68 protein-coding genes and 4 pseudogenes (1 of these 72 running past the window's edge) are annotated in these 52,982 nt (G+C 70.5%); 47 read left to right on the top strand and 25 right to left on the bottom strand.

The features are described from left to right. Positions 1-178 carry the end of an LLM class flavin-dependent oxidoreductase gene (locus ACZ7OY_RS28830; RefSeq protein ID WP_471914079.1) on the top strand. The gene continues 779 nt to the left of window position 1, outside the view, so 178 of the gene's 957 nt are visible here — the last part of the coding sequence; its start codon lies beyond the left edge, outside the window; its stop codon occupies positions 176-178. A 76-nt stretch (positions 179-254) separates the two neighbouring features. Here the strand turns inward: ACZ7OY_RS28830 and ACZ7OY_RS28825 are convergent, their stop codons facing one another. From ACZ7OY_RS28825 to ACZ7OY_RS28795, 7 genes are all read right to left on the bottom strand, one after another. Then, on the bottom strand, positions 255-551 hold the full coding sequence (locus tag ACZ7OY_RS28825; protein ID WP_384732989.1) for a zf-HC2 domain-containing protein: 297 nt from the start codon (positions 549-551) through the stop codon (positions 255-257). Between the two features lie 234 nt (positions 552-785). Further along, positions 786-1,493 carry a response regulator gene (locus ACZ7OY_RS28820; protein ID WP_471914078.1) on the bottom strand — a complete coding sequence of 236 codons (708 nt, stop codon included), beginning with the start codon at positions 1,491-1,493 and terminating at the stop codon, positions 786-788. Beyond that, a complete protein-coding gene (locus ACZ7OY_RS28815; RefSeq protein WP_471914077.1) occupies positions 1,490-2,710 on the bottom strand; it encodes a sensor histidine kinase in 1,221 nt (406 codons plus the stop codon). The genes ACZ7OY_RS28820 and ACZ7OY_RS28815 overlap by 4 nt, the downstream gene beginning before the upstream one ends. A 394-nt stretch (positions 2,711-3,104) precedes the next feature. Then, positions 3,105-3,515, bottom strand: a complete 411-nt coding sequence (locus ACZ7OY_RS28810; RefSeq protein WP_471914076.1) for a hypothetical protein — start codon at positions 3,513-3,515, stop codon at positions 3,105-3,107. A gap of 121 nt (positions 3,516-3,636) precedes the next feature. After that, positions 3,637-4,044, bottom strand: coding sequence for a hypothetical protein (locus ACZ7OY_RS28805; protein ID WP_471914075.1), 408 nt, complete (start codon positions 4,042-4,044; stop codon positions 3,637-3,639). 52 nt (positions 4,045-4,096) lie between these two features. Further along, positions 4,097-4,228, bottom strand: a complete 132-nt coding sequence (locus tag ACZ7OY_RS28800) for a hypothetical protein (RefSeq protein WP_471914074.1) — start codon at positions 4,226-4,228, stop codon at positions 4,097-4,099. 463 nt (positions 4,229-4,691) lie between these two features. After that, positions 4,692-5,180 (bottom strand): carboxymuconolactone decarboxylase family protein, encoded by a 489-nt coding sequence (locus tag ACZ7OY_RS28795; protein WP_384733003.1) that lies wholly within the window; start codon positions 5,178-5,180, stop codon positions 4,692-4,694. A 171-nt stretch (positions 5,181-5,351) separates the two neighbouring features. Here ACZ7OY_RS28795 and ACZ7OY_RS28790 point away from each other — a divergent pair, with 171 nt between their 5' ends. The 3 genes from ACZ7OY_RS28790 to ACZ7OY_RS28780 are packed head-to-tail and all read left to right on the top strand — an operon-like array spanning position 5,352 to position 8,865. Further along, on the top strand, positions 5,352-5,876 hold the full coding sequence (locus ACZ7OY_RS28790) for a PadR family transcriptional regulator (RefSeq protein WP_471914073.1): 525 nt from the start codon (positions 5,352-5,354) through the stop codon (positions 5,874-5,876). Further along, entirely contained in the window at positions 5,873-6,571 is a 699-nt protein-coding gene (locus ACZ7OY_RS28785; protein ID WP_471914072.1) for an ABC transporter ATP-binding protein, read from the top strand. The genes ACZ7OY_RS28790 and ACZ7OY_RS28785 overlap by 4 nt, the downstream gene beginning before the upstream one ends. Beyond that, a complete protein-coding gene (locus tag ACZ7OY_RS28780; RefSeq protein WP_471914071.1) occupies positions 6,568-8,865 on the top strand; it encodes an FtsX-like permease family protein in 2,298 nt (765 codons plus the stop codon). Before ACZ7OY_RS28785 ends, ACZ7OY_RS28780 begins: the two co-directional genes overlap by 4 nt. A gap of 213 nt (positions 8,866-9,078) precedes the next feature. On the opposite strand, the pseudogene ACZ7OY_RS28775 reads toward ACZ7OY_RS28780, so the two are convergent. Continuing rightward, a pseudogene (locus ACZ7OY_RS28775) lies at positions 9,079-9,774 on the bottom strand (hypothetical protein); the annotation flags it as partial. Positions 9,775-10,282: 508 nt separating this feature from the next. On the opposite strand from ACZ7OY_RS28775, the gene ACZ7OY_RS28770 reads away from it, so the two are divergent. Beyond that, complete coding sequence (locus ACZ7OY_RS28770) at positions 10,283-12,019, top strand: subtype B tannase (RefSeq protein WP_471914070.1); 1,737 nt, start codon at positions 10,283-10,285, stop codon at positions 12,017-12,019. Between the two features lie 185 nt (positions 12,020-12,204). Here ACZ7OY_RS28770 and ACZ7OY_RS28765 read toward each other — a convergent pair whose 3' ends face one another. The 6 genes and pseudogenes from ACZ7OY_RS28765 to ACZ7OY_RS28740 all read right to left on the bottom strand — a co-directional run. Further along, entirely contained in the window at positions 12,205-13,332 is a 1,128-nt protein-coding gene (locus ACZ7OY_RS28765) for a MerR family transcriptional regulator (RefSeq protein WP_471914069.1), read from the bottom strand. 35 nt (positions 13,333-13,367) lie between these two features. Then, entirely contained in the window at positions 13,368-14,399 is a 1,032-nt protein-coding gene (locus tag ACZ7OY_RS28760; protein WP_471914068.1) for a hypothetical protein, read from the bottom strand. 129 nt (positions 14,400-14,528) lie between these two features. Beyond that, positions 14,529-15,002, bottom strand: a complete 474-nt coding sequence (locus ACZ7OY_RS28755; protein WP_471914067.1) for an SRPBCC family protein — start codon at positions 15,000-15,002, stop codon at positions 14,529-14,531. 219 nt (positions 15,003-15,221) lie between these two features. Beyond that, complete coding sequence (locus ACZ7OY_RS28750) at positions 15,222-15,743, bottom strand: hypothetical protein (RefSeq protein ID WP_471914258.1); 522 nt, start codon at positions 15,741-15,743, stop codon at positions 15,222-15,224. 17 nt (positions 15,744-15,760) lie between these two features. After that, positions 15,761-15,952 (bottom strand): annotated as a pseudogene (locus ACZ7OY_RS28745) (Rieske (2Fe-2S) protein); the annotation flags it as partial. Position 15,953: 1 nt separating this feature from the next. Continuing rightward, a pseudogene (locus ACZ7OY_RS28740) lies at positions 15,954-16,175 on the bottom strand (LLM class F420-dependent oxidoreductase); the annotation flags it as partial. A 310-nt stretch (positions 16,176-16,485) separates the two neighbouring features. Here ACZ7OY_RS28740 and ACZ7OY_RS28735 point away from each other — a divergent pair. Further along, complete coding sequence (locus ACZ7OY_RS28735; RefSeq protein ID WP_471914066.1) at positions 16,486-17,577, top strand: glutamate--cysteine ligase 2; 1,092 nt, start codon at positions 16,486-16,488, stop codon at positions 17,575-17,577. A gap of 37 nt (positions 17,578-17,614) precedes the next feature. On the opposite strand, the gene ACZ7OY_RS28730 is transcribed toward ACZ7OY_RS28735, so the two are convergent. Together ACZ7OY_RS28730 and ACZ7OY_RS28725 are read right to left on the bottom strand one after the other, a co-directional pair. Further along, positions 17,615-17,869, bottom strand: a complete 255-nt coding sequence (locus ACZ7OY_RS28730; protein WP_471914065.1) for a hypothetical protein — start codon at positions 17,867-17,869, stop codon at positions 17,615-17,617. A 189-nt stretch (positions 17,870-18,058) separates the two neighbouring features. After that, positions 18,059-18,472, bottom strand: coding sequence for an aggregation-promoting factor C-terminal-like domain-containing protein (locus ACZ7OY_RS28725; protein ID WP_471914064.1), 414 nt, complete (start codon positions 18,470-18,472; stop codon positions 18,059-18,061). Between the two features lie 414 nt (positions 18,473-18,886). On the opposite strand from ACZ7OY_RS28725, the gene ACZ7OY_RS28720 reads away from it, so the two are divergent. Beyond that, the gene (locus ACZ7OY_RS28720; protein WP_471914063.1) at positions 18,887-20,077 is read left to right on the top strand and encodes an amidase; all 1,191 of its coding nucleotides are present in this window, start codon (positions 18,887-18,889) and stop codon (positions 20,075-20,077) included. A 117-nt stretch (positions 20,078-20,194) separates the two neighbouring features. Here the strand turns inward: ACZ7OY_RS28720 and ACZ7OY_RS28715 are convergent, their stop codons facing one another. Beyond that, positions 20,195-21,634 carry an amidase gene (locus ACZ7OY_RS28715; protein WP_471914062.1) on the bottom strand — a complete coding sequence of 480 codons (1,440 nt, stop codon included), beginning with the start codon at positions 21,632-21,634 and terminating at the stop codon, positions 20,195-20,197. A gap of 98 nt (positions 21,635-21,732) precedes the next feature. On the opposite strand from ACZ7OY_RS28715, the gene ACZ7OY_RS28710 reads away from it, so the two are divergent. From ACZ7OY_RS28710 to ACZ7OY_RS28695, 4 genes are all read left to right on the top strand, one after another. Then, a complete protein-coding gene (locus ACZ7OY_RS28710; RefSeq protein ID WP_471914061.1) occupies positions 21,733-22,587 on the top strand; it encodes an AraC family transcriptional regulator in 855 nt (284 codons plus the stop codon). A 43-nt stretch (positions 22,588-22,630) separates the two neighbouring features. Beyond that, a complete protein-coding gene (locus ACZ7OY_RS28705) occupies positions 22,631-23,017 on the top strand; it encodes a hypothetical protein (protein WP_471914060.1) in 387 nt (128 codons plus the stop codon). Positions 23,018-23,021: 4 nt separating this feature from the next. Continuing rightward, positions 23,022-24,302, top strand: coding sequence for an MFS transporter (locus ACZ7OY_RS28700; RefSeq protein ID WP_471914059.1), 1,281 nt, complete (start codon positions 23,022-23,024; stop codon positions 24,300-24,302). 196 nt (positions 24,303-24,498) lie between these two features. Further along, positions 24,499-26,304 (top strand): tyrosine-type recombinase/integrase, encoded by a 1,806-nt coding sequence (locus ACZ7OY_RS28695; RefSeq protein ID WP_471914058.1) that lies wholly within the window; start codon positions 24,499-24,501, stop codon positions 26,302-26,304. Here ACZ7OY_RS28695 and ACZ7OY_RS28690 read toward each other — a convergent pair. Together ACZ7OY_RS28690 and ACZ7OY_RS28685 are read right to left on the bottom strand one after the other, a co-directional pair. Further along, positions 26,281-26,883, bottom strand: coding sequence for a hypothetical protein (locus ACZ7OY_RS28690; RefSeq protein WP_471914057.1), 603 nt, complete (start codon positions 26,881-26,883; stop codon positions 26,281-26,283). The genes ACZ7OY_RS28695 and ACZ7OY_RS28690 overlap by 24 nt on opposite strands. A 7-nt stretch (positions 26,884-26,890) precedes the next feature. Beyond that, complete coding sequence (locus tag ACZ7OY_RS28685) at positions 26,891-27,385, bottom strand: helix-turn-helix transcriptional regulator (protein ID WP_471914056.1); 495 nt, start codon at positions 27,383-27,385, stop codon at positions 26,891-26,893. A gap of 264 nt (positions 27,386-27,649) precedes the next feature. Between ACZ7OY_RS28685 and ACZ7OY_RS28680 the strand changes: the two genes are divergently transcribed. The 20 genes from ACZ7OY_RS28680 (at position 27,650) to ACZ7OY_RS28585 (ending at position 38,360) form a co-directional block, all read left to right on the top strand. After that, positions 27,650-27,883 carry a helix-turn-helix domain-containing protein gene (locus ACZ7OY_RS28680; protein ID WP_471914055.1) on the top strand — a complete coding sequence of 78 codons (234 nt, stop codon included), beginning with the start codon at positions 27,650-27,652 and terminating at the stop codon, positions 27,881-27,883. Beyond that, the gene (locus ACZ7OY_RS28675) at positions 27,880-28,185 is read left to right on the top strand and encodes a hypothetical protein (protein ID WP_471914054.1); all 306 of its coding nucleotides are present in this window, start codon (positions 27,880-27,882) and stop codon (positions 28,183-28,185) included. The genes ACZ7OY_RS28680 and ACZ7OY_RS28675 overlap by 4 nt, the downstream gene beginning before the upstream one ends. 197 nt (positions 28,186-28,382) lie before the next feature. After that, on the top strand, positions 28,383-28,544 hold the full coding sequence (locus ACZ7OY_RS28670) for a hypothetical protein (protein WP_471914053.1): 162 nt from the start codon (positions 28,383-28,385) through the stop codon (positions 28,542-28,544). A 121-nt stretch (positions 28,545-28,665) separates the two neighbouring features. Further along, positions 28,666-29,454: a hypothetical protein gene (locus tag ACZ7OY_RS28665; protein WP_471914052.1), complete on the top strand. Its 789-nt coding sequence runs from the start codon at positions 28,666-28,668 to the stop codon at positions 29,452-29,454. Then, positions 29,451-30,554 carry a YqaJ viral recombinase family nuclease gene (locus tag ACZ7OY_RS28660; RefSeq protein WP_471914051.1) on the top strand — a complete coding sequence of 368 codons (1,104 nt, stop codon included), beginning with the start codon at positions 29,451-29,453 and terminating at the stop codon, positions 30,552-30,554. Before ACZ7OY_RS28665 ends, ACZ7OY_RS28660 begins: the two co-directional genes overlap by 4 nt. Before the next feature lie 2 nt (positions 30,555-30,556). Beyond that, on the top strand, positions 30,557-31,555 hold the full coding sequence (locus tag ACZ7OY_RS28655) for a recombinase RecT (protein WP_471914050.1): 999 nt from the start codon (positions 30,557-30,559) through the stop codon (positions 31,553-31,555). Then, entirely contained in the window at positions 31,552-32,277 is a 726-nt protein-coding gene (locus ACZ7OY_RS28650) for an exonuclease domain-containing protein (RefSeq protein WP_471914049.1), read from the top strand. Before ACZ7OY_RS28655 ends, ACZ7OY_RS28650 begins: the two co-directional genes overlap by 4 nt. Then, positions 32,274-32,603 (top strand): hypothetical protein, encoded by a 330-nt coding sequence (locus ACZ7OY_RS28645; RefSeq protein ID WP_471914048.1) that lies wholly within the window; start codon positions 32,274-32,276, stop codon positions 32,601-32,603. The genes ACZ7OY_RS28650 and ACZ7OY_RS28645 overlap by 4 nt, the downstream gene beginning before the upstream one ends. Beyond that, positions 32,600-33,325, top strand: a complete 726-nt coding sequence (locus tag ACZ7OY_RS28640) for a hypothetical protein (RefSeq protein WP_471914047.1) — start codon at positions 32,600-32,602, stop codon at positions 33,323-33,325. Before ACZ7OY_RS28645 ends, ACZ7OY_RS28640 begins: the two co-directional genes overlap by 4 nt. After that, on the top strand, positions 33,322-33,873 hold the full coding sequence (locus ACZ7OY_RS28635; protein ID WP_471914046.1) for a RusA family crossover junction endodeoxyribonuclease: 552 nt from the start codon (positions 33,322-33,324) through the stop codon (positions 33,871-33,873). The genes ACZ7OY_RS28640 and ACZ7OY_RS28635 overlap by 4 nt, the downstream gene beginning before the upstream one ends. An 8-nt stretch (positions 33,874-33,881) precedes the next feature. Then, positions 33,882-34,283 (top strand): hypothetical protein, encoded by a 402-nt coding sequence (locus ACZ7OY_RS28630; RefSeq protein ID WP_471914045.1) that lies wholly within the window; start codon positions 33,882-33,884, stop codon positions 34,281-34,283. Next, positions 34,280-34,762 carry a hypothetical protein gene (locus ACZ7OY_RS28625; protein WP_471914044.1) on the top strand — a complete coding sequence of 161 codons (483 nt, stop codon included), beginning with the start codon at positions 34,280-34,282 and terminating at the stop codon, positions 34,760-34,762. The genes ACZ7OY_RS28630 and ACZ7OY_RS28625 overlap by 4 nt, the downstream gene beginning before the upstream one ends. Further along, positions 34,759-35,391, top strand: coding sequence for a hypothetical protein (locus tag ACZ7OY_RS28620; protein ID WP_471914043.1), 633 nt, complete (start codon positions 34,759-34,761; stop codon positions 35,389-35,391). Before ACZ7OY_RS28625 ends, ACZ7OY_RS28620 begins: the two co-directional genes overlap by 4 nt. A gap of 185 nt (positions 35,392-35,576) precedes the next feature. After that, positions 35,577-35,912 (top strand): WhiB family transcriptional regulator, encoded by a 336-nt coding sequence (locus ACZ7OY_RS28615; protein ID WP_471914042.1) that lies wholly within the window; start codon positions 35,577-35,579, stop codon positions 35,910-35,912. After that, a complete protein-coding gene (locus ACZ7OY_RS28610; RefSeq protein ID WP_471914041.1) occupies positions 35,893-36,126 on the top strand; it encodes a hypothetical protein in 234 nt (77 codons plus the stop codon). Before ACZ7OY_RS28615 ends, ACZ7OY_RS28610 begins: the two co-directional genes overlap by 20 nt. Then, on the top strand, positions 36,123-36,335 hold the full coding sequence (locus ACZ7OY_RS28605) for a helix-turn-helix domain-containing protein (RefSeq protein ID WP_471914040.1): 213 nt from the start codon (positions 36,123-36,125) through the stop codon (positions 36,333-36,335). Before ACZ7OY_RS28610 ends, ACZ7OY_RS28605 begins: the two co-directional genes overlap by 4 nt. Beyond that, complete coding sequence (locus ACZ7OY_RS28600; RefSeq protein ID WP_471914039.1) at positions 36,332-36,661, top strand: hypothetical protein; 330 nt, start codon at positions 36,332-36,334, stop codon at positions 36,659-36,661. Before ACZ7OY_RS28605 ends, ACZ7OY_RS28600 begins: the two co-directional genes overlap by 4 nt. Before the next feature lie 97 nt (positions 36,662-36,758). Beyond that, positions 36,759-37,292 (top strand): hypothetical protein, encoded by a 534-nt coding sequence (locus ACZ7OY_RS28595; protein ID WP_471914038.1) that lies wholly within the window; start codon positions 36,759-36,761, stop codon positions 37,290-37,292. 19 nt (positions 37,293-37,311) lie between these two features. Next, positions 37,312-37,917, top strand: a complete 606-nt coding sequence (locus tag ACZ7OY_RS28590; RefSeq protein ID WP_471914037.1) for a hypothetical protein — start codon at positions 37,312-37,314, stop codon at positions 37,915-37,917. After that, positions 37,914-38,360 carry a hypothetical protein gene (locus tag ACZ7OY_RS28585; protein WP_471914036.1) on the top strand — a complete coding sequence of 149 codons (447 nt, stop codon included), beginning with the start codon at positions 37,914-37,916 and terminating at the stop codon, positions 38,358-38,360. Before ACZ7OY_RS28590 ends, ACZ7OY_RS28585 begins: the two co-directional genes overlap by 4 nt. 71 nt (positions 38,361-38,431) lie before the next feature. Here the strand turns inward: ACZ7OY_RS28585 and ACZ7OY_RS28580 are convergent, their stop codons facing one another. Beyond that, positions 38,432-38,716 (bottom strand): hypothetical protein, encoded by a 285-nt coding sequence (locus ACZ7OY_RS28580; protein ID WP_471914035.1) that lies wholly within the window; start codon positions 38,714-38,716, stop codon positions 38,432-38,434. Between the two features lie 162 nt (positions 38,717-38,878). Between ACZ7OY_RS28580 and ACZ7OY_RS28575 the strand changes: the two genes are divergently transcribed. The 15 genes from ACZ7OY_RS28575 to ACZ7OY_RS28505 all read left to right on the top strand — a co-directional run bounded on the left by ACZ7OY_RS28575 (position 38,879) and on the right by ACZ7OY_RS28505 (position 47,810). Further along, a complete protein-coding gene (locus ACZ7OY_RS28575; protein WP_471914034.1) occupies positions 38,879-40,165 on the top strand; it encodes a hypothetical protein in 1,287 nt (428 codons plus the stop codon). Continuing rightward, positions 40,162-40,575, top strand: a complete 414-nt coding sequence (locus ACZ7OY_RS28570) for a hypothetical protein (RefSeq protein ID WP_471914033.1) — start codon at positions 40,162-40,164, stop codon at positions 40,573-40,575. Before ACZ7OY_RS28575 ends, ACZ7OY_RS28570 begins: the two co-directional genes overlap by 4 nt. After that, the gene (locus ACZ7OY_RS28565) at positions 40,572-41,036 is read left to right on the top strand and encodes a hypothetical protein (RefSeq protein WP_471914032.1); all 465 of its coding nucleotides are present in this window, start codon (positions 40,572-40,574) and stop codon (positions 41,034-41,036) included. Before ACZ7OY_RS28570 ends, ACZ7OY_RS28565 begins: the two co-directional genes overlap by 4 nt. Further along, positions 41,026-41,505, top strand: coding sequence for a hypothetical protein (locus ACZ7OY_RS28560; protein WP_471914031.1), 480 nt, complete (start codon positions 41,026-41,028; stop codon positions 41,503-41,505). The genes ACZ7OY_RS28565 and ACZ7OY_RS28560 overlap by 11 nt, the downstream gene beginning before the upstream one ends. Beyond that, positions 41,505-41,987 (top strand): hypothetical protein, encoded by a 483-nt coding sequence (locus ACZ7OY_RS28555; RefSeq protein WP_471914030.1) that lies wholly within the window; start codon positions 41,505-41,507, stop codon positions 41,985-41,987. The genes ACZ7OY_RS28560 and ACZ7OY_RS28555 overlap by 1 nt, the downstream gene beginning before the upstream one ends. Then, positions 41,984-42,724, top strand: a complete 741-nt coding sequence (locus ACZ7OY_RS28550; RefSeq protein ID WP_471914029.1) for a hypothetical protein — start codon at positions 41,984-41,986, stop codon at positions 42,722-42,724. The genes ACZ7OY_RS28555 and ACZ7OY_RS28550 overlap by 4 nt, the downstream gene beginning before the upstream one ends. Before the next feature lie 68 nt (positions 42,725-42,792). After that, positions 42,793-43,401, top strand: a complete 609-nt coding sequence (locus ACZ7OY_RS28545; protein WP_471914028.1) for a hypothetical protein — start codon at positions 42,793-42,795, stop codon at positions 43,399-43,401. 240 nt (positions 43,402-43,641) lie between these two features. After that, on the top strand, positions 43,642-43,995 hold the full coding sequence (locus ACZ7OY_RS28540; protein WP_471914027.1) for a hypothetical protein: 354 nt from the start codon (positions 43,642-43,644) through the stop codon (positions 43,993-43,995). Beyond that, positions 43,992-44,498: a hypothetical protein gene (locus ACZ7OY_RS28535; RefSeq protein WP_471914026.1), complete on the top strand. Its 507-nt coding sequence runs from the start codon at positions 43,992-43,994 to the stop codon at positions 44,496-44,498. Before ACZ7OY_RS28540 ends, ACZ7OY_RS28535 begins: the two co-directional genes overlap by 4 nt. A 26-nt stretch (positions 44,499-44,524) precedes the next feature. Beyond that, on the top strand, positions 44,525-44,950 hold the full coding sequence (locus tag ACZ7OY_RS28530; protein WP_471914025.1) for a hypothetical protein: 426 nt from the start codon (positions 44,525-44,527) through the stop codon (positions 44,948-44,950). After that, entirely contained in the window at positions 44,947-45,426 is a 480-nt protein-coding gene (locus tag ACZ7OY_RS28525; RefSeq protein WP_471914024.1) for a hypothetical protein, read from the top strand. Before ACZ7OY_RS28530 ends, ACZ7OY_RS28525 begins: the two co-directional genes overlap by 4 nt. Then, a complete protein-coding gene (locus tag ACZ7OY_RS28520) occupies positions 45,423-45,680 on the top strand; it encodes a hypothetical protein (RefSeq protein ID WP_471914023.1) in 258 nt (85 codons plus the stop codon). Before ACZ7OY_RS28525 ends, ACZ7OY_RS28520 begins: the two co-directional genes overlap by 4 nt. A 795-nt stretch (positions 45,681-46,475) precedes the next feature. Next, positions 46,476-46,871, top strand: coding sequence for a hypothetical protein (locus ACZ7OY_RS28515; protein ID WP_471914022.1), 396 nt, complete (start codon positions 46,476-46,478; stop codon positions 46,869-46,871). After that, complete coding sequence (locus ACZ7OY_RS28510) at positions 46,868-47,149, top strand: WhiB family transcriptional regulator (protein WP_471914021.1); 282 nt, start codon at positions 46,868-46,870, stop codon at positions 47,147-47,149. The genes ACZ7OY_RS28515 and ACZ7OY_RS28510 overlap by 4 nt, the downstream gene beginning before the upstream one ends. A 157-nt stretch (positions 47,150-47,306) precedes the next feature. Then, complete coding sequence (locus ACZ7OY_RS28505; protein WP_471914020.1) at positions 47,307-47,810, top strand: hypothetical protein; 504 nt, start codon at positions 47,307-47,309, stop codon at positions 47,808-47,810. 172 nt (positions 47,811-47,982) lie between these two features. Here the strand turns inward: ACZ7OY_RS28505 and ACZ7OY_RS28500 are convergent, their stop codons facing one another. The 3 genes from ACZ7OY_RS28500 to ACZ7OY_RS28490 form a co-directional block, all read right to left on the bottom strand. Beyond that, entirely contained in the window at positions 47,983-48,423 is a 441-nt protein-coding gene (locus ACZ7OY_RS28500) for a hypothetical protein (protein ID WP_471914019.1), read from the bottom strand. Between the two features lie 162 nt (positions 48,424-48,585). Then, positions 48,586-48,876, bottom strand: a complete 291-nt coding sequence (locus tag ACZ7OY_RS28495; protein ID WP_471914018.1) for a hypothetical protein — start codon at positions 48,874-48,876, stop codon at positions 48,586-48,588. A 768-nt stretch (positions 48,877-49,644) separates the two neighbouring features. Next, positions 49,645-50,364 carry a hypothetical protein gene (locus tag ACZ7OY_RS28490; protein ID WP_471914017.1) on the bottom strand — a complete coding sequence of 240 codons (720 nt, stop codon included), beginning with the start codon at positions 50,362-50,364 and terminating at the stop codon, positions 49,645-49,647. A gap of 263 nt (positions 50,365-50,627) precedes the next feature. Here ACZ7OY_RS28490 and ACZ7OY_RS28485 point away from each other — a divergent pair. Continuing rightward, positions 50,628-51,457: pseudogene (locus ACZ7OY_RS28485) on the top strand (IS5 family transposase). 25 nt (positions 51,458-51,482) lie between these two features. On the opposite strand, the gene ACZ7OY_RS28480 reads toward ACZ7OY_RS28485, so the two are convergent. Together ACZ7OY_RS28480 and ACZ7OY_RS28475 are read right to left on the bottom strand one after the other, a co-directional pair. Next, on the bottom strand, positions 51,483-51,815 hold the full coding sequence (locus ACZ7OY_RS28480; RefSeq protein ID WP_471914016.1) for a DUF7677 family protein: 333 nt from the start codon (positions 51,813-51,815) through the stop codon (positions 51,483-51,485). 231 nt (positions 51,816-52,046) lie between these two features. After that, positions 52,047-52,301 (bottom strand): hypothetical protein, encoded by a 255-nt coding sequence (locus tag ACZ7OY_RS28475; protein WP_471914015.1) that lies wholly within the window; start codon positions 52,299-52,301, stop codon positions 52,047-52,049. Positions 52,302-52,982: the final 681 nt, after the last annotated feature.

Here is a 52,982-nt window from a genome sequence, read left to right as displayed (position 1 = left end):
CGCCTCTCTCCAGGCCGTGTTCGCCGGCACTCCCGGCCAGGCCGCCGCATGGCTGTCTGGCTACATCGAGGCCGGTGTCCGCCACCTGGTGATCCGGCTGGCGACCGATGACCACGCCGCCGGGCTGGAGGAGCTCGCCGATCAGGTCCTGCCCCTGCTGCGCGCGAAGGATCGCTGAGGCTTGTTCCGCCTGCCGTCCTGCGGCGCCCGCACGGCGGACCGGAGCTCCTCCCGACGTCGGCTGATCTGCGGCGTCACCTGACATACGCCATGCGGTCGACCCACTGGGACAGGGTGAGAGACGTGGACCAGGCCCTGGCGGCGGAGCCCCGGCCGTGGCGCTGACGCGGGCAGAGCCGGGGGGCCAGGGCCTCGCGGAGCGAGGAGAGGTGTCCGGCGACCGCGGCGAGGCAGTGGTACTCGTCCCGGCACGCGGTGCAGGCGTCCAGGTGGGCGACGACGGAGTCGGCCTGCTCGGGCGCAAGGAGCTGGAGCGCGTGCTCGGCCAGGAGGTCGTGGACTGCGCGGCATTCGGCGTGGTTGGTGGCCATGTCGGATCCTCTCCGTACTGCGACGCCCGGCCGCCCGGGCATTCCACAAGGTCCAGCTGGTTCAGGCGGCCGTGCAAAGCATGGATTCAGGCCTTGTGGCGCATTCCAAGACTGGCCGACGACCGTCCCTGTGCGCGTCGTCCCTCCGCAGTGATTGCCGGGTACTGCGGGCGCAGTACCCGGCAGGTCAGGCTGCTCCGGCTGCGCAGAAGGGGGCGTCCAGCCTGGCTTTCGTCATACGGAGAGGGGAGACGGAGACGGAGACGGACCGCGATCCGTCGTCGCGTTGACCAGACCGCACTGGTACGCGATGACGACGAGCTGGGCCCGGTCGCGGACCGCGAGCTTGCTCATGGCGCGGTTGACGTGCGTTTTCACGGTCAAGGGGCTGACGAACAGACGTTCGGAAATGTCGTCGTTCGACAGGCCGAGCGCGACGAGGCTCATCACGTCGCGTTCCCGCGGGGTGAGGCAGGCCAGCTGCTGGTGGACCGCGCCCGCACAGGCTTCGGGCTGGGCCAGGAAGCAGGTGATCAGGGCCCGTGTGGCCGCCGGGGAGAGCAGCGCCTCACCGGCGGCCACCGTGCGGACGGCGTCGAGGAGCTCGTCGGGCTGCGCCCCCTTGCCGAGGAACCCGCTCGCACCGCGCCGCAGGGCCTCGGCGACGTATTCGTCGTTCTCGAAGGTGGTCAGGATCAGCACCTTCACCGCCGCGAGCTCCTCGGCTTCGCTGATGGCACGCGTGGCGTCCAGGCCGTCCATCCCGGGCATCCGGATGTCCATCAGCACCACGTCGGGATGCCGGGCGCGCGCCAGTTCCACGGCTTCGTGGCCGTCCGAGGCCTCGCCCACGACCTCCATGTCCTCCGTGGAATCAAAGAGGATCTTGAAGGTGCCCCTGAGCAGCGCCTGGTCGTCGGCGAGCAGAACGCGGATCGTCATGTCCGGACCTCCGGTAGTGCATGTGGTGCCCCGCCGCCCGCAGTCGCGGCAGAGCGCAGGGGTAGTTCGGCGATCACGGCGAACCCGCCCTCGGGCCTGGTCTGCGCGGTGAGCGTGCCGCCCACGCTGGCTGCCCGCTCCCGCATGCCGATCAGCCCGTGGCCGGTGCCCTGCCGCGGTTCCTGCGGGAGCGTCCGGCCGTCGTCCTCGACGGTGATGGTCAGCCACCGGGGGGTGTAGCTCAGGCACAGCCGGGCCTTGTCCGCGCTGCCGTGCTTGCGCACATTGGTCAGGGCCTCCTGGATGATGCGGTAGGCGGCCAGATCGGCCGCGGGGGCCAGCGGCTGGGTCGCACCGTGGCAGGTGCACAGGACGTCGAGGCCGACCCGTTCGAGCGAGGCGAGCAGAGCGGGGACCTCTTCCAGCCCCGGAATGGGGCCGCGCGGTGCCTCGCAGTCGCCGGACTGCCGCAGCAGGCCCACGGTGACACGCAACTCGTCCAGCGCCGACCGGCTGGTCTCCTGGATGTCCTTGAGGGCGGCGACGAGCTGATCCGGCTGCTGCTGTCCCACATGGGCCGCCACGCCGGCCTGGGCATTGATCAGGGCGATGTGGTGGGCGACGACGTCGTGCAGCTCACGTGCGATCCGGACCCGCTCGGCCGCCACCCGCTGCCGCGCCTCGTGCTCACGGGTGCGCTCCGCGTGCTCCGCCCGTTCCTCCACAGCCGTGACGTAGGCCCGGCGCGAGCGCACTCCGTCCCCGACCGCCGCCGGCAGGGCCGTCCACGCCAGCATTCCGACGTTGTCCGGTTGCAGCCCGGAACCCGGGTCGTGGAACAACGCCGCTCCGATCAGCACGGCGGCCGAGGCCGAGGCCACGCTCAGAGCCGTACGGCGGTCCGTCAGCGTGGCCACCGAGTACACGGACACGATGACCGGACTGGTCACCACCGGACTTTCCCGGAACCCCAGCAACTGGAACGCCACCCCGCAGCAGACCGCGCAGGCCGCCACGGCGAAGGGGAAGCGGCGACGCCACAGCAGCGCGAAGCAGCCGATGCCGGCCAGCAGGACGGCGGACCATCGCACGACGAACCGGTGCTCGTGCGGGAGGAACGAGGCGCCGACGACGGACAGCACGAACAGCACCGACACGCCCAGCACGTCACGAACCGCACTCCGGGGTCCGCGCTTGCGCGCATTGTTCACTGCCATGGCATCACCGTAAGGACGCCGTTCGCGCGCCGCCGATCCGGCGGACGCCGGCCAGACCTGAATCCCCGGTCCCAGCAGCACGGTCGGGCGATCGACGCAACTGGCCTCTTCGAGTGACAGGCGGGGCCCGACGGCTTCGTATCGCCCCGTGTCCGAGAGGGCCGGGGCACGGGTTCCCGGACACGGGCCGCGGCTCCGCGGCGTGATCCGCCGGACAGGCCCTACTAGCGCTCCGGATCCGGTCCTCGGGACAGGAAGAGCCAGACGGAGGACGCCAGTGCCACCGCCATGCCCACGCCGGCGATGGTCATCGTGACGCCGGGCGGCGGTGTGTCGCAGGCGTTGCCGCCGTACGCGCTGTAAAAGCCGACCCCGACCGCACGGGCGATGACGGTCAGCAGGCGACCGGTGGCGATCCGCTGGATGACCCGGCGTCCCAGGCTTCGGCCACCTCCAGGAGGAGGACGATCGAATAGAACATCAGGATGGTGGCCACCGAAGCGGCCAGGGTGCACACCAGTTCCTCGGTGGCGGCGCGGCCGGCATTGTGGGCGTCTCCGGTGATGGCGCTGTAGGAGATGGATGTGACGACCAGGGCCAGGAATGAGCAGACCATGACCGGCATGGCGCGGTCCAGGGACTCCTTGACGGAATCCGGGGCCGGTGTCTGTCCGGCCGAGCGGCCGTCGAGTGCGCGCGACACGGATATGACGACGGCTGTGAACGAGAAGCCGGCCAGCACGCCGGTGAGTTGAGAGAGCAACCCCGTGGTCGCGCCTATGTCGAAGGAGATGTGGCAATCCATTCGTCCCCCAGCAGTGGACCTTCGTGCTGATCTGCACCTTCGGTACCGACCAGGTGCACCGATGCCGACGGCTGAGGGCGCCCCCCATGCCAGGCGGGGCGCCCTCAGTGTGTTGTCCGCGTCAGTCGACGCTGCCGTACTCGATGGGGAAGTCCGGGGGCCAGGGCTGGCCGAAGTTGAACAGGGACGGGTCATCGAACTCGCGGTCCGCCTCGCGCCACTCGGGGTCGCCGGAGACGGCGAAGCTGTCGCCGTCCGGTTCGATCATCCAGGTGAAGGCCGCGTCCTTCGCGGGTAGGTCATGACGCTCCTTCAGCACCGCGAACTCCGCCTCCGACGCCCGGCGGACGTGGATGCCCTTCTCGTAGATGGGCTTGAGCAGCATGAGCTCCACATGCCCGAAGTACACCTCGACCCGGGTGTCCGTGTTGTCGACCGCGAGGGCGTCGCTGCGCAGCAGCAGTTGCCGGTGCGACGCCGCGAAGCTGACCACGCGGAACAGACGCCCCTCTCGTACGAAATCCGGCATTCTCAGTGCACTTCCTGTTCTGGCTGTTCTTGCTGATGTCGAGGCCTTCGGGTCACTGGGCCCAGTCCGGCTTCGGCATGCTCTTGACGAGACTCGGCGCCGAGCCACCCGGCTTGGTGAAGTACCAGTCGATGGCCTCGAAGTCCCGGCGTCCGAGGATCACCTTGAGACGCAGCGTCGCCATCTCCCGCGCGATGCCGTTGGCAACCCCTCCCCGTGAGCGGCGGTGTTCCCTCGGCCGCTGATCGATGTGCGCGGGTGCGAACGGGTCAAGATCGCGCCGCTGCGCGGCGCCACTTTAAGCACACGCAGAACTTCCAGTACAGGTGTTCGCTTTGCGGGAGGAACGGGATGGCGTGATATCACCGACCCGTCTGACCCGCGACAGAAGTCGTACGGCGCCTCTCCTGTCGCAGTTGACCTGTGCGTTTCTTGTGGGAGGGCTGTGCTGAAGGGTGACTTGCCGTGAGGTGCGGCCGATGAGGCATGGCCGATTCGCAACCGCGTTTGCGACAAGGGCACATGGGCAGTGGGAGACCTCAACTGCCGCTTGCTGCACGCCGAAACGCGGGGCTGCTCGCCGGAATGACCGACGGGCCGCGTCCCGATGGTGGGGCGCGGCCCGCGTGGTCACTTTCCGGGTGGGGTCAGTCCCACTGTTCGTCCGCGAGGGAGCTGACCGGCTGCGGTTTGCCGATGACGGCCAGGGCGATGAAGAAGCCGATCTGGCCGATCGCGATCGTCAGCGTTGCCAGTGCCTTCTGGTCGTAGTGCCTGGCGACCTCGGCGTACAGGGCGTCGGAGACGCGTTCCTGGCCGTGCGGGGCGGGTTGCAGGGTGGCCTCCACCAGGGCGAGGGCGGCCCGCTCGGCATCGGTGAAGTAGGGGGCGTCCTGCCAGGAGGAGACCGCGGTGATGCGTTCCTCCGACTCCCCGGCCTTGCGCAGGAAGCCGGTGTTCAGGACCGTCAGGTAGGTGTTGCCGACGATCTGCCCGGCGCGCAGATGGACGAGGTTCATCGTGGTCCGCGGTACCGAGTGGTTGCCCGTGGCCCGGAAGAGAGCGGCGCTGATGTCGTTCAACTCGGGCACGAACTCGGCCGGGTTCGGCATCCGGGAGATCGAGGTGTTCGTCATGACTGCACTCCTTGGTGTCCGTCCGGTAGGTGACTTCACCGCACTGACGGAGCGGCGCACCGAGATGTGACAGGCGCCGGGAATCTTTTCGCCGACGCGCTCCGCCAGGGGTCCCGCTCGAGGGTGAGCCGCCCGTTGACGGCAGTAGATACTGAGTGTAGATACTGGGGTATGACCGTTCCTCTGACACTCCTCGGACTCCTGGAACGGGAGTCGAGCCATGGCTATGACCTCAAGCGCGACTACGACACCTACTTCGGCCGGGGCAAACCGCTGCCCGCCGGGCAGGTCTACTCGACCCTGGGACGCCTCGCCCGTGACGGCAAGGTCGAGATCGGTGAGACCGGACCGGGTTCCGGACCGGACCGCAAGCGCTACGTGATCACCGACCTCGGGGTCACACAGGTCGAGACCTGGCTCACCGAACCGGTCGCGGGCGAACCGCACCTCCAGACGGTGCTGTTCACCAAGGTCGTCCTCGCGGTGCTCCTGGAACGCGACCCCCGCGTGTACCTCGACATCCAGCGCGCCGCCCACATGGAGCGGATGAGGGAGCTGACCGAGCTGCGCCGCACCGGCAGCACGATGGACACGCTGCTGGCCGATCACGGCGTGTTCCACCTGGAGGCCGATCTGCGGTGGATGGACCAGACCGTGGCACGGCTCGCCGCACTGACGGCGGAGGTGCGCGCATGAGTGCGGACGACGACTTCCTCGTACAGGCGCGGGACGCCGTCCTGTCGTTCGGGCAGACGCCCGCGCTGCGCGGCGCGAACCTCTCCGCCCGCGCCGGCGAGATGCTGGCCGTCACCGGACCGAGCGGCTCCGGCAAGTCCACGCTGCTGCACTGCCTGGCCGGGATCCTCGTCCCCGACTCCGGTGAGATCTGGTTCGACGGCCGCCGTGTCGACACCCTGGGCGAGCCCGAACGCAGCACCTTACGCCGGGATCACTTCGGCTTCGTCTTCCAGTTCGGTCAGCTCGTGCCCGAACTGACCGCCGAGGAGAACGTCGCCCTTCCGCTGCTGCTCGCCAAGTCGCGCAGGACGAGCGCGCTGGCCGAGGCGCGATCGTGGTTCGGGCGGCTGGGGCTGGACGGCCTGGAGGGACGCCGGTCCGGCGAACTCTCCGGCGGACAGGCGCAGCGGGTGGCCCTGGCCCGCGCCCTGGTCTCAAGGCCCAAGGTGCTGTTCGCGGACGAGCCGACCGGGGCGCTGGACTCGCTCACCGGCGAGCACGTGATGGATCTGCTGGTCGCCTCGGCACGGCAGGAGGGCACCACCGTCGTCCTCGTCACCCACGAGCCGCGGGTGGCCGCCCACGCGAACCGCGAGGTCATCGTCCGCGACGGCAAGGTCACACCGCTCTTCGTCGAACGGCTCGGCTCGTGATCCGCCTCGGCCTGCGCCTCACCTTGAGAGGTGGCAGGGAGGCCGGGGCCCGCCTCGCCGTCATCGTGGCCGCCGTCGCCCTCGGCGTCGGACTGCTGCTGAGCATCCTGGCGGCCGTCAACGCCACCGCCACCCAGAACAGCCGCAACGCCTGGCTCAACACCGGCTCCGGCAACGGCACGGCGGCGCAGCCCGCGGCGAAGTCGGACCCCGACCCGCTGTGGTGGCTGCTCAGGGCGGACCACGTCGACGGCAGGACCATCGGCCGGGTCGACGTCGCCGCCACCGGCCCGAACTCCCCGGTTCCACCAGGGCTCGCACACCTTCCCGGACCGGGCGAGTTCTACGCCTCTCCGGCCCTGACCGAGCTGCTGCGCTCAACCCCGGCCGCCGAACTCGCCGACCGCTACCCCGGCCACCAGGTCGGCATCGTCGGCGACGCGGCGCTCCCGGGCCCCGACTCCCTGATCGTCGTCATCGGCCACCACCCCGACCAGCTCGCGAAGCAGCGCGACGCGACCCGGGTCACCGCCATCACCACCGTGGCCCCGAGCAGTTGCAACGGCACGAACTGCACGGTCCGGGCGGGCATCGACAGCAGCGGCATCAAGCTGATCCTCTCCGTCGCGGGCACCGCCCTGATCTTCCCCGTGCTCGTCCTCATCGGCACGGCCACCCGGCTGGCAGCCGCCCGCCGCGAGCAGCGCTTCGCCGCGATGCGCCTGGTGGGCGCCACACCGCGGCAGATCTCGATGCTCTCCGCCGTCGAATCGACGCTGGCCGCGATCCTCGGCACGGCCGTCGGCTTCGGCCTCTTCCATCTGTTCCGTACGCAACTGGCCCTGGTCGACCTCACGCAGACTCCCTACTTCGCCGACGATCTCAGGCTGCGGACCGGCGACATCCTGCTCGTCTGCCTCGCCGTCCCGGTGGGCGCCGCCGTCGCGGCCCGGATCGCCCTGCGCCGCGTGCAGGTCTCCCCGCTCGGGGTCATCCGGCGCGTCACACCTCGCCCGCCGCGGGTGCGCCGGGTGATCCCCCTGGTCGTCGGCATCGCCGAACTCTCGTACACCATCGGCCGGGTGCCCAGGAGTACCGACGGCCAGATCTGGGTCTTCGTCCCGGGAATCCTGCTGGTCCTGACCGGGCTCGTCATCGCCGGGCCCTGGCTGACCATGGCCGGAGCCCGGCTCCTGGCCCGGCAGACCGGCCGCCCTGCGCTGCTCATCGCGGGCCGACGGCTCGCGGACGACCCGAAGGCCGGCTTCCGCGCGGTCAGCGGGCTGGTCCTCGCCCTGTGCGTCACCAGCGCGGCCGTCGGGATCATCGGCTCGCTGACCGCCGAGCGCGGCATCCCGCAGGCCGGCCGGACGATCGCCGGCGCCGTGGTCGCCGACTACGCCCGGGGCTTCGACGCCACCTCCGGGCGTCCGGTCGGCAGCGTGCCGCCGCTCTCCCCGTCCGTGGTCGGCGACCTGGACTCCGTACCGGGCGTGAGAGGCGTGCTGATGATCCACACGAACCCGCTCGGCACCACGGACCCTGCCTACGGCGCTCCACAGGGCACCGGCACCCCGCCGGTCGCCGGGCTGGCCTCGTGCGCGGAGCTCGCCAGGATGCCGGCCCACAGCGCATGCGTCCCCGGAGCCCGCACGGCGTCGGTCGCCCAGAACTACGGCAGTCTCGGCACGTACCGCTGGATTCACTGGCCCACGGCATGGCCCGCCGCCGACATCTCCGCCCAGCGCCTCGCGCGCCTCCCGGTCCAGGAGATCGTCGTGGCCACCGACGGGTCGACGGGGGCGATCGAGCGTGCGCGCACCATCCTCGCGAACACGTACCCCGACCACGACATCCCGCGGACCGTCGGCGAGGACCACGCCGACAGCGGCGCGCAGCTCGCCGGATACCGGCAACTGGCCGACGTGGTCGTCCTGGTCAGCTTCCCCATCGCCGGCTGCAGCCTGGCGGTGAGCGTGGCCGGGGGACTGCGCGACCGCAAGCGCCCGTTCAGCCTGCTGCGGCTGACCGGCACACAGCTCGGGGTGCTGCGGCGGGTGGTGCTGCTGGAGAGCGCGGTGCCCCTCCTGGTGGTTGCCGTGGTGGCGATCGGGATGGGCTTCCTGGCGGCCCAGCTGTTCGTACGGGCACAGTTCGGCTACACGATCCGGGCGCCCGGGATCCAGTACTACGCGATCGTGCTGGCCGGCCTCGTCGCCTCGCTGGCGGTGATCGCGTCCACGATGCCACTGCTCAGACGCATCACGGGCCCCGAAGCGGCACGCAACGACTAGGGTCCGTCTTCTGCGGTACCAGACACGGTATCCGGCGGCCTGCGGGGAGCCGCTCCAGTTGAGCTGCACCGTCACGGCATCCAGGGACTTGATGCGCAGGTCCGTCGGGACCGGCGGGGTGCCCGCGCCGATGGTGACGGGCCGGGCGCCCGTGGGCAAGCCGCCGCCCACCGCGTTCCAGGTGACCATCGCGACCAGGTAGTGGTGGCCCGGGGTCAGCCCGGCGATGTGCGCCGAGGTGCCGCGCACCGCCGTGCTCTGGATGAAGGCGCCCGGCGTGTCCCTGTCCCAGGTGATGATCTCGTAGCGGTCCACGCTGTCGCTGTACGGCCCCGTGGCGGGCTCCCAGGAGAGGTCCACTCCGTCCAGGGTGGCGTGGGTGAGGACATGCGAGGGCGCAGCCGCCGTGTGCGGGTGGGCGGTGGCCCGGATCACCGGGGACCAGGCGGAGACACCGTCGCCCGCGTTGTTGACACGGACGGAGTACTCCCACTCCCAGCCGTCCTGGGTCCAGGTGGTGTCGTAGCGGTTCGCCTGCACCGGCGTCTCGTTCCACGCGGTCGCACCCACCAGCCGGGAGCGGACCGTGTAGCCGCGCGCGCCGTACACCCGGTCCCAGGTGACCGTGACGCCCAGGTCGTTGGAGACGGCCCTGACGTTCCGCGCGACGTCCAGCGGGCGTTCCGGGACCGAGCGGGGGACGTCGGGGACGGTCTGGCCGATGCGGTACCGGTCGTGGAGGGTGGTCTCGAAGGCGTGCGCGATCTGGAACTCGCCGAGCGCGTCGGGGTGCAGCCCGTCGTAGTCGGCGGGGCAGGCGTCACGGGCACAGCTGTAGTTCCCCGACCAGTTCACGACCTCGACCGGCGAGACGAGGGTGCTCCACCGCGGGACGGCCTGGCGCAGCATCAGGTCGTAGTCGGTGAGGCCGGGGCGCGCCGCCGGACACACCTCCCGCGCACGACCGGCCCCAGAGGGAAATTCCTCGCACCCCTCCGTGATCGCCGGTCCATGCCTGCATCCGCCCCTCGCCGCTCTACAGAGCACGCGTAGCCCGGCATGAAGATCATCATCGCCCCTCGGATCACGCCGGAGCACTGTCACGTGAAAAATGCACGAACTCTGTCGGCGCCGGCCGGGCCCCCAGCCCAGGGCACGCGGCGCCGGACCCGGTCCGGCAGTCGCCGTCGCACCCCCTGACCGCGTCGGGGAGCCGTCCTGCCAGATTCATAACAAAGATGTCCGCTAGATTGCTGTGCATATTGTTAACAATCTTGTAGCGTGCGTGACGCCTTCGCCCGACGCATCTGCGAAGCGCTCGGTTCTCAACGAGGGGAGACCCCATGCGGCGGCTCTCGGCGTCCCCTGGACGCCGCGCACGTGCACACACCTCACCGGCTTCGAGGAAGGACGCCCTGTGACCCGGAAGCAGCTGCTGAGAAGCGTGGCGATCGCGGGCTCCCTCGCGCTCACGACCGTCGTGATCCCGGCCTCCTTCGCGGAGGCTTCCGCGACGGCGCCGAAGCAGATCCGCGGCCAGGGCGCGGACCCGGAGGACGCCGCGCTGGCCTTCGACTCCGCCGCCTACACGACGATCACGGTGACCGTCGACGGCCGGCCGATGAACGTGCGCTGGTACAAGGAGATCTGCTACGTCGCGAAGCCGGTCGCGGCGGCGGCACAGCAGTCCGGTGGCCCCGGCGGCGGCAGCACCACGATCGAGAACACCGCCTGCGGCTACCAGAGCATGAACGTGTTCGTCCCCGAGAGCGCCTTCGACGACCAGCGCGCACCGATCTACTTCGCGGTGAACAACGCGGGCTGGATGGCCAGTTACATCAGGGCGAGTGTGACCGGCGGCGCGTCCTACAACAGTTCCACCAGCAACGTCGGCGCAGCGCTGAAGGCCGGATACGTCTTCGTCGACGTCGCCAACCGCAGCCGCGGACTGCTCGGTGCCGACGGCACGGCCCCCGGCAAGGCCCCCGCCGCCGCGGTCGACGCCAAGGCCGCCGTCCGCTATCTGCGCCTCAACGACGCCACGATGCCCGGCAGCGCCGAGCGGATCGTCATCAACGGAACCAGCGGTGGCGGCGCGCTGGTGTCGATCCTGGGCGCTTCCGGCAACAGCAGGGAGTACGACCCCTACCTCGCCCGGATCGGCGCCGCGGGCATCGACGCGAAGGGCCACAGCACCCTGCGCGACGACGTCTTCGCGGTCAACGCGTACTGCCCGATCACCGACCTCGGCAACGCGGACACCGCTTACGAGTGGCTGTACAACATCCTCGGCACCCGTGACACCACGGGCGAGAACCCCTCGCCCGAGGACGCCGCCGCGATCGCCGCCCGGTTCCCCGCGTACGAGAAGAGCCTCGGGCTGCGCAACCCCGACGGTTCCGCGCTCACCGCGGCGAGCATGCTCGACACCGTCAGGAAGGAGGTCGTCCGCTCCGCGGAGACCTATCTGAAGGCCGACCCCGCGCACACGATCCCGCAGCTCGGCGAGGACTTCGTCATCACGTCCGGTGGCTTCGGAGGCCCGCCCACCACCAAGACCTACGTCAACGACTGGATCGACGTCGACAACACCACCGACAAGGTGCTCTCGGTCGACATGACGAGGTACCTCGCCTTCGTCGCCACCCAGGCCACGCTCAAGACGACGCCCGCCTTCGACGCCGTGGGCGTCAACGGGAACACCACCAGCGGCACCGAGACCAACCTCTTCGGGCCCCCGACCCAGAAGTACATGAACTACACCGAGTACAGCTGGGACCACAACGACGTCGCGGGCGACGGCAGCGGGATCGACGACACCGGCCTGACCTGGGACCAGTACACCCGCAAGCCGAGCACCACCGTCGACGACCAGATCCACCTGATCGACCCGATGGACTTCATCGGCACCGCCGCCGACACCGCGCCGAACTGGTACGTCCGCAACGGCACCCGTGACCGCGACACCTCGTTCATCGTCTCGGTCAACCTCGACCGGGCACTCGAGGCGGACCAGCAGGTCAAGGACGTCGACTACCAGCTCGCCTGGAACCAGCCGCACGCCGGCAACTACGACGTGCCCGAGGCCATGGCCTGGATCGCCAAGGTCGTCCGCAAGGCCGGAAATCCCCTCGCGCCCGGCCACCACGGATAGCCGGACCGTTCGAGTAGCCGGACCGCTCAGTAGCCGGACCGTTCGAGCCGGTGCCCAGGACGCCGTGGATGCGTCGCCGTGCTCACGCACGACGGGAACCGGTCCGCACCGAACCCTTGAGGGCCCGCCGTCCGGGCCCTCAAGGGCGGGTATGCCCCCTGGTGACGGCCCCGTTCGGACCAGGTTCAGGCCACGAGCAGCCGGAGGCCGAGCTCCGCCGCGTCGAGGGCGACGAGGTCGCGGTTGCGCTGCGCCCACCGGCCCGAGGCCAGGTCCTCGCGAAGGCTGTTCACCGCCCGCCGCTCGGCCTGCGGCCCCACCCTGGTCCACACCGACACCGCGCGTCGCACCTGTTCGTCCAGGTACGCCTCGGGCCGCCGCCAGTAGGCCTCGAAGAAGCCGTCGGCGCAGTCCCACGGAATCAGCACCGGCTCCGCCCGGCCCCCGATCGCGCGGGTCAGGTCCGCCAGCGAAGGCCAGTCGACGAGAAGACCGGCGAACTCGGGCAGATAGTCACGGGTGAGCCAGAACCGCTCACGCCGTTCGGTGTCCCCGGCGTCGTACGTGACCACCACCACCCGGCGGGCCACGCGCCGCATCTCACGCAGCCCGGCGATCGGGTCCTGCCAGTGATGAACGGTGCTGAAGGCCATCGCCGCGTCGAACGACCCGTCCTCGAACGGGAGGCTCTCCGCGGTGGCCGCCACGCACGGCGCCGCACCCGCCGGACGCTGCCCCCGCATGACCGCCGACGGCTCCACCGCGGTCACGTCGCGGTCCGGCGGCTCGTAGGAACCGGTGCCTGCCCCGACGTTCAGTACCGTCCGCGCGTCCCCGAGCGCCTCCCAGACCCTCGCGGCGATACGCGGCTCGGTGCGTCGCGTCGCCGGGTAGGCGGACCCGATGGCGTCGTACAACTGCGCACCGAACACCTTCAGTTGTTCCTCCGGCGTCGTCCTGATCCCCATGGCCCGTGCCTCCAGTTCCCTGTCGATGGCCGTCACCGTCGCGGCGGCGCGGTCACGCTGCTCCATGAGCAGGCCGCGCAACCGGCGCAGATGCGCGACCGCGTCGGTGTCCGGGTCGTCGACCAGCTTCGCGATCTCCCGCAGCCCGAAGCCCAGTCGCCGATAGGCGAGCACCTCCCGCAGCCGCTCCACGTCGTCCGCCGAGTAGGCCCGGTATCCGGCCGCGGTCCGTGCGGACGGCCGTACGAGACCGACGGCGTCGTAGTGATGCAGCGTGCGCACGCTCACTCCGGCCAGCTCCGCCACATGCCCCACGCTCAGGTGCTCTTCCACGCCACCGACCATGCGGCATGACGCCGCGTGAGGGTCAAGCACCCGCCCTACTGGATGCTCCAGCGGTGCGGATGGGCGGGATTCCCCGGGCAGGAGAAGACGTTGAGCTCGCCCCAGCGGCCCACGGTGACCTCGGTCGGCCTCGCATGCGGGTGCGGCGGCAGGCCCTGCTCCTCCATCGGTCTCCAGCTGCCGCTCCCGCCGTCCCACTCCGAACTGTCGATGGTCAGCAGCAACTGCATCGGCTGCGCACAGGTGCGGCAGTCCATGGGGGCCGGGTCGGTGGTGTGCCAGGAGGCGAAGCCGCCGGCGCGCCAGCCCGGGGGGATCGACAGGTCGTACTGGTATCCGACCACCGAGGTGTCCTCCTCGTCGGCCGTGTCCCCGGCCTCCTCCTCCATGGCCTCGTCCCAGGCGTCGATCCGGGCGCACAGCTCCTCCGGGAGGAGACCGGCGAACTGGTAGGTGACCACCTGCTCCGGATGCAGCACGCACGGCTCCGGTACGTACCCGTCGTAGCCGACGACCTGCGGTTGCGGCGGCGCGGTCAGTACCTCGCTGACCTCCCAGGACCGGCGCCAGCGCAGGTCGAGCAGCATGCCGTGACGGCTCGGGCCGTGCGCGTCGAAGGGACACCAGAAGACCTGCAGCAGATCGCAGCCGTCCGGCCCGGCCGGCAGGTCGGGAATCTCCCTCCGGTACAGCTGCGCAAGACCGATCAGCGGCAGCGGGTCAGTCGCGGCAGCTCCTTCGACGCGTTGCTCCCGGTCGAGTTCGTCGAGCAGCCGGCGCTCCTCGTCGGTGGGACCGGGGTTCGCTTCACGGCGCCACGCGGAGGCGAGGATCTGCCGTTCCCGGTGGATGTCGGCCGGCCGCCGGCCGCGCGCGTGGCTGTGCGGCTCGGTGCATACCGGCCATGGCTCGTCCGACGGCCACAGCAGCGGACCGCCGACGGAACTCGTGGTGGCGTCCGGCCGTCCCGGGCGTGGATGGAGCCGGGTGGTGGTGCCTCGGTAGGCGGACAGCTCCGGGAAGAGCGCCTCGACGTCCAGCGGGCGCGGCGGTGTGGTCCTCGACATGCAGGTGACCTTAGGGCCTGATCCAGCGCCTCGCTCCGCTCAGGCCGAGCCAGCGCCTCGCTCCGCCCGGGACGTCCCGCTTGCGCAGCCTTCGGTGTCTCCCGGCCGCCCGGGCCTGTGCCGGTCTGTTCACATGGGGGTGCCGGAGTCTCCGGGACGGATGCGGCCGCGCCAGCCGGCGATGTCGCCGCCGCCTTCGACGTATTCCTTGAAGCGGTGCAGGTCTCCCTTGACCCGCCGGTCGATCACGCCCAGCGCGTCGGCCCCCTTCTCGGCCGCGCCGGTGGGCTCCACCTCCAACGTGAGTTCCACCCGGGTGTGCAGGTTGTCCAGCCGCTCGAACCGGACCGATCCGCGCTGCCGGGTGTCGCCGCCGACGGAGCGCCAGGTGATCCGGTCGTCCGGCAGCTGGTCGACGATCTCCGTGTCGAACTCCCGCCGCATCCCGCCGATGCTGGTGGTCCAGTGGTTGTGCCGGTCGTCGAGCTGCCTGACCTCCTCGACACCCTCCATGAACCGCGGGAACTCCTCGAACTGGGTCCAGTGGTCGTACGCCGTGCGTACCGGCACCTCCACGTCGACCGCTTCCTTGACGGTGCTCATGAAAATCTCCTCGCCGACTTGCCCACTTGCCCACTTGCCGTCATGCCTACATGCCGACTCATCGGCTCGTCGACTCGTTGCGATGGCCGGCCGCACCAGGTGTGCCGGCCGCCTTGTGTGTGCACGGCACCGAGTACCCGGCAGAGCGGCGCGAACCCAGGTATCCGCCCCGCATTGCGAAGGGAGGGACGGCCCAGGCACGAGTCCGCCCGGCCGGGGTCACGCGCGGGCCGACAGCAGCCGTGCGGGGCCACGCCTGCGGGCCGGGGCGAACGTGGCGACGGCCGCGTTGCGGCGAGCCGACTCGACCGCGGCGGCCTGATGCCTGGCCCGTTCCAGCAACGTCCTCAGCCTGGTCTCGTCCAGCGCCTTCGCCGGGGCGAACTGCAGGAGCGTCTGCCACAGCAGCATCTTTCCCTCGATCCCCAGGCGGAGGGTCTCCAGCTCGGTGACGCTGCTGAGCGCGGACCGCCCCCGCAGCCGCCCGTTGAGTTTGACCAGGCGTGCCTTCTCGGCGAGACGTCCGGCGTACACCTTGTGGCGCCGTTCCGGGACGCCGAGGTCGTCCATGAGCTCCAGCAGTGTCTGCCGGTCCTGCGCGATCTCGTGTGCCACGCGGCGCAGTTCACCTCCGTACGGCGAGCGGCGCAGGTGCTCGGCGATGTGACGGGACAGTTGCTCTCCGGCAGTGGCGCCGGCCAGATGGTCGTTGAGATAGATCCCCAGCAACTTGCGGTGCATGATGCTCTCCAGGGCGTTCAGACCTGCGTGAGACGCACGTCGACGGACCCGTCGGGGCCGACCCGGCAGGTGAACGGCGGCTGGGGTGCGGTCGCCGGGCCCTGGACGTTCACTCCGTCCGACAGGCGGAACCTGCTTCCGTGCCACGGGCATTCGAGACAGCCCTCGACGACCTTGCCGCCGTGCAGCGGTCCGTCCATGTGGCTGCAACTGGGTTGCCGCAGCGAAGGCGTCCGGGTGGGGGAGTTCGGCGTTCACCTTCCAGCCGCCGCCGAACCACCGGAACTCCTCGTGGGCGCGGTCGATCGCCGCGTCACGGTCGGGGTCGTAGCAGACCGGCAGTTGTCCGACACGCGGTTCGCCTGCGCCGCCGTGCCGGTCGAACGCTGCGGGCAGGCCCGCGTCCGGCTCCGTGGCGATGACGAGATCGGCCGTCACCGAGAAGTCGAAGCCGTCCCGCTCCGCGCCCACTACGTGATCCACCAGTGCACGGGGACCCGCCTGCTCCGTCATCGTCGTGTACCCGAATTGCACCATGGCCTCCGCGTCCCCGAATCGCCCGGGGCAAAACGAGCGAGGGCGGGGCGGCGGAGCCCGGTAGGCGGCCTTCGCTGTCGCGACGCGTGCCGTGACTCCCGTAGGTGTCGGCGTCTCCGCCCAGGGTAGTCGGGTGTCACGGACTCGGGGTGCCACGGACCCGTGCGAACCCGTGTGGGCGGCACGGGCAGGAGGGCGGCAGCAGGTGCGCACTGTGGGAGTGGAGGAGGAACTCCTTCTCGTGGATCCGGACAGCGGTGAGCCGAGGGCACTGTCGGCCGCCGTGCTCGCCCGTGCCGGCCAGGACGATCCCGGACAGGACGTCTTCGAGAAGGAGCTGTACGGGCAGATGCTGGAGTTCGCCACACACCCGCAGTCGCAGATGGCGGACCTCGGCGCCGAGATCGTTCGCTGCCGCAAGGAGGCGGCGCGGTACGCGGGCGGGATCGGGTGCGCGGTCGCCGCGCTCGCCACGTCCCCGCTGCCGGTCAGCCCGTCGCTCAGCGTCAACGAGCGGTATCAGTGGATGGCCGAACAGTACGCGATCGCCGTCCAGGAGCAGCTGGTATGCGGCTGCCATGTGCATGTCTCGGTGGAGTCCGACGAGGAGGCCGTGGCCGTGCTCGACCGGCTGCGGCCCTGGCTGGCGGTGCTGGGCGCGCTCAGCGCCAACTCGCCCTTCTGGCAGGGCCGGGACACCGGCTACGCCGCCTATCGCACCCGGGTGTGGGAGCGCTGGCCGTCGGCGGGGCCGACGGAGCTGTTCGGGTCGGCCGAGCGGTATCACCAGAGGGTGGCGGACATGGTGGCCAGCGGCGTCATCCTCGACCGGGGGATGGTCTACTTCGACGCACGCCTGTCCGCGGTCTACCCGACGGTGGAGATCCGGGTGGCGGACGTGTGTCTGCGTGCGGAGACCGCAGTGCTGGTCGCCGCGCTGGCCCGGGGTCTGGTGGAGACGGCGTCCCGCGACTGGCGGGCGGGCGGGCCACCGCCCGACCACGGCGTCAGTATGCTGCGGCTGGCTGCCTGGCAGGCCGCCAAGTCGGGCCTGGACCGGGACCTGCTCGACCCGGTGACCATGCGACCCCGGCCCGCCGTGGACGTGGTGCGTTCGCTGGTGGAACACATCGGGGACGCGCTGGAGGCGAGCGGCGACGCGGCCGAGGTCGAGGCGGCCCTCGCCGAGCTGCTGCGCCGCGGGAACGGCGCGCAGGAGCAGAGGCTGTGCATGCGGCGCACGGGCAGCCTGCGGGATCTCGTCGTCGAGTGCGTCGGGCACACCCAGGGCGACTGACCTGCGGTGCAGACTGTCGCCCGTCGGGAACCCTCCGCTACCGCGCCGGAGCAAGGGACTCGGTCGGCTGGACCGGGCCCTTCGCCACGTCCGCCATCGGCTTCTTGCCGAAGTAGAACCAGACGAAGGCGGCAAAGAGCGATCCGTTGAGCAGGAAGAGCACCCACAGCACCTTCGGTACAAAGCGGACCCGGTCCGCGGGGGTGCGGACGCAGTCGATCAGCGGCCACAGCGAGATCGCGGCCGCGAGGACGATCAGTACGAGGGTGGACAGTTCCGTCATCTGCAGCATCCGTCATTCCCCTTGCTCGGACTCGGGCGCCGTCTCGGAAACGGCGCTCACCCCCTCATCGGACGAGCCCCGCCGATCGGTTCACGAACGAGCGGGCGGGATACGACAAAGCCGCTGCTTCGTGTGAAGCAGCGGTCGGTGTCGTGTGTTTCTGGCTGTGGGCGGTGGGTTCGCCCGGTGCTGGTTGGTTTAGTACCAGTGGTGGGTCTGCCAGAAGTCCCAGGCCTGGGCGGGGCTGCCGTAGCGGGAGTTCATGTAGTCCAGGCCCCACTTGATCTGGGTGGCGGGGTTGGTCTTCCAGTCGGCACCGGCGGAGGCCATCTTCGAGCCGGGCAGGGCCTGCACGAGGCCGTAGGCGCCCGAGGAGGAGTTGGTGGCGGTGTGGTTCCAGCCGCTCTCGTGGGTGACGATCTGGTTGAAGGCGTTGTACTGGGCCGCGTCCGGGATCATCCGGTGCGCGATCGCCTGGGCGGAGGAGGCCGAGGTGGTCGCTGCCTGGGCCGGGGCCGCGGTCAGGGCCATGCCCGCGGCGGCGCCGGCGATGGCGACGACGGAGAGGGCCTTCTTCGGGCTGGCGATGCGGCGGATGACGGCGAGGGACACGGAGGCTCGCTTTCTTCGGGGACAAGGAGGTCGCTCGCTCGCCGGTGGGCCGTGTGTTCCGGTCCTGGCATGCGTCGGCACCGTGACCCCTGGGGGGTCGTGGTGCCTGGCGACGTCCTCAAGACAACCAGCCCCGACCGATGTCCGCAATGACCCCTTTTACTAGTTGTGGCCGCATTGGGGTGTTCGCCGGTCCGTGTGAGCTGGCTCTCAATCCCCAGGTCAGAGCATGGATGTGTGCCTAAACCTGCCTGTTTCTGTCCACTATCGCGGGTAGTGGGTGACGTGGGTCATGTGCGGTGCTTCACCGGTTCCGCGACACTGCGCGCACGGGGGCTCACGGAGCGGGTGGGGGAGATGTGACCGCGGTCTCGAAGCCGGCCCCGGCTTCGGGCATCGATCGGAGGACGGACCTTGATCAGCACAGCCGAGTACGCGGCCCTGTCCGCATCGGACATCGCGCGGCACGTCGACCGAGGTGACCTGTCGGCGCGCGAGGTCGTCACGGCCGCGCTGGCGCGGATCATGGAACGTGACGATGCCGTACGGGCCTTCACCGACGTCTGGGAGGAGCAAGCCCTCGCCCGGGCCGCGGAGGTCGACGCCAGGCTCGCTCGTGGCGCCGTACTGCCGCTGGCGGGAGTGCCGATCGGCGTCAAGGCCGGAGAGGGCGCCGACTCCTTCCAGAACCGGCGTCTGGCCGAGGCCGGGTGCGTGCCGGTCGGCGCCACCTCGGTGCCGCGCACCCGGCAGGGCTGGCAGACCTACGGGCACACCGACCGCGGTCCCACCCTCAACCCGCTCGATCCGGCCTGGTCGCCCGGCGGATCGTCGGCCGGGTCCGCGGCCGCCGTCGCCGCCGGCCTCGTACCCATGGCCAGCGGTTCGGACGGCGCCGGCTCGGTACGGATTCCCGCCGCGTGGTGCGGGATCACCGGCTTCAAGCCCACCAATGGGCTGCTGCCCTCCCGCGACCGGGCCGGTCTGAACTCGCCGGGTGTGCTGGTCCGGAGTCCGCTGGACGCCGTCGCCTATCTGGACGCGGTTGCCTCCGTACGGACCGCCTCGGCGGAGCCGGCACCGCCGCCGACTGCCGCCTGGTCGGCCGACTTGGGGTATGCCGACACCGACTCCGCCGTCGCCGCCGTGGCCCGTCGCGCCGTACGGATCCTTGCCGACCAGGGCATTCTCGCGGTGTCGGCGGACCGGCCGCTGACCCTCGACGATCCCGCCCCGGCCTGGACGGCCCTGCGGGCGGGCGGCAGGCTGCCCGCGGACGTGGCCCGTGCCGTCGCGGGCAACGCCGCACGCCTGCGGGACCGTTTCGCCCACGCCGACCTCCTCCTCACGCCCACCACACCCCACCCGCCGCACGGCCACGACGGCCCCGGAGCGCGGATGAGTGTGGCACTGACCTGGGCTTTCAACATCACGGGACACCCCGCGCTCAGCCTGCCCGCAGGACGCACCGCGCGCGGCGAACCGGTCGGCCTGCAACTGGTCGCGCCCCATGGCGCCGACGCCCGGCTCCTGGACGTGGCCGACCGTGCCGCCCGTGCCCTGTCGACCTGTGCGGCCGCTCGGGGCGGGGGATGCGCGACGTAGGCTGGAGACCGAGGCTCCGAGAGGTCGCCCTCTTCAGGGACGGCACCCGCGCGGCGCGCCGGCCGGGGTGCAGCCCGTCTGACCGGCATCGCCCCGCCCCGGCCACGGCCTTCGTGCTCAGCCGACGGGCGGGCGGCGATCGGTCCAGGGGTGGGCGAGTTCGAGCGTGCGGGACACCTGGAGCAGGAGGTCCTCGCGCCACGGCGCGGCGACGATCTGCACGCCGACGGGCAGCCCGGTGCCGGTGTCGTGATGGACGGGCACCGAGATCGCCGGCTGGCCGGTCACGTTGAACACCGACGTGAACACCCCCAACGGGTAACTGTTCAGCAGGGCCGCCAGGGGATGGTCGTCGGTGCCTGCCCGCCAGGCGCCGACCCGCGGCGGCAGGCAGGCCGTCGTCGGCGTGACCAGCAGGTCGAAGCCGGCGAGGAAGCCCTCGACGATGCGTCGCGACAACTCCTGGGCCTTGCGCACCCCTTCCGTGTAAGCCCACGAGTCGACGGCCCGTGCCGCGGCCCGCAGGGCGCGACTGTGGGGCTCGACCCGGTCCGGATCCGCGAGCGGGACGCCGCTGCCGCCGACGTTCCAGATGGTCATGAACGCCGCCACCAGTTCGTCGGCCGGGGGCAGCGGGAGGGGGGTGTCGACGACGTGGTGACCGGCCGACTCCAGCGTGCGCAGCGTGACGGCGACGGCCGCGGTACACGCCGGGTCCACGGCGATCCCCGCGATCGGAGAGTCGGTGAGCACACCGATCCGCAGCCCCGTCGGCGCCTCCGTCCTCAGCAAGGAGGCGAAGGACCTCCGCGGGTCGGGCGGTGACCACCACAGGCCGGGATCGTGGCGCGCCAGCACATCGAGGGCGGCCGCGGTGTCCGCCACCGTGCGGGTGAGCACACCGCTGGTGCCCAGACCCTCCGCGCCGACGGTCGCGTTGCCGACCAGACCGCGGGTGGGTTTGAGCCCGACGAGCCCGTTGCACGACGCGGGGATACGGATCGACCCGCCACCGTCCTCGGCATGGGCGATCGGCGCCATCCCGGCGGCGACGGCGACACCCGCTCCGCTCGACGACCCGCCCGGCGTGCGATCCGGGTCCCACGGGTTGCGCGAGATGCCGAGTGTCTCGTTCTCGGTGAAGGGCAGGGCGCCGAACTCGGAGGTGGTGGTCTTCCCGAGCAGGACGAACCCGGCGTCCACCAGCCGTCGTACGACCGGGTCCGACGCCGTGGCCGGTGCCCGCCCGGTGCCGGCGGAGCCATGGGTGGTGGGCCAGCCCGCGACGTCCACCAGGTCCTTGACCGGCAGCGGAACGCCGTGGAACGGCGGGAGGTCGTCGGTCGACGCGGCCCGCGCCACCGCGTCGGTCGCGTCGGCCGCGGCTTTGCGGACGTCGTCGTCGGCCCGGTGACAGAAGGCGTTGAGCCGCGGGTCGAGTTCGTCCATCCGCTCGAGACAGCGGTCGACGACCTCGACCGGGCTCACCTCCTTGCGGCGTATGGCTGCGGCGAGTTCGACGGCCGGGGTGAACGGGTCGATCGGCGTGTGCGTCACGAGCGGTCCCTTTCTGGTCCGCGGTGCTTGCAGGAGCCGTCAGTGTCGGCGCGTCCGCTCCATCCCGTCTTGGACGAATGTCGCGGTAGGTTGGCGTCATGCGATCCGCCGGGCCGGTTCCCGATGCCGCTGCGGTGTGGGACATCGCCACGCCGTCCCAGCCCGGCTTGCTGCCCGGCGTCGGCATGGCCGGATTCCGGGGTCGCACCACGGACCCCGTCGACCTGGACATCGTTCCGTACCCGGCCGTCACGGTCGCCGTCGACCTGGGCGACGGACTGCTCGCCGTCGACGACGGCAACGGCTGGCGGCAGAACGGCAGTTTCGTCCTCGGACTCGCCTCGGGCGGTGTCCGGGGCCGCGGCCGTGACATCGACTGCCTTCAGGTGCGCCTGTCACCGGTGGTCGCGTACGAGGTGCTGGGCGGCGCCTTCGCCGAGGCGAACGGCACGATGGTCACCCTCGAGGACCTCTGGGGCCGCGAGGGCACGCGGACGCGGGAACAGTTGCACGCTGCCCGCTCCTGGGAGGACCGGTTCGCGATCGCGGCGGCGGCGCTCGTCCGACGGTACGAGACAGGCCGGACGGTCGAGCCCGAAGTCGCCTTCGTATGGCGGCAGATGGTGGCGAACCTGGGCGGGGTCCGGGTCGAGCGGCTGGCGGCCGAGGTCGGCTGGAGCCGTAAGCGCCTGTGGTCCCGGTTCCGGTCCCGGATCGGTCTCAACCCCAAGCGTGCCGCCCAGCTGGTCCGCTTCGACCACGCGGCCCACCGGCTGGCCGCGGGCCACAGCGCGGCACGGGTGGCGGCGGAGATCGGCTATGCCGACCAGTCCCATCTGCACCGCGATGTCATGGCGTTCGCAGGTGTGACACCCACGGCCGTCGCGGCCGCGCAGTGGCTCGCGGTCGACGACATCGCGTGGGCCGCTCCCGCATATCTGTCCAGATCCTGATCCGACGGTCCACCGCGTGGCCACCGTCCGCCAGGGAGGTCGAATGGGAACCGCTGTCCGGGCGTGGTTCTGCGTCTGGTTCGTCGTGGGCGCGCTGGGCTCGCTCGGTCTGCTGACCGTGCTGACCGTCGGTCCGTTTTTGCTGCCCGTCGCGATCGCGGCGGCAGCGCTGCTGGCCGTGCGGCGCGGCTCGTCGGCCGGGCTTCCGGGCCTGGTCTCCGGGCTCGGCGTACCGCTGCTGTACGTGGCCTTCCTCAACCGCGACGGCCCGGGGAACGTGTGCACCACGACGGCCTCCGGCCAGTCCTGCGTGGACGAGTTCGACCCGTGGCCGTGGCTGGCCGCGGGCACGGTCCTCTTCCTCGCCGGGATCGTGCTCGCCGTGGTCCTGCGGCGCCGGACGGGCGGCCGAGGCCCGGCACTAGGCTGACACCGTGACGGACGTGGCGAACGAACTTCAAGACGCGAAGCCGGAGTTCGGGAGGCCGAGCCTGTGGCGGCAGCGGGATTTCCTGCTGCTGTGGAGCGGTCAGACGGCCAGCGAGATGGGTTCGGCGGTCACCCAGCTCGCGTTGCCGCTGGTCGCGGTCGTCGCGCTGAACGCGAGCACGTTCGAGGTCGGGCTGCTGACCGCCGCCACCACGGCGGCGTTCGCGCTGATCGCGCTGCCCGCGGGCGCGCTCGTGGACCGTGGCTCCAGACGATCCATCATGATCGTCTGCGATGTCCTCCGGCTGCTGATCATCGGCTCGGTCCCGGTGGCGGCGGCCCTCGGCACCCTGACGATGACCCAGCTCTACGTCGTCGCCGCCGCGGCCGGTGTGTGCACGGTGTTCTTCGACGTCTCGTACCAGAGCTACGTGCCCTCGCTGATCGGCGCCGAGTACCGGATGGAGGCCAACGGCAGGCTGGGGACGACCCAGGCGTTCGCGCAGTTCGCGGGACCCGGCGTGGGCGGGGGACTGGTCGCGGTGCTCGGTGCGGCGGGGGCGATGGCCGCCGACGCGATCTCGTACGCGGTCTCCGTCACCGCGCTCTTCGGCATCAGGACGCGCGAGGAGCCACCGCCCGCGCGGCGGCCCGACGAGACGCTGCGCAGCCAGATCGCCGAGGGACTGCGATTCGTCGTCGGGCACGAGGTGCTGCGGAAGGTCGTGGCGTGCACGGGCACCGCGAACCTGTTCAACGGCATGAGCACGGCACTGGAGATGATCTTCTTCGTTCGGGTGCTGCACATCCCTCCCGCGCTGATCGGGCTGATCACGGCGGGCACGGCCGTCGGCGGGATCGTCGGGGGAGCCCTCGCCGGCCGGCTCGCCAGGAAGATCGGCTCGGCACGGATCATCTGGATGTCGATGCTGGTGTTCAGCGCGCCGCAGATCGTCGCGGTGGCGGCCTGGCGCGGCTGGGGTGTGCTGCTGGTCCCGCTGGGCTGGGGCATCGCGTACTTCGCCGGGATGGTCTACAACGTCGCGCAGCTCAGCTACCGGCAGTCGGTGACGCCTCCCGAGCTGATGGGCCGGATGAACGCGGCCGTCCGCTGGGTCGTGTGGGGCACGCTGCCGCTCGGCGGCATTCTCGGCGGAGTGCTCGGCACACAGATTGGCGTGCGGCCCACGCTCGGACTGGCACTGGTCGGTTCGTGGGCGGCTGGCTGGTTCGTGTTCTTCTCCCCGCTGCGCCACCTGCGTGACGTTCCCGCACCCGCCGTCTGACGGAGCCGCAGTTGCCGCCGGAGTGAGTGTCGAATCCATCATGCCTGGCCGAAGGCCGTTTGCGGTAGGACGGAGCGCACGTGCGTCCGGGCATGTCCCCGGACGGTGCATGTGACCTGCGGAAATGTCGAATAATCGCCGTAGCGAATGCGTGGCGATGGCGCACCGTTGGCGCGCGTCTTCCTACGCTCCCTCCATGGCATACGTGCAGCCGCTGAAGAACAAGGCCGGCGAGGTCACCAGCTACGGCGTGAAATGGCGCCTCGGTGGCTCGCGTACAGGGCCGTGGCAGACGGAGCGATTTGCCGGCGACGAGGAGGGTGAGGCCGCGGCTGAGGTCTTCAAAGACGCCGTCAATGAGTGTGGCCAGCGATGGCCGGCGGGCTGGGTGAAAGGCATCGGGTTCATTGATCCGGCTGCCAGCGTCTCCGACGAGAGCCGCTACCGCTTCCGGGCCTATGCCCTGACCTACGTGGAGCAACGGACCGGCGTCGGGGAGCAGTACCGCAATGACTGCCGTCGAATGCTGGAGCGGTGGATCTTCCCAACGTTCGGGGAGTGTGACGTGCGGTCCACGGAGCACTTCAACTCGGGAACAGTCACGGCCTGGGTGCGCGTCCTGGAGCAGACGCAGGTTTGCAAGGGGCCGATCCCGATGAAGGGCGAAGTGAAGTGGAGACGGATGTCGCCGAAGACCATCCGCAAGCTGCACGGCCTCCTGTCGGCGATCCTGAGCTGGGCGGTCAAGGCTGAACCACCGTTGAGAGACCGCAACCCCTGCGAGCTGACCCGCTTGCCCCGTGAAGACGACGATGGCGCCGAGGGCGAGGACGTTCAGTTCCTGACTCCCAAAGAGGTGGAGGGTTTGATCGCGTCGTTTCGGTACCGTCCCGACCAGCTGCTGACCACGGTCAAATACGGCACCGGAATGAGGTGGAGTGAAATTTCAGCCCTCGCTCCGGAGTGCCTAGTCGACTGGGGCACGGACCGGCCGAAGATCCGTGTCATGCGGGCATGGAAGCGTGACGGCAACAGCGGCTTCTACATCGGTGTGCCGAAGTCCAAACGTTCCCGGCGTACCATCCGCGTCTCAAAAGCCGTAGTTGACGCCATCGACGAACTTGGCGGTCCGGATGAGGAGAACCCGACCCGCCTGTATTTCGGTGTAGACGGGCGGCGCCTGCACTACTCGTCGTACTACGACCAGTGGCAGCGTGCGGTGAGGGGAGCGAAGAAAGCTGGCTTGCTGCCTAAGCAGAAGAACCCGACCCCCCACGACTTGCGGCACAGCCACGCTGCGCTTCTCCTCTCCGAGGGGCGAGGTCTGACTTACGTACAGCGGCGCCTGGGGCACGAGTCCATCCGGACGACCAGCGACACGTATGGGCACTTGCTGCCCGAGGCGGACGACGAGGCGATGGATGTAATTGACCAGTCGCTAGGCCGCAACAGGCCGGCGCGGCCTGCCAGGGAGAAGGCGATCGTCTACACGGTGCAGGTGCCGGGTGCAGAGCGGCTCGGCTTCTGGAACGTGGAGCACGCACGCTTCCTGGTGGAGGTGTGGCGCATGGAGAGCCGCCAGACACTGGCGGTCGAGCCCTGGTCGGAGATGCAGTGGCGGGAGCGGATGCCGCGCAAGTTCGGGAAGGTGCGGAGGGCACTTCCGGAGCGGGCGCGGGTGTGGCAACTTGGGCCAGCAATCTACGGTCCGGACGGTGAACAGCAGTCGGGTCCGGCCGGGGCGCACGAGCTGCGGGAGAGCTGGTTCTGGGAATGGGACCCCCAGTTCACCGTGGCGTCTGCTCACACTCATGCCGCGTACCGGCCGTCGCCGTCGGTGCAGACGGAGGCTGCCGCGTGGGGAGTTGACCCCGACCAGGTTCGCAAGGCGTATGTGCTCGCGCGTACGCAGGCATTGAGGATGTGCGGCCTGCACCCGGCCCTCGCTGGGATGGGAGAGGGCGGCGGGCGGGCAGGGTCAGCGGTTCACACCGACTCCTGACGGGTCCAGGTCGACAGGGTGTAGAAGAGTGACCGGCCGGGGGCCACAGTGGCCCCGGCCGACCGTCGGCTGCATGACGCCCTCGGTGGTTGCGGTGAATCGCTCGTGGCCGCCGGCGAGCACTTGCTCGATGAGGACGTTGTAGTCCGAGGTGACTTCGCGGTAGTTGGTCTGGAGGGTGTCGTGCTGGCGGCGCAGCTGGGCGAGAGCGGCCTGCGCCTCGTCGGCGGTACGGGCCAGGCTGCGCATACGCAGGTTGTGCGTGTTCTCGATCCGTTCCGCCCGGCGCTCGCGCGTGGTGATTGCCTGCTCGCGCCTGTCGAGCTCTTCGGAACGCTGGCGATGCTGCTCGGCGAGGACGCGCACGTCCGCCTTGGTGCGCTCCTCGTGCTGACGGAGCCACCGTTTCAATGCGACCAGGACGACGGTGGTGGCCATGGTGATCGTGAGGGTGGCTCCGACGTTGAGGCCGAGCAGGTCGCTTTCGAGGTAGTCGGTGTCGACGCCGCGGACGACTACACCCCCGACAAGCCCGCTGGCGCCGGCCGCGGCGAGCGGGCCGACTGATCGCTTCGTCATTTCTGGGTTACCCCCTTGCTACGGCGGCCTCCCCGTCCGTGCCGTGACGATCGATATCTCGCTGTAGACGCTGCGCCTGCTCCATGGATGGGATCAGCATGTCTCGGATCGTGGGGTGGGTGACACCCAGGAGATCCGCGGCCGTCTCGGGCGAGACGGGGGGACGGTTTCGTGAGGTTACAGCGCCATTTGCTCCATTTGCACGATCTTCGTCGGGGATGATGCCCGCCGCTCGCAGGAGCTCGGACGTATCGACGTCCAGCACCCTTGCGATGGTCTGGTATAGGTGCAGGCCAGGCAGGGTTTCGCCGTTGACCCAGCGGCCGATGGTCCAGACCGAGACGCCCATTTCCTCGGCGAGTCGCGCCCGGCCCGTCCCGAATCTGTTCATATCGAACCGCGCCTCGGTCGCAAGATGTTCGAAAACCTTGCCGAAGCGCTCGGCCGCCGTTTCGGTCGCTGGTTCCGGTGAGCTCATGTGCACCTCCGCCACCAGCTCCACGTGTGGGAATTTTCCTTGCTCCGCATGGATGGAGGCTAACGCCAGACCGGCTGCTCCCTGGGTTGTGCATGGGTGCACAACCCGCAGGTAGGAGTGCGTGTGGTGGATCACCGCTGGTAGTGAGCCTCAGCGCGCCCGTTTGCACCCCTAAAAAACACACTAATTCCCTTCCTGGTGTCTTTCCTTGTGTGCACGCGTGCACATGATCTAGCTTGTGCAGAGCTGCACAACTAGTGCATCCCTGCACAACTGGAGGGAGGCTCCGTGGCCCGTCCCGTGCTCCGCCTGGCTGAGAAAGCCCTTCGCAACCTGGCCGCCGCACGCGGCCTTGAGACACACGAAGAAATCGCCGACTACGCAGGCGTCAACCGCTCCACGCTCACGCGCAACATGGCCGGCACGACGGTCCCGCGGCTGATGACGCTGGTCCTGCTGGCCAGGGCGTACGGGTGCACGATCGACCACCTCGTGCTCGTCACCGGCGAGGCCGAGACATGACGCCCCGGCCGCACTGCTCCTGCACCGAGGTGCAGAACGTCAGCCTCAAAGAGGCCGCGACGCGGCTGCGCTGCCGGGAACGGTGGCTGCTCGACATGCTGCGCAAGAGCCGCATCCCGCACATGAAGTGCGGAGACCAGCGCGTGCTGTGCCCGTGCGACCTGCTCATCGCAATGCAGCTGTGCAGCGTCGCAGTCATCCAGGCCGCCGACCAGGCCGAGCCCCAGAACGCCGACGCCTCCGCGGCGCCGGACCTGCACCGCATCCGCCCCTCGCGGGCGAGACGCAAGAGCCGCGCATAGCGGCGACGGGGCAGCCCAGACCCTCGCACGGTCCAGACGGCCCCGCCACCAGGAACCTCAACCACTAGGCGAATTGAGGCCCTTATGACCCAGAACCTTACCGGGGATGAGGCAGCGACTGCCGCCCCCGCGCACCAGCTCGTGAACGACCCCGAGCCGAGTTCCGGCCGCCGTGCCGCCGGGGGCGGTGACGACCGGTGAAGGACGTCGCCCAGCTGATCATCCAGCTCCTCGCCCTTGCGTGCTTCCTCGCTCTCCCCGCTGCCGTCGTCCAGGCCGCCCGGCGTGAGAGCCACCCGGAGCGCCGCCGCCTGACCCTGCCCGAGCAGGCCGACCGCTGGAGCGGGGGTGCCTCGTGACGCACAACCCGAGGCGCTGCCGCCTGTGCGGCAGCATCGGCCATGGCCCCGTCCGTGCCGCCGTCCGCAATGCCCTGACCAGGCAGACCCGCAGCAACGGCGAGAACGGGGGCTGCAAGTGATGGGCGATCAGAACCAGGCCGACCACGTCGCGGCCGCCTACCGGTGCCAGGAGCAGCCCGGTACCGAGATCCTCGTCCACGTCTACGCCAGCAGGCAGGGCGCCGATGCCGTCGTGCGCGGCGTGAACAACGGAAAGTACTCCGCCTACCGGCCGTACGGCTCGTTCCAGGCGTCCGCTCACCCCGCCCGGGACGGTTGGGCCGTCTGGGCCCGGTCTGTCGACGTGCCCAACCTGGCGCCGCTGGTGTGGACGCGGACGGTGCGTCTGCCCGACTACGGCAGCCAGGCAGGGTACGAGGGCGTACAGATCGTAGAGGTGCGGATCTCCGCTCGCTGCCCGGTCTGCGGCGGCCCCCGCGGCGAGACCCGCCCCGACCGCTTCGTCCGAGACGGCGCGACCCACACCCGCGACAGGTGGAAGAACCCGTGCGGCCACGAGGACCGCTACCGGGATGTGCTGCGCGAGGCCCGGCACGGTTCGGACCTCCATCGCCGTGGGGTGCCCCGGGGCGATGAGATCCGGCCCGTCGAGGGCGGCCGGTACGCGAGGGCGGTCGAACTGCTCGTCGCGGAGCTCGCCTGTGACCCCTGGCTGAGCGCGAAGAGGGCGCTGGTCCTGCTCGACGACGCCAGGCAGCGCGACGCCGCTGAAGCCGTCCGGCAGTTCAGGACGGACAACCCCAGCGGACCCAACACGTCGGCGAAGTCCGCCGCGCTCTACCTGGTCCACCTGGACACCGAAGCGCGCACCTCTGACATCGGCACGACCACGGGGGACGAGAAGTGACGATCGCACCTGAGCTGCTGTTCGACCTCGCCGACCTGCCGCCGGTGGGTCTGCCCTACGCGCCGACGGCCCGGCTGGTCCTGCCCGCCGGCGACATGGACGACCCGGAGTTCCGCGCCCGGTGGCTGGCGGTGCGCCGGGAGGGCATCGGCGGCAGCCACGTCGCCGCGATCTGCGGCCTGAACAAGCGGTGCAGCCCGCGCCGTGTGTACGAGGAGTGGCACGGCTTCACGAAGCCCGACAACAGGTTCATGCGGTTCGGGCGGCGGATGGAGCCCGTGATCGCGGCAGAGTTCGAGGAGGAGACCGGCCTCAAGACGGCGATGCCGCCCGGGACGCTCGCGCACATCGAGCATGACTGGGCGCGCTCCAACGTCGACCGGTTCGTCCTCGACGCCGCCGGTCAGGTCGTCGCCCCGCTGGAGTGCAAGAACCACTCGGAGTTCGTCGCCCGCCAGTGGGTGGACGAGAACGACCCGCCCGAGGCCGCTGCGCTTCAGGCGCACTGGAACACCCTCGTCGGCGGCTGGAGCCACTCGTACGTCGCGGCCGTCATCGGCGGCAACCGGCTGCTGGTGTGGCGGCAGGAGCGTGACGAGGAACTGCTGGAGCACCTGCTTGAGTTCTGCGGCTCCTGGTTCCAGCGGCACATCGTCGACGGCTTCCCGCCGCCCATCGACGGCTCGAAGGACACCGCAGAGCTGCTGGCGCGGCTGTGGGAGGTCAAGCCCGAGTCCGTCGAAGAGGTGGACGTCGAGACGGCGAACCGGCTGCTGAGCGATTACGAGCGGCTCGGCGCCGAGCTGAAGGCCGCCGAGGACAAACTCCGCGCGGTTGAGAACGAGATGCGGGACATCGCGGGGCCGAGCGAGATCGTCAAGGACCCCAGCGGCCGGATCGTCTGGACGAACCGGCAGAACTCCACCTTCGCGCCGAAGCGGTTCACCGAAGCCGAGCCCGCCCTGGCCGCCCGCTACACGGTCCAGAAGGACGGCCTCGACACCAAGCGGCTCAAGGCCGACCACGGCGACCTCTACCGCAAGTACCAGGCCCGTCAGCTCCGCCCGGCCAAGCCGGCCACGACCACGAAGGGGGCCTGACCATGGCCAAGTTGAGTCTGCTGGAGAAGGTCAAGGTCGCGACTGGCGTAGCCCCGGATCTGGCCGCCGAGCCGGTCGGCGTGCCTGAGCAGGTCGCCGACCTCAAGGGCCATGAGCAGGTCACCCCGCCCATGAACCGCACCGTCATGGAGTGGCTGGAGCGGTACGCGGCGGAGTTCGACGACGCGCTGCCGCCGCACATCGACCGGGCCACGTTCTTCGCGGCCGTCCGCCCGGCCCTGCCCCGCCTCGCCAGTTGCACGCCCGCCAGCACACTGGACGCGCTTCTGGCCTGCGCCCGCTTCGGCCTCCTGCCGGACGAGAAGCACGCGGTCATCACCCGTGAAGGCAAGCTCGCCCGGTTCGTGCCGATGGCGCAGGGATTCATCGACCTGATGTACCGCTCCGGTGCGGTCCAGTCGGTCCATGTCGGAGTGATCCGCGAGCACGACGAGTTCCGCTACGTGCCGACCGCCCCGGTCGGCGAGGACTTGGTGCACGAGCCGGACCTGCGCAAGTCGAAAGAGGAGCGCGGCGAGGTGATCGTCGCGTACGCCTTCGCCTGGCTGAAGGGCGGCGCCCGCTCGCAGGTCATCGCTCTGACCCGCCAGGACGCGGAGGAGATCCGCGACCAGTACAGCGAGGCGTACCAGCGGGCCAAGGCCGAGGGCCGCGTGGACACGTTCTGGCACACGCACTTCGTCGAGATGTGGATGAAGTCCGCTGTGCGCCGTCTGGCCAAGGTCGTGCCGATGAGCGCCTGGGCGGTCGCCCTGGTGAAGGCCGACGACGCCGGTGACGCCGGGGAAGCGCAGTCCTTCCACGCCCCGGACCAGGAGACGGCGCGCCTGCTCGCGGAGGCCGACGCGGCCTCGGCGGCCGCCGAGGAGTCCCAGGACACCGCGGCACCCACCATCACCCGTCGGCTGCCCGTGAAGCGGGTGCAGCCCCGCCGGAAGGCCTCTCGCAGGGCCCGCCGAGGAAGGAGTCGTGCGGCATGACCGCTCTGCCCTGGACCCGTAGGCCGATGGTCGGCTTCGACGTCGAGTCGACCGACCTGGATGTCGAGACGGGCCGCATCGTCACCGCCAGCGTCGTCCGCTGGGGCGGCAACCTGCCGACCGAGGCGCGTACCTGGCTGTCCGACCTCGGCGGTGCGGAGATCTCCGCCGACGCCACGGCGATCCACGGCATCACGTCCGAGGCGGCCCGCGCTGCGGGCCGCCCGGCGGCCGACGTGATCGGGGAGATCGCCGAGGCCCTGTCGGAGTACGCGGCGATGGCGTACCCGATCGTCGTGATGAACGCCCCGTTCGACATGACGATGCTGGAGCGGGAGTGCACCCGCCACCGCGTGCGGTCGGTGTGGAACTCGACCCCCGTCATCCTCGATCCGTACGTGCTGGACCGGCGAGTGGACCGGTACCGCAAGGGGAGGCGGACGCTGGCCGCGCTGTGCCAGCACTACGCCGTCAAGCTGGATGGCACCGCCCACACCAGCGAGGTCGACGCCAAGGCCGCGTGCGGCGTGACCTGGAAGATCGGCGAGCGGTACCCGCGGATCGGCCGCCTCGACGTCGGCGAGCTCCACGAGCTCCAGGCCCGCTGGGCTCAGGAGATGCACGAGGAGCGCCTCGCCTGGCAGTTGGAGAAGTACGGCGAGTGTGACGAGGCGCGGTACGAGTGGCCGTTCGTCCCTGAGCCCTGGGGGGCCAGGACGTGACGGAGACGTTGCTCCAGGTCGGTTCCGCAGGCTGCTTCGCGGCCTGCGGTGCCCTCCTCCTGGCCGCCCGCAGCTGCGGCCGTCGCGCGGCGGCGGTCACCGCCCCGCCCGCGCGCCTTCACCTCAGCGAGGTCGAGGCCACCTCGTCCTCGCCGGGGACCGGCGTCCTCGAGGACCTCCATCTCTACGGCGGATGCCGGGCGGACCTGCTCGATGCCGCCGAGTTCCGCTACTGCCCGGAGGACCTCCGGGTGACCACGCACGCAGTTCAGGCAGACGGCTCCCGCCGCTGCACTGACTGCCACCTGATCTCGGGGGACACATGAGCATGTACGACGACGGCCCCACGCACGAGCCGTTCGGCCCGGAGTACGTCAGGCCGGCGAACGCGGACTGCCCGGACTGCGCGTGCTGCACCGTGGTGCTGTGCGCGAAGGGCCGGGCGAGCGTTCTGGAGTGCTCCGGTCACGTCAGCGACGCGGAGCTGACCGAGCAGGTGTCGCACTGCCCGTGCTCGGCGGAGTCGACGCGCGGCACGCTGTCCTGGCGGGCCGCGATGATCCGCGCGACGACGTTCGCGACGGAGAAGCCGCTGCGGGCGGAGCTGGAGCAGCTCCTTCAGCTCGTTGCCGGTGGCGAGAGCTGCGGCGAGCTCGTTGCGCTGCTGCCGAAGCTGGCGGTGCGCCGCTACGTGGCGTGGGCGCCGCCTTCGGGCACGCCGAGGGTGACGGACTTCGGGCGGGCCTACCTGGACGCCCGGACGGGCCCGCGCGTCGAGTCGGCGGTGTCGGTGCTGTCCGTCGATGTCGACGCCCGCACGGCGCAGGTGCTCGTCCAGGCGTTCAGCCCCGATGAGCCGGTCACCGCGCTCATGGATGTGCTGGCCAACAGCCGGACCGGGCTGAGGCCGGCGGACCTGCCGTCGGCGACGCTGTCCGCCGAGGTCAACCCGGGCGCCCGCTCGGCGGACGACGTCGTGCTCACGAAGGTCCGTACCCCGGCCCTGGAGGTCTCCGCCCCGCCGGACACGCCGGATGGTGGGCAGTGACCGGAGACCGAGAGCGGGGCGAGCAGCTTCTGCGGCTGCTCGCCCCCGCGGCGGCCGAGTCGTGGGGCACCGTCATCCTCGGCGAGCCGCACAGCAAGGCCCGGCCGCGCTTCGACACGAACGGTCACGCCTACATGGACCCGGCGGACGCCGAGGCCGAGCAGGCGAAGAAGTGGCAGCTGCGCCGTTGGTTCCGGCGCGGCCCGCTCACCGGGAATGTGGCCCTGGGCTGCATCTTCTACCGGTCGTCGCGGCAGGAGATCGACGGCGACAACTTGCTCAAGCACGTGTGCGATGCCGGTAACAGCATCTTGTGGGTCGACGACTCGCAGATCACCTCGAAGTACGGCGGGATCGAACTCGACCGCAGCCGGCCCCGGACCGTCCTCGTCTTGGCCCCGCACGTCTCGACCATGCAGCGCGGCACGGACTACGTCCTCGACTGCGTCGGCTGCGGACAGCCGTTCACGCCGTCCCGCAGGACTCAGCGGCGCTGCTCCCGGGGCTGTGCGGCTGCGGCCCGCCAGGTGAAGGCGGGTGGCGCATGAGGTGCTCGGTGGAGAACATCTTGCGGGTCCTGGAGAGCGAGACGGTGTCGGATGCCGAGCTGGCGTTCCGTCTCGGCTGCCGGCGCGGCATGGTCGCCGCGTGCCGTGCGTCGTTGCGCCTGGAGCCGATGCCGCTGCCGGTCGTCGACCGGCTGACGCCCGAGCTGCGGTACGTGGTCGGGGCCGTGCTCACCTCGGGCGGTCACCGCCGGTGGACCGGCCGCGTCACGCGTGACGGGGTGCCGGTCATCGACGCGCACACGACCGCCTATCAGGTCGCGTTCCGCATGGCGCACGGCCGCGCCCCCGTCGGGCATGTCCGGGTCGGCTGCGTCCGCAAGCACTGCGTCGAGGGCTCGCACCTGACCGACTGGCTGATGCGTGAGTCGGCGAAGGCGGATGCAGCATGACGGTGACCTTGGAGGAGTGGCGGGCCGTGTTCCTGGCCCGCTCCCGCCGTGTCGCGGGCGGCCACCGGGTGTGGCGGGGTGCGTGCGCGGCGAGCGGCACGCCGCTGGTGTTCGTCCGCAAGGAACGGATCACCGCAGCCCGGCTGGCGTTCCGGCTCGCGCAGGGCCGTGAGCCGGTCGGCTACGCCAAGGCCGGCTGCATCCGGTCCGGTTGCGTTGAGCCTGCCCACCAGGCCGACCGGCCGATGCGGGAGGAGCAGAGGGCACGGGAGCGCGCGGAAGCCGCCCTGTGCGTCGACGAGTACGCCGTCGACCTCGCGGTGAAGGGGCGGCTCCCCAGGCCGCGGCTGAGCCCGGAGGAGAAGCGGGCGGCTGTCCGCCTCGCCCCGGCGACGATGCCGCTCATCACGCTGGCCCGCCGGATCGGTGCCTGCACGCGCACGGTGAAGCGGCTCCGCGCGGAGGTGACGGCACCGTGAGCCCGGAGAAGTGGGAGCGGATCGCCCAGCTCTTGAAGGCGGGGCCGATCTCGAACAGCGAGGCGGCCCGTCGGCTGGGTGTGGACAAGCGGCCCGTTGCCGCAGTCCGGCGGGATCTGGGCCTGCCCGCGTACGAGGTGCCGCGCCGTCTGTGGGGGCGGGAGGACTACGAGCAGCTGTCCGTGCCGCTGACGGGCGGTCACCGCCGATGGAAGGGCCGGTACGACGAGTTCGGGGTGCCGATGGCGAACCGGATGATGACGGCGTACCGGCTGGCGTTCCGTGTGCACTACGGGCGTCCGCCGGTCGGCCGTGTCCAGGGGAGCTGCCGGTACAAGCGGTGCGTCGAGGGCGAGCACCTGACGGACCGCATCATTCGGACTGCGCGGGCGGACGAGTCGACGCTGACGGAGCTGCCCGCCGGGGCGACGCACGAAGGCATGGACCTGGTGGCGATCCGGCGGTGCCTGCGTCGCCCCGCCCCGTGGCCCGAGCTGGACCTTCGCGAGGCCCGGTTCGCGTTCCGGTTCGCCGACCCGGCCATGTCGTCGGCGGAGCTCGCGCGCCGGCTCGGTCTGTGCGCGACCACCGTCGAGCGGTACCGGTCCAAGGGGGTGCCGTCGTGCTGACCGCCCCTCGCCGCCCCCACTGCGGCCACAGACGCGGACAGCGTCCGGACGCTGTCCGGACGGCCGTCCGCGCCGCTACGGGTCCGGCCCCGTGTCACCTCGCTGACCTGCCCGGACACGTGTCCGGACACGTCCGTGGATGTTCGTCCGGCCCCGTCCGGACACGGATCGGGAGGAGAGCCCTGATGCACCCTCGAACCAGCTACGACGCCCCCGACAACCTCGACCGGCCTCCGCACTGGGGCGACGACGCGGCGTGCCAGACCAGCGAGACGCCGGACTACTGGTTCGCGGACGGCGACGACGAGGTGGCCGTCGCCGAGCGGAAGGTGGCCAAGCAGGTCTGCGGCCGCTGCCCGGCCCGCCCGCTGTGTCTGCACGACGCCCTGGAGCGCGGCGATACGACCGGCGTCTGGGGCGGCCTCGACGCCGACGAACGAGCCGCCCTGACCCTGCTCCCCACCGCCCGCGACTCCGCCCCCAGCACGGAGGAGGCCCCCGATGCGGCGGCTACGGCCTGAGCGGCCGAAGCCGGGGGTCCTGAACTGGAGCGACCCCGACAGGCACTGGAGACGCAAGGCACTGCCGTGCCGGTACGGGTGCGGCGGCCTGCCCACCCATCTGCGGGACAGCAGCGGAAGCCCAGCACACAAGACCTGCGCCGAGCTGGCGATCGTCCAGCAGATCCAGGAGTACGCGGAGGCGTACGAGAACGAAAGGTTGCACCTGACGTGAACACCCGAAAGCCCCGCAAGCAGGGACAGGACCGCACCGCCTTCGCCGAGCGGCTGCGCGCCGACTACTACGCCGGATCCTCGATCCGGAACCTGGCCGAGCGGACCGGCTACGCGTACGGCACCGTGCGCAACCTGCTGCTCAGCGTCGACACCAGGCTCCGCCAGCGCGGAGGCGGCCGCCCACGGCCGAAGGGGACCGTCCTGTGAGCCCCACCCCGTGGGACCTGCGGACATTGGCCAGCCTCGGTGCCGCGGCGGTCCTCCTCGGGGTGACCGTCGCCTACTGCCAGCACCAGGGCGGTCAGCCGACGACGACCGTCCCGTGCGCGGATACGGCGTACGCCGTCCCGGCCGGGCCGGTCGAGGGCACCAAGTCGTCGACCTCCAGCCGCAAGAGCCCTGACCGGCCGCCGGAGAACGTCCGCAAGGCCGCGCGGCCGCCGTGGTCCGCAGTCGTCCGGCCGAAGGCCAGCAAGCCCCGCAGCAGCCATGCCCACCCGCAGCACGTCGACGTCGACCTGGACGGCTGCTGACCCGCACCCACCTGGAAAGGGACTCCTAGTGAATAGCGCTCCGCCCCCGCGCATGCGGGGACGTACCAAACATCCGCTGTATGAGACGTGGGTCCGGATGATCGCCCGTTGTCACACACCGGATAGCCCCAACTGGCACAACTACGGCGGCCGAGGCATCCAGGTCTGCCAGCGGTGGCGGGATTCCTTCGGGCAGTTCGTTGCCGACCTGCCCGAAAAGCCGTCGCCGCGGCACACCCTGGACCGGATCGACAACGAGGGCAACTACGAGCCCGACAACGTCCGCTGGGCCACCTACCAGCAGCAGAACCGCAATCGGCGCGACAACCGCCCGCTGACCGCCAACGGAAAGACGCTGCTGCTGGAGGAGTGGGCCCAGGTCACCGGCATCCCCAAGAGCACGTTGATGAACCGCATCAACCGCGGCTGGGACGGCGAACGCGTGGTGACCGTCCCGGTGCAGTCCAAGGCCCCGGACAACTCCCTCTTCCCGCCTGGCGGACGCGCGCGCGTCGCCGAGCTGGGTCTCAACCCGTACACGGTGGCCAGCCGCCTGCGCCGTGGATGGTCCTTCGAGGCGGCGATCACTGCACCCGTGGAGAGCCGCCATGCAAGCAAGCGTCGCCGTTAGCGTTCCCATCCCGCCGCGGATGGCCCGGAGGCCCCGAGACCGCCATCGGAGAATCGTTCCCTGGTTCGTCGGCTACGTCGACGGCCAGGCCGACCACCGCGTGGTCCGGCCCGGCGGCATCCGCGATGCCGTCCGCTTCAACCTGTGCTGGCTGTGCGGCGACACCCTCGGCGCCTACCAGACCTTCGTCCTCGGTCCGATGTGCACGATCAACCGGGTCTCGGCCGAGCCGCCCGGGCACAAGGACTGCTCCGAGTACTCGGTGCTGGTGTGCCCGTTCCTGACGCACCCGCACATGCGCCGCCGGGAGAACCTGCCCGAGGGCACGGTCGCCCCGGACGGCACGATGGACCCGCGTAACCCGGGTGCGTGCGCAGTCTGGACGACCCGCTCGTGGTCGAAGATGCCCGGCCTCCAGCTGTTCGGCCTTGGCGAGCCCACTGAGGTCACCTGGTGGCGGGAGGGCCGGCCTGCGGTCTATGGCGAGGCCCTCGACGCGATCTGGTCCGGCCTCGACGTCCTCAAGGCGGAGGCCGACAAGGACCCGCGGCCCCTGCGCGCCCACGCGAGCCTCCTGGAGCAGTACGAGCGGGCGCTGAACTACCTGCCGGGGAACGCCTCATGATGTCTACCCAGGCAGCCGCCCAGCACGTCCACGACACCCTCGCGGCGGCCATCACTGGCGACGCCGACCGCGCGGCCCACCTGGTCGCCACGCTCGGCGTCGACAGCGACGCCAACCGCATCTACGGCATCTGCGTCGCCTTCGCCGAGGCCGGACACCGGGCACTTCAGGTGCTGTATGGCGACAGCGTCCCCGATCCCGCGAACGGTGACCGGTGGATCGTCGAGCAACTCGAGCCGGGCGTCCTCGACTGTGACCCCGCGCGGGCCTTCGCGACCGGGTTCCTCGTGGCTCACTGCAACGGCGACACGGACTCGAAGAAGGCCCGGTTCGAGGAGGCTCTCGTAGCTGGGCCTGAGGTGTTCGTCGGCGGCGTCTGCCGACTCGTCGCCGACGCCGCCAGCCTGGCCCGTACCGCCATGCAGGGAGACACGGCCGGATGAGCAGGCGGCGCACGTGCGGCGTGGGGGCATCCGGTGTCGGCTGTCCCCGCCCGGGTGTGCCGTCGGCCGGTTCAGTCCAGTTCGGCCTTGCGGCGGCTGGTGACGGTGGGCTCGCGCAGCCGGCCGACATTGCGGTCACGCGCGATGCGCCGGATCGTCTCGTAGCTGACGCCTGTGGCGTCCGCGACTTCCCCGGGCTTCATGCCGTCCTCGACGAGGGCCGCCACGACGGCGTCGGCGAAGGCCTCGGCTGCTGGCTCCCGGATGGCCTTGGCGGCCGCCTTGGCCTCTTCCTCAGCCCTCTGTCTGGCGGCGACAGCTTCTTGCAGCCGGGTCACGGCGTCCTCCTTGGGCATGGCCAGATCTTCGCACAACGGTCACTTGGCCTCGCGGAACGTGGGGCTGATCTCCCGCGTGTGATAGCCAACATGCCGTTTGGCCAAAGTGTAATGTTGGCTATGTTGTCATCGAAACGGTGATGACTGCGGATCTGTTCGCATCGATCGAGAGAAGACACCATGAGGAAGCGGAGCGGTCGCCCGCCCCGGTTCGCCCAGGTGCCGAACGAGACTGTCGACGACTCCCCGAACCTGGACCTGACGGCGCTCGGGCTACTGACGGTGTTCCTGCGCCACAAGGACGGCTGGGACATCACGCTGGCCAAGATCGGCGCGAAGTACGGCTACGGCGAGGACGCCATGGCCAACGCCATGGGAATGCTCCAGGTCGCCCGCTACGTGGTGAAGGTCCGGATCATGGGCGCCGGGAACAAGTGGCGCACGGAGATGGCGGTCTTCGCCCCGCCGGCCTGTGACGCCGAGGTCGACGAACTCCTCAAGACGATCCGCGGCGAGGACCCCGACGCACGCCGCGTGGAGGTCATCCCGCCCACCGCCACGGCCATCAAGAGGGTCCAGAAGCGGCGGGAAAAGCTGGCCCAGAAGGGTGCCGCCCCGACTCCGGGAATTCCCGGAGTCGGGAGCGACCTGCGCAATCAGCCCCCACGGGACGCAGAACAGAGCCCCGCAGACGCAAAACCGCAGGTCGTTCCCGACTCGGGGGTTTCCCGGGTCCCGGAAAACCCCCGAGTCTTTAAGAAGACGGTTGGGAAGAAGACGAGAGAACTAGCGCCTTCGGCGCGTAGCGCCAATGCCGCCCGCAGGGCCTCTACCGGTAGTAGCGCGCGCGGGACTCGAGGCGGCTCCGCCGCGACGGAAAAGCCAGCGCCCCCGAGGAAGAAGACCCGGCTGACCCGCCAGGAGACTGCGGCCGTCGCCGTCATCGAGCGCGCAGTGCCCGGGTCGCTGGTGGAGCTGCTGGACGGCAAGGCGCTGCCGCACCCGTTCCGCGTCGCTGCCGCTCGCGAGCTGGAGCACCGCACCGCGCAGCAGCTCGCCGATCGTGTGGCCCGCCGCTGGGTCGCTCACCGCTACCAGAGCGCCTTGCTGGCCGGGAGAGGCATCGCCAACCCCTACGCGGTCCTCCAGGCCCTCGTGCGGGCCGGTGAGTGCCCGGACGCCGGATGTGAGGACGGGTCGATGGTCGACACCGGCCAGCCCTGCCGGGCTTGCGAGGAACGCAAGGCCCGCCGGAGCGACGCATCCGGTGGGCGCGCCTTACCGGCGCAGCGCTCCGCAGCCCCGACGTGGGAGTGCCGGGTGTGCCGCAGCCCGAGATGGCGACGGCGCGAACCCGAGCCCGAGAACCGCGAGTGCGACGACTGCAAGCGGGAGGCCGCCCTGGCCTGCGAGGCCCTTGCCGCCCGCTGGAACACCCCGACCACCGAGGACGTGAACGACCGATGACCAACCGCACCACGGAGCTGGGAAGCGCGCTGCGCGCCCTGGGCGAGCACGGCGAGCACCTGGAGGCGTTCGCAGCGGCGCCCGAGCAGCTCGACGAGATCGGCGAGGGCCTCGACCACGCTCGTCGGCTCCTCGGCGACGTCCGCGCCGAAGTGGCCCCGTCCGGCTGCCGCGTGCACCCGACCGCCCCGCGCGACCCGGCGAACGGCGAGGCCTGCCTGTTCTGCTCGACGAACCGGCGGCGCGGCCACCAGCCCGCCGTCACCGCGGCGGTGCCGCTGGAGCAGATCTGCCAGGCCGTCGCCGAGGCCGGCCACGACGAGGCCGTACGCCGGTACGGGGCCCGCATGGTGGCCCGTGCCCTGCTGCGCTGCCGGTTCGACCCGATGCTGACCGAGGAGTCCGCGTGAGCGCGGACGAGACGCCCCGCGACCAGGCCGTGCGCGCCGTCGCCGACTTCGATCGGGCCGTGCGCGACCCGAACCGGATCGTTGATCCCATGGCCGCGCTGTTCCAGGCGCTGGGTGCGGCTTCCGCCCAGCACGCGCAGGAGGCGCGGGCGGCGCGCATGCGGTGGAGGAACCGGCCCGAGGCGAAGGCCCGCCGGTCGGCCGCCGCGAAGAAGGCCGCCGAGACCCGGGCGGCGAAGAAGGCTGCTGAGCGGGCCGCCTTGGAGGCCGAGGCCGAGCGCGACGCCCGGGTGCCGAGCGTGCACTGCCCGCACTTCGACTTCGTGCCGTGGGGCGGCGGCGAGACGCAATGCGTCCTGGAGCCGGGGCACCGCGGCGAGGACCACGAGGACATCGACGGCCACAGCTGGCCGTCCGACGACTGCACCGAAGAGGACTGTGGAGACGCTTGTGGCTACTGATCCGACCGCCGCGTACCCGCCCCGGATCGTCGAGGACGCCCTGACCCGGGCCATCAACGGCGACGGCCACGGCGGCGGGATGCTCCTCCTCCCGCTCATCGAGGAGTCGCGCTTCTCCTGCTTCGCGCTGTGCGTGATGCTCGCGACGGCCGCCAGGGCCGGGATGCAGCACATGACCGGCATCAGCATGGTCGTCCTCCAGATCGAGGACACCGAGACCGGCCAGCCCGTCGGCCCGGAAGACTTGCCCGCCGACGTGCTGTTCGCCGCCCGCTTCACCGCGGCGCTGGCCAACGAGGACCGCACGTCCGCGAACGACCTGTTCGACGCCCTCGCCGCCGACACGGACACCGAGGCCGGCTTCTGCCGCCTCATCGACGGCGTGCTGGCCCTCTACGGCATGGCCATCGCCACCACCCGCGCGCTCGTCGACGAGCAGCGCAACACCTCCATCCAGGAAGGCAACTGATGCCCCTCGCGCAGGCCACCCGGCCGCTGCTGACACCCACCCGCGACCGGTGCCCGGTCGAGCACGCCGTCGTCGAGAGCATCCTCGACGGCGCCAGCCCCGAGATGTACCTCAACATCTGCTTCCGGCGGCCGGACGGCGGCGCCAACCTGTGGAACGCCTGGACCGAGGGCGGTGAGCAGCTCGGCGACCAGGTCGACAGCCGCGCCCTGGCCGCCGCGCTCGACGCCGCCGACTGGCTGCACATCGGCGACCGGCACAGCACGATCACGCACCGCGGCCGCATCCGCGTCGAGGCGTACCCGCTGCGCCCGGTCCTCGCCGACGTCGCCGCCGGCGAACGCAGCCCCGAGGAGCGGCGCGCCGGACTGCAACGCGTCATCGACTGCGCGGCCGCCCGCACCGGCCAGACCCCGCGCCCCGGCCTGCCCAACTGGCTCGGCTTCGGCCCCACCCTGCGAAACCGAAAGGCCAGCCGATGACCGAAACCCCGAAGTCCGGCGACATCGTGCGCGTGACCTACGCGGCCGTTTGGGCGCCCGAGGACGGCGACCCCCGCATGGTCATCACCGGCAACGACGGCTCCGACCGCTGGCACAACATCGTCCCGGACAACGCCGCCGTCGAGATCCTCCACCGGGCCGCCGATCAGACCGGCAGCGACGAGACGACCGGCCTGTGCCCGCAGAACCGGCGCGGCGACAAGGCCGAACCCCAGCCGCACCACTACCGCCCCGAGGACCTGCGCTGCGTGTTCTGCCACGCGGCCGCGCCCTGGGGCGACCAGGCCGCCCGCGCGCTGCGCACGCCGGACGGCCGCGTGTGGCAGCTCGCCGCCGAGCAGACCGAGGACGGGCACGCCCTCTATGAGGCGCCGTTCGTAGGCTGCCGGTACACCGCCATGGCGCTGGAACAGCTCCACGCCGACCAGGGCGACGTCGTCGTGGTCGCCGAGCTTGCCCCGCCGTACGTCTTCAACGCCCGGTCGGTGAACCGCTCGCCCGGCACGGCGGTGAAGCACATCCCCGGCCAGGACGGCCACACGATCTGCCCTCCCCGGTTCGAGGCGTCCAAGCCGATGACGCAACAGGAGGCCGCCCGCCTGCCGCTGTGCAGCAGCTGCCGCGAGGCGCGGATGGCCGAGACGTACACGCCGAAGCCCGATTGCCCGGGTGCGGCCATCGACCACGACGAGACCGGCATCTGCGCCCACGCATGACCCGCACGACGCAGGCGCCCCTGACCCAAACAGGGGCGCCCGCCCGCCCAGCAAACCAGGAGCCACCCTTGAGCACCAGCGTGGTACTTCGCTGCAACACGGTCCGCGGCTTCTCGAACTGCGCGGCCCAGCTCATCACCGACGGCCAGACCGTCGAGGAAGCCCGCCAGGCCGGCGCCGCCCAGGGCTGGAGACACGTCGCCGGCCGCGACTACTGCGCCGGATGCAGCGGCAGCAAGACCAAGCCGCGCGTCGTTGTCGCCGTCAACGGCGTCGACCTCGCCGCCGACGCCCGGGTCCGCGCGGACCTGCGCCTCCAGACCGCCCACGCGGTCCTGCTGCCGCTCGTCAACGGAGCCACCCCCGGGGACTGGCGGTACGACCCCGAGAAGATGTGGAACGACCCCGGCCTGCACTTCGGCGAGGAGTTCGTGGCGGCCGGGCCGGTCGACCGGCCGGTGTGCGTCGCCGGGACAGGCCCATCGGACGACCCGCAGTCCATGGCTGACGCCGCGTACATCGCGCACGTCGGCCCCGAAGTCGGTCGCGCCATCACCGGTGTGCTCAACGAGGCGTTCGAGACCGTGAACCAGGAGCACGGCCTGGTCGAGACGTCGCTCGCGCGGGCCGCCGTCGACCTCGCCGACGCCATCCTCCGCAGGACGGGGGAGCAGTGACCGGCGAACCACCCCACCAGCCGCAAGCCCCGGACTGGCCCGCCCCGTTGCCCGCCTACACCGAGATGGCCGCACAACCGGCCGTGCCGCCCGCCGCGACGTGCACACTACGTCGCCCCGCACGAAGGAGCCGCCCGTGAACCCGCTGACCCTGACGGTCGTCCTCGCCTCGATCACCGCCGCCGCCCTGGCCCTGCTCGGCTGGCGTCGCGCGGTCCGCACCTGGCGGGGGTGGGCCTGGTGACCCGCACCAGCATGGTCCTCTGCGTCGTCTTCGGCCTCGCGTTCGTGTTCTCCGTGTCGATGGGCGGCCAGGCCATCGGTGAAACCCGCTGGCTGCACGCTGCCGCCGCGTACGGCGTCGCCGCCCTGTGCCTCACCGGCCTGGTCCGCGAAGTCGGCCGCGCCATCCCGTCCGACGACGACGGCACCCTCCAGCCGTGCCAGAGCGCCGGACTCCTCGGCCGGATCCGAGCCGCCCGCCAGGCCCGCCGCGTCACCCGCCAGATGCCGTGCGACTGCAACCGCTTCTGGTCGACCGCCGGCACACAGCACGACGCCTGGTGTCCGCAGTACCAGCAGAGCGCCGCATGAACGCCCCGCCCGTCGTCCACGAGATGCCGCCCCCAGGCAGCCAGTACACGTCCTGCTGCCTGATGGTGCCCGCCGAGCTGCCGGTCGCCGACGTGTTCACCCGCGACACCGGCTGGGTCACCTGCACCGTCCGGTCCACGGCCGAGCTGCCCGTCGCCACCGACCGAGGCGAGTCCCCGTTCGGCTGGTCCGCCTGGCCCGGGCGGCCAGACCACCGGCCGCCCTCCCCCCCACCACGTCGGAAGGCTCCTGTGACCGACCACCGCTCCACCCCTGAACAGGCCGAGGTCGTCGGCCGCCACCTGGCCCGCGCTGCCGACCTCTTCCGGCAGCTCGCCGAAGCTCTCCGTCCGCTGGCCCGCCGGATGGCCAAGACCCTGTCTGCCGTGACGGACTCCCTGAGCCGCCTGCGGACGGCCGCCCCGCTCGCTGCGGCCGCCACCGGGCGACCGGCCTGGATGAGCCCGTACGGCCCGCCCATCAGCCGACACCGCCGCCGCTGACCCGCCCCACACCGAAGGACCGCACCATGCAGCACCACCCCACCCCGATCCTGATCGAGCAATGGGAGGGCTACGAACTCGCGCGCGACGACAAGCACAGCTTCGTGTGGATCTGGCAGGGCTCCAACATCCGCCTGATCGCCATCCCGCACGGTCCCGACGGCGCCTGGGGCTACGACTGGTCCTGGTGTTTCCCCCGCGACCCGGACCTCGTGCGGGAGGCCGTCGCCGAGTGGAACGCGGACACCCAGGACGAGCCGGGCGGCTGGCACAAGCGGCCCACCAGCACAGTTCGCCGGGCCCCGCGCCGTGACGAGGAAGCCGACTACAACCGGCCCCGCTGCGTCCACGGCTGCTACCTCCACGAGGGCTGCCGGACCGTCAACTGTCCCGAGACCCTCGAAGCCAGGGAGCGGGCTCGGAATGCCGCCCGGGAAGGGACCGGCGCATGAAGCCTGTCGACATCCTTCCCGCTGTCCTCGGCATCGAGGGCGGGATGCTGCCGCCCTACTCGGCCGAGGACGCCGTCTGCGCCAAGTGCCAGTACCGCGAGGCGTTCACCTGGTACCGGCCAGCCATCGTCCGCACCGTCCGGGTCGCGGACTGGAACGGTGCCTCGGCCCGGCGCGGCCCGCTCCCGCAGCGCCTGGAGCGCCAGTGCGGCCGCTGCACCTTCAGCTGGGACGAGGCCCTCGTCACCAGCCAGCCCGGCATGACGGTCGACGCCCTCGTGTACGCCCTGGACAACTCCACCCCGTACCCGGTCGAACTCGGCCGCGCAGTGCTGGAGTACATGGCCTTCAAGCTGCTGGCCAACCTCCAGGTCACCGCCCGCCCAGAGAGCCCCATGTGGCAGTGCAGCGACGGCCGGCCCCCCACCACCGCCCCCGAGCCCGACGACCCTGCTGTGAAGGAGCCGACCCGATGATCCTCGAACAGCTCGCACAGATGGAGACCGTCTCCAAGCGGTTCCGCGTCTCGCCCGAGCAGCTCGCCAACCTCGGCGCCGAACCGGCCAGCGAAGAGATCACGATCACCTGGCAGCAGGTCACCGGCCGACTGCCGAGCCTCCTCGTCACCGCCCCGTCCGGCGCCGACGGCTGGGCCGTACCCATCCCGCAGCGGCCCGACTGGCTCATGGCTCTGATCCTGAAGGCGGCCCCCGGATGGTGGCTGAAGTGACCGACCACCGCACGCTGCTCAGCCTTCTCGGCGAGTGGGTCACCGTCACCCGCCCCGGAGCCCCGCACCAGGTCTGGCACGGCCAGCTCGCCGGCCTCATGGGCTGCCCGTCGATCGTCCTCCAGATACCCGGAGGGGGCACCGAGGTGCTCCCGCAGAGCTTCGACGTCCACGCTGCCGCCCCGGCCGCCGGAGGCCCGCGCCCCGACGTCGACACCGACGCACGGTCCTTCGCCGCCCTCCGCGACTCCGGCCTGCTGTGGCTGATCAACCGGGTCGCGCTCCACCCCCGCGGCCTCGCCCTCCATCTCGACGAGCACGGCCAGGCGTACGGATGGAGCCTCCTGCACAACGCGGACGGCGAGCCCTGGCAGGTCGACTTGGCCACCGACGCCGACGGCTACCAGCGGGCCGAGGACACGATCGCCGAGGCCCTCAAGGACTGCGTGGCCCCCGTGACAGCCGTCGGGTGCTGCGTGTGCGGCGGCGGCCCCGTCACGTACGAGAACTTCCGGGGCCAGCCCTTCTGCAACAGGTGCGCCGACTGCGAATGCGGCCAGGACGTGTGCATCCGGATGCGTCCGGATGGACGTCCGGGCACCGGCGATCAGAATCCGGACGCACCCGCCCGCCCGTCCTCGGCACCACCACGACCAGGGCGGAGACCATCCGGACACAGCATCCGGACGTCCGGACACCACAGAGCGGCAGCCGTGCGAAGACACCTGCTGCCCCGGCCCCCGAGACCCCGAAGCCAGGACTCGCGCCGAGGCCCGCGAGCACATCGCCGCAGTGATGGAGCTGCCCCTCGACCTCCTCGCACCCCCGCGCTGCTCGTGCGGCCAGACCACCCCGGGCATCGGCACCGCACCCGACGGCGCCCACTTCCACATGAGCCCCGAAGAACACGACCGCCAGCTCCGCGAACAGTGCGAGGCACCGGCCCTCGCCTCCTGGAGCCAGTGCTGGGACCGTGCCGAAGCCCTCCGGGCCGACCTCCAGCGAGCCGCCGCCTACGACGCCCTACGCTCGCGCTTCCTCGCCACCAGGGCCTACGTCCTCCAGCAGCAGCGCACCGGATCCTTCCTTCGCGGCGGTGACAGCCGTCGCCGCATCCTCGACAGCTTCGCCGTCTGGCAAGTACCCGCTCCGCTCAAGCTCGCCAGCCTCAGCCCTGCGGAGGACTCATGAGCGTCCCCCGCTTCCTGGACTGCGTCACCGGACCCTGGCCCGACACCCCCTGCAAGCACGACCCCGACCTGTTCGTCGCCACCAGCCGGCTCACCCCGCTCAAGGGCCCCGCCGCCGAGGCGAAAGCCTTGTGCGCTGGCTGCCCCGTCCGTGAACCTTGTGCGGACTTCGCCATCGACAACGGCTACCAGGACGGCATCTGGGGCGGCCTCACCGCCAGCGAACGCGACACCCGCGCGAAGGAGCGCATCGCAGCCCAGCCGCCACGGCCGGAATAGAGGCAGAGCCGAGGCGGGGTAGATGCACGCCACGTCCATCTACCCGGCCCGGTCACCACCCCCCGAAGGGCTGCGGAGTACCTCGAGCAGACCCCCGGCTACACGAGATCTTCACATGCTGCATGATGTGGTCACGCACAACATCCCAGGGGGGATCATGACCGCACAGCTCACTGACCAGCAGCAACAGCGTCGCCGCAGCCTGAACAAGAAGATTCTGATCGGCGCCTTCGGGCTGGTCGTCATCGTCGGCATCGCCTCCGCCGGGGGCGGCGACGACTCCGGCGACAGCAAGCCCAAGGCCGCCGCGACCGCCAAGGCGAAGACCACCGCGGCCGCCAAACCGAAGACCGCACCCAGCGCCGAGCCCACCGTCGACTGGGACGCCATCAACAAGGCCAGCGGCATCCCGCCCGAGCCGACCGGCGCCAAGCGCACCCAGCTCCTCAAGGCGCTCGCCGAGGTCAACCCGGGCATCGCCAAGTACGACGAGAAGGCCGTCAGCGCCGCGCGCAACCAGTGCAGCGCCATCAACAACGGCGCCGGAAAGCTCGACTGGTCTGCCTCGCAGCGCTTCAGCTACAAGGACGTCACGACCACCGAAGCCCAAGGGAAGCAGATCAACGCCACCCTCAAGCGCATCGGCTTCTGCAAGGTCTGACATCTAGGGTCCGGACGCCGCCGGTCCACGGTCGGAGCCGAGGCCTCGCCGCTGCGCCCCGCCGCACCGTTACCGGCCGGCGCCGCCGCCCGCTCCGCCAGCCGGTGAACACGACAGAGCCCCGACCGCCGCCACGGCGACCGGGGCCCTGCTCACCACCACACCCCAGAGGTCAGTAGTCCAGGCGCTCCACCTCGGACACCCGAGCCTTCACGACGTCCGTCATCTTGCCGTTGGTGATCTCTACATTGAGCGGCGCCGCGTCACCCTTGGACGTCTTGCCCGGGCCCAGCTTGTCCGCCGTGATCCCCGTGGTCCCCAGCACGTCCCCGTCCCGGTCCATGAACTCAAGTTGAGCGAAGAAGTTGCCAGGCTTGGCGCCCGTGTTGGTCAGCTCCCAGTGGACGACGTACGAGTGCGGCCCCCACGTCGCGTGGTCCTCCCACCCCTGCTTGACCAACTTCACGGCGGCCGGGGCCGTCTCCTTCTTCGGCGCCGCGGCCGCCGCAGCGCCCCCCTTGTTGCTGTCGCCGGCCGTGTCGGTGCTCCCCGAGCACCCCACCGCGAGCAGCGCCACCAGCGTCGCCCCAACTGCCAGCCCGATCCTGCGCATCCCCGTTGACCTTTCGTTTACGTTCAGCGGAGGGCCGACCGTAGCGGGCACCTCGGACACCTCGCCACAAAAGGTCACCCCCAAGGGCGGCGCTCGACCACCAGACCGGATCTGCGCCCCCGCGGCCTGCCCTCCTCTCCTCAGGGCCGGGCCGCTGCGCCGTCACTCGGCGGCGCTGCCGCCCGCCCCCGGATTGTCGTAGCTGCGCCGTGCCATGCGTGACGCATCGAACCACCACCATCCCGAGGGTGAATCCCAAGGGCGCGGCCACAGCAGCAAGCCGTAAGCCAGTCGGCCAGTCGGGGAGACGTAGCTCGCGCGCGCCACTCCCCGGTACGGCTGGCCGCCGACCCACAGGTCCACGCGCACCACCTCGTGCGGCGCGTAGTGGCGCACCGTGTCCGCCCCGCTGGGCTCCGGGGCGGCCTCCGCATCCCGTCGCCTATCACTCATATGTTCGAATGTAGAGGGGAGTCCGCAACCTGGCGACCCGCGCGCAGGTGTGCTGTCTCATCGAAGACTGATCGTGTCTCACTCAAAGTTGAGCGGTATCGCGCACTATGAGCGTTGCGCTGCATACGCCCGGCACGGCGTACGCACTGACTGCTCTTACAGACGTGGGGCGAACGATGGCGAGCGGGTGGCTGGGGTGGGACTGGGGAGCCGTGCCGGCATGGGTTGGCACGGTTCTCACTGGCGGATCAGCCTTGATCGCTGCCTTGGCCTACCGGCGCAGCGTCCTGGACAAGGAGCGCGAGCAGGCCAGCAAGGTGGCTGCTTGGACGAGTATCAGTTATGAGCCTCATGACGGGGAGACGCGTCTTCAGAGGACGCGCCGCCTCCATGTCCGCAACTCCAGCGAAGCCCCGATCTGCGAGGTCACAGCCTGGGCGGGGTCGAACGAAAAGGAGAGACTTCCCGAGCTGCAAGCGCATGGTGCAGCCACCTTCGACCTTCCCATCAAGCCTGGTGCAGGAGCTGCGGTTCACGAGACCAAGGTCCGCCTCGACTATTGGGTTGTTGGCATGAGAGTGCACACGGTGTCCGAGGCCGTCGCAGAAGAACCGACCCGACTGGAATTCCGCGATGCGCTGGGAAGGTGGTGGGAGCGCGATCGGGAGGGCAAACTCAAGCGACTCCAAGTCCACACCGTGACAGGCGCTACCTGGACCACATCGACACCCTGGCGTCGGGGGAGGGGCTGATGCACGTCCGCGCTGGCTAAGGCGTCGCCAAAGAACGCTCCGCCTGCCCGCTCTCCGGTGCCGCACCCGCCTGCCTGCCTGCACTGCTGGCGCCAGGAACATCGGCGACCGCCAAGACCAGCGCGGCCACCACCTCGTCCCGCGCCGCACCTTGCAGATCGCTGTTCCTCAGCAACCGCTCGGCCGCCAGGTACCGCGAGAACGCGAGAGGCTGATCGAAGTAGGCCCGCAGATGCGATGACGCTGCCTCCTGCGACTTCATGAACGTCCGCCCCACATACCCAGCGAGAGCGGCCGACACCGCCCCAAGCCCCCCGGCCACCACCGCACCCGCCGTCGTGCTCGCCCGCACCGCGACACTCACGAACGCGACCAGCAGCAGAAATCCCAGCCACATGGCAAGTTGCGCGCTCCGAAACGACCGCCGCGCCTGCCCCAGTACCGTCTCGTGATAGTGGTCAAGCCGCGAGTGGGTGACCTTCCACAACTCCGGCAACACCAGCGCCGCTTCCGCAGACTCAGGTACCCGCTGATGCGGAACCTCTGGCCGGTCACCCTCGCGCGCCCGCAACGCCTCCTCAAGCTCATGCTCGGCAGCCAGAACCCGCCGTCGGGACTCCGAATCTCCAGCGGGGCGCCTATCAAACAAGCCAACTACAAACAGGACCAAGACCGTGAGGGCAGGTACGAGAGTCGAGGCTGAAACCTCGTCCATATGCGTGAAGTAAAGGAACACCGCAACGGCCATAACGCACGACAAGCCGGTGAGCGAGGGGACCCACCAGGTACTCCGGATGAGCCCATCAGGCTCACGTCTGGGAGGCTGACTGTCAGGAGACTCCGGCATGACCCCACATCCTGCCCCAACTGGCGCAAGCGGGATACCGATTCGATCGACATCCTCTCTCTGTATGAGAGGGCTAGGCGCTGTCCGGGCGATCACGCGTCCCGCTAGGGCGTGTCGTCAAATGATCTTGAGTGGTAGATCATGGTGTGGTGATTCGTCGTCATGAACTTTCCGATGCAGAGTGGGAGTTCGTCCGCCCGTTGCTGCCACTGTCGTTGCGGGGTCGGAAGCGAGTGGACGACCGGAGGGTTCTCAACGGAATTGTGTGGAAGTTCCGAACGGGTTCGGCGTGGCGGTACGTGCCCGATCGGTACGGGCCGTGGGCGACGCTCCACACCCGTTTCCGCCGGTGGGCGAAGGGCGGTACGTTCGCGAGGATGCTCCAGGCCGCGCAGGCCAGGGCGGACGCGGTCGGGGGCGTCGACTGGCTGGTGTCGGTCGACTCCACGGTCGTGAGGGCTCACCAGCACGCCGCCGGGGCCCGAAAAGGGGGGTCCTCGGCCCCGCGCTCGGACGGTCCAGGGGTGGGCTGACCACCAAGATCCACCTTGCATGTGACGCTCTCGGCCGGCCGCTGGGTTTCGTCCTGACCGGCGGGAACGTCAACGACTGCACCCGTTTCGCTGAGGTGATGGAGACGATACGGGTGCCCCGCATCGGCCCCGGGCGACCCCGCACCAGGCCGGTTCACGTCCTCGGCGATAAGGGCTACAGCTCCCGGGCGATCCGCACCTGGCTGCGGCGTCGGGGCATAGCCCACACCATCCCCGAACGTGCTGACCAGGTACGAAACCGGGCCCGGCGCGGCAGCCGCGGCGGCCGGCCACCGGCCTTCGACCGTGAGCTCTACAAGCGGCGCAACGTGGTGGAACGCTGCTTCAACCGGTTGAAGCAGTGGCGGGGCATCGCCACCCGCTACGAGAAGACCGCCGAGTCCTACCGGGCTGCTGTCACCCTCGCATCGCTCTTGATGTGGGTGTGATGTCCCTCGAGGACTGTCGGCTCATTCACGGACCGTGAAGTTCGGTCTCCCAAGCCTGGAACGGCGGCTCGACTTCGTACGTCGGGTCGCAAGAGCGGCGAATCCACTGTGCGGCACGGTACTGCGCGTACCCGTCGTTCAGCACCTCGCCGTCCGCGCCGACTTCCAGCACATTGCTATAGATCACGAAGACCTGCTCCAACGACGAACCGAACTGGAAGAGAGCCGGTCGGTAGTCAAAACCGTCGAGCAGGTCAACGTCAATGGTGCCGTTGGCCAAGTAGAAGGCGAAGAACCGAAGCGAAGCACGCACGTCGATAGGAAGATGTCCCACCAGCACATCATGCCTGCTGTCCACATCGCCCAGGCAAGATCTTTTGACGACAGCGCCTAGGGTGACTCGGTCGAGGGCTGCGTTCTACGCCTTCGTCGAGGCCCGGCACGGGCGTGTCCCCGCGCCCCGCTCGCGGGCCACAGCCGGCCAAGAGCCGGCGCCCATTTCCTCGGCAACCTGCCGGGCACCGGCAGGCGGAACCGATCGTCGCGCGGCGCCCAGGCCGTTTTCGGACGAGGTGAGCTCCGTGGGCCGTCACTGGACGGCAGTGGCCCGTGGATTGACCTCACAGCGAGCGATCTCGTCCACGGGTCCCGCGGTGGCAACGGCCACCCGGACCTTCGCCTTGCTCTTCGCAGGCACCGACACCTGGTCGTAGGTCTTGAACATGGTGAAGCCGTCTGCGTTCTTGTAGCTGATTCTCACGGCGAAGAGACCCTGGCGCCCGTTCGGATTCCGGACCGCGACGGTCACGTACGGGTCGTCCTCGTCCGCGCAGTGCGTGAGCACGGCGGTGCCGTCCTTCAGAGGCCGGGCAGCAGCGACGGAGGGGGACGCCGTGGGGGTGGAAGGGGCGGTCGGCCGCGAACTCTGCTTGCCGCCGCTTTCACCGGTACTCGACGCGGAGTCGGCACTGGGGGCGCCGACCGCGCTGCCAGACCTTGCCGTTGACGCAGGCTGCTGAGTGGACTTCGCTTTGTCCGACTTCGTAGCGCCGCATCCAGACAAAACTATGACTGCCGCCAAAACCACTCCGGCGGTCATGTGCACCCGCTTGATCACGTCACTCTTTCCAAGAACCGAGCCGCAGGATCGATTCCAGGACGGCTGCGCTGGTCAGCGCGTGCAGAGGCTACCAGCGGGCGGAGATCGGGAACCGGCCGCCGTGAGGCGATAACGTGATCACCATGTCTCGGCCCACGGCTCGGCCCACAGGCAGACCGTGCTGCTGGTCTCGTTGCTCGCGCTCGGCTTGGACACGCTCGCCCCCTAACCGGCACATGATCGGCCGGACAAGTCCTAGTACTCCAGCAGCGCTTCGCTATCTGGCCTGGTCAGAGGCGTCGTCGGGAGTGTAGTTGGCGGAGAGCGGGGCGGGGCGGTCTTGCCGGACCGCCCCTCCAACGAGTGGCCTCGAGAACTGTCTGAGCGGTGATCCGGGCAGCCTCTCCGCGTGATCGACGACCTTGC

The organism is Streptomyces sp. NPDC107559 (assembly GCF_055657365.1).
The sequence above is the reverse complement of the archived record's forward strand: the minus strand, read 5'-3'. Positions and strand labels throughout refer to the sequence as shown.

Bases quoted from the DNA above. Each gene is read 5' to 3' on its own strand.
- ACZ7OY_RS28650 (WP_471914049.1), top strand. From the start codon at position 31,552: ATGACCGCTCTGCCCTGGACCCGTAGGCCGATGGTCGGCTTCGACGTC.
- ACZ7OY_RS28755 (WP_471914067.1), bottom strand. From the start codon at position 15,002: ATGAGCACCGTCAAGGAAGCGGTCGACGTGGAGGTGCCGGTACGCACG.
- ACZ7OY_RS28555 (WP_471914030.1), top strand. From the start codon at position 41,505: ATGCCCCTCGCGCAGGCCACCCGGCCGCTGCTGACACCCACCCGCGAC.
- ACZ7OY_RS28510 (WP_471914021.1), top strand. From the start codon at position 46,868: ATGAGCGTCCCCCGCTTCCTGGACTGCGTCACCGGACCCTGGCCCGAC.
- ACZ7OY_RS28580 (WP_471914035.1), bottom strand. From the start codon at position 38,716: ATGCCCAAGGAGGACGCCGTGACCCGGCTGCAAGAAGCTGTCGCCGCC.
- ACZ7OY_RS28820 (WP_471914078.1), bottom strand. From the start codon at position 1,493: ATGACGATCCGCGTTCTGCTCGCCGACGACCAGGCGCTGCTCAGGGGC.
- ACZ7OY_RS28655 (WP_471914050.1), top strand. From the start codon at position 30,557: ATGGCCAAGTTGAGTCTGCTGGAGAAGGTCAAGGTCGCGACTGGCGTA.
- ACZ7OY_RS28665 (WP_471914052.1), top strand. From the start codon at position 28,666: ATGGGCGATCAGAACCAGGCCGACCACGTCGCGGCCGCCTACCGGTGC.
- ACZ7OY_RS28590 (WP_471914037.1), top strand. From the start codon at position 37,312: ATGGCCCGGAGGCCCCGAGACCGCCATCGGAGAATCGTTCCCTGGTTC.
- ACZ7OY_RS28765 (WP_471914069.1), bottom strand. From the start codon at position 13,332: ATGGTCGGTGGCGTGGAAGAGCACCTGAGCGTGGGGCATGTGGCGGAG.
- ACZ7OY_RS28505 (WP_471914020.1), top strand. From the start codon at position 47,307: ATGACCGCACAGCTCACTGACCAGCAGCAACAGCGTCGCCGCAGCCTG.
- ACZ7OY_RS28610 (WP_471914041.1), top strand. From the start codon at position 35,893: ATGCGGCGGCTACGGCCTGAGCGGCCGAAGCCGGGGGTCCTGAACTGG.
- ACZ7OY_RS28500 (WP_471914019.1), bottom strand. From the start codon at position 48,423: ATGCGCAGGATCGGGCTGGCAGTTGGGGCGACGCTGGTGGCGCTGCTC.
- ACZ7OY_RS28795 (WP_384733003.1), bottom strand. From the start codon at position 5,180: ATGACGAACACCTCGATCTCCCGGATGCCGAACCCGGCCGAGTTCGTG.
- ACZ7OY_RS28710 (WP_471914061.1), top strand. From the start codon at position 21,733: ATGCGATCCGCCGGGCCGGTTCCCGATGCCGCTGCGGTGTGGGACATC.
- ACZ7OY_RS28640 (WP_471914047.1), top strand. From the start codon at position 32,600: ATGAGCATGTACGACGACGGCCCCACGCACGAGCCGTTCGGCCCGGAG.
- ACZ7OY_RS28695 (WP_471914058.1), top strand. From the start codon at position 24,499: ATGGCATACGTGCAGCCGCTGAAGAACAAGGCCGGCGAGGTCACCAGC.
- ACZ7OY_RS28750 (WP_471914258.1), bottom strand. From the start codon at position 15,743: ATGCACCGCAAGTTGCTGGGGATCTATCTCAACGACCATCTGGCCGGC.
- ACZ7OY_RS28705 (WP_471914060.1), top strand. From the start codon at position 22,631: ATGGGAACCGCTGTCCGGGCGTGGTTCTGCGTCTGGTTCGTCGTGGGC.
- ACZ7OY_RS28515 (WP_471914022.1), top strand. From the start codon at position 46,476: ATGGAGCTGCCCCTCGACCTCCTCGCACCCCCGCGCTGCTCGTGCGGC.
- ACZ7OY_RS28585 (WP_471914036.1), top strand. From the start codon at position 37,914: ATGATGTCTACCCAGGCAGCCGCCCAGCACGTCCACGACACCCTCGCG.
- ACZ7OY_RS28790 (WP_471914073.1), top strand. From the start codon at position 5,352: ATGACCGTTCCTCTGACACTCCTCGGACTCCTGGAACGGGAGTCGAGC.
- ACZ7OY_RS28495 (WP_471914018.1), bottom strand. From the start codon at position 48,876: ATGAGTGATAGGCGACGGGATGCGGAGGCCGCCCCGGAGCCCAGCGGG.
- ACZ7OY_RS28810 (WP_471914076.1), bottom strand. From the start codon at position 3,515: ATGGATTGCCACATCTCCTTCGACATAGGCGCGACCACGGGGTTGCTC.
- ACZ7OY_RS28530 (WP_471914025.1), top strand. From the start codon at position 44,525: ATGCAGCACCACCCCACCCCGATCCTGATCGAGCAATGGGAGGGCTAC.
- ACZ7OY_RS28690 (WP_471914057.1), bottom strand. From the start codon at position 26,883: ATGACGAAGCGATCAGTCGGCCCGCTCGCCGCGGCCGGCGCCAGCGGG.
- ACZ7OY_RS28520 (WP_471914023.1), top strand. From the start codon at position 45,423: ATGATCCTCGAACAGCTCGCACAGATGGAGACCGTCTCCAAGCGGTTC.
- ACZ7OY_RS28760 (WP_471914068.1), bottom strand. From the start codon at position 14,399: ATGTCGAGGACCACACCGCCGCGCCCGCTGGACGTCGAGGCGCTCTTC.
- ACZ7OY_RS28675 (WP_471914054.1), top strand. From the start codon at position 27,880: ATGACGCCCCGGCCGCACTGCTCCTGCACCGAGGTGCAGAACGTCAGC.
- ACZ7OY_RS28625 (WP_471914044.1), top strand. From the start codon at position 34,280: ATGACGGTGACCTTGGAGGAGTGGCGGGCCGTGTTCCTGGCCCGCTCC.
- ACZ7OY_RS28570 (WP_471914033.1), top strand. From the start codon at position 40,162: ATGACCAACCGCACCACGGAGCTGGGAAGCGCGCTGCGCGCCCTGGGC.
- ACZ7OY_RS28800 (WP_471914074.1), bottom strand. From the start codon at position 4,228: ATGGCGACGCTGCGTCTCAAGGTGATCCTCGGACGCCGGGACTTCGAG.
- ACZ7OY_RS28825 (WP_384732989.1), bottom strand. From the start codon at position 551: ATGGCCACCAACCACGCCGAATGCCGCGCAGTCCACGACCTCCTGGCC.
- ACZ7OY_RS28805 (WP_471914075.1), bottom strand. From the start codon at position 4,044: ATGCCGGATTTCGTACGAGAGGGGCGTCTGTTCCGCGTGGTCAGCTTC.
- ACZ7OY_RS28785 (WP_471914072.1), top strand. From the start codon at position 5,873: ATGAGTGCGGACGACGACTTCCTCGTACAGGCGCGGGACGCCGTCCTG.
- ACZ7OY_RS28815 (WP_471914077.1), bottom strand. From the start codon at position 2,710: ATGGCAGTGAACAATGCGCGCAAGCGCGGACCCCGGAGTGCGGTTCGT.
- ACZ7OY_RS28535 (WP_471914026.1), top strand. From the start codon at position 43,992: ATGAACGCCCCGCCCGTCGTCCACGAGATGCCGCCCCCAGGCAGCCAG.
- ACZ7OY_RS28615 (WP_471914042.1), top strand. From the start codon at position 35,577: ATGCACCCTCGAACCAGCTACGACGCCCCCGACAACCTCGACCGGCCT.
- ACZ7OY_RS28575 (WP_471914034.1), top strand. From the start codon at position 38,879: ATGAGGAAGCGGAGCGGTCGCCCGCCCCGGTTCGCCCAGGTGCCGAAC.
- ACZ7OY_RS28730 (WP_471914065.1), bottom strand. From the start codon at position 17,869: ATGCTGCAGATGACGGAACTGTCCACCCTCGTACTGATCGTCCTCGCG.
- ACZ7OY_RS28595 (WP_471914038.1), top strand. From the start codon at position 36,759: ATGATCGCCCGTTGTCACACACCGGATAGCCCCAACTGGCACAACTAC.
- ACZ7OY_RS28525 (WP_471914024.1), top strand. From the start codon at position 44,947: ATGAAGCCTGTCGACATCCTTCCCGCTGTCCTCGGCATCGAGGGCGGG.
- ACZ7OY_RS28550 (WP_471914029.1), top strand. From the start codon at position 41,984: ATGACCGAAACCCCGAAGTCCGGCGACATCGTGCGCGTGACCTACGCG.